This is a genomic window from Trichocoleus sp. FACHB-40 (genome assembly GCF_014695915.1).
Classification (GTDB): Bacteria; Cyanobacteriota; Cyanobacteriia; order Cyanobacteriales; family FACHB-T130; genus Funiculus; species Funiculus sociatus.
In genome coordinates this window covers 1-57,461 of the sequence record NZ_JACJPF010000041.1, presented here as the reverse complement: position 1 = coordinate 57,461, position 57,461 = coordinate 1, and the positions used below count along the sequence as shown (strand labels likewise).

Genomic DNA, 57,461 nt, shown 5'->3' with positions numbered 1-57,461 from the left:
TGCCTAGCAGGTTGTAGCGCATTTTGGCGTAGTCAATCATATCGTAGGCGATCGCAAGATTTCTCAACCACAGAATCACCTGGATATTCAACCCGCCGGGAGTTTCTTCGGGTGCGGGTAAGCCAACGTGCCAGGTTTTCACCCAGTCTTCGCCGAAAGTAGCGATCGCTTGCTTCTCCAAACGTTCTAAAATCGGCAACAAAACTGACTCCGCTTTCTCCAACAGCGGCAAAGTCTTCAAATGTTCCTCGAAATCCTGCGGTTTTGATGCCCCAATACTGAGAGTATGCACCTGCGGATGACTCAAACAAAACAAATCATTAAACACGATTGGGCTGAGGGGATAGCACAAATCCACCAATTTTTGCGGCGGTTTAAATAGCATTCCTCCTTTCTCCGAAGGACTGATAATAAAAACGCCCATATCGTGCCGAGAAGCCGCCTCAACTGCTGTCCAATTAAACTGATTAATGTAGTACCAATGCAGGTTGACATAATCAAACTGATCGGTTTCAATCGTCTTGACAATAACATCGGTCGGCCCGTGAGTCGAGAAGCCGATAAACCTAACCTTGCCCTGATCTTGTAGCTGCCGTGCCACAGAAAGACAGCCACCCGGTTTAATACTATCGTGCAGCAATTCGAGGGTATTAATACCATGCAGCCCCAATAAATCAACGTAATCTAACTTCAGGTAAGAGAGCGACTTTTCAAAGTCCCGCCGAAATTCCTTAGCGTCTGGCTTAGGGCTGATTTTTGTCTGCACAATTAACTTTTCTCTGGGAAAAGTTGGCAGAATGCGCCCCAACTGCATCTCGGAGGTGCCATATCCACGAGCAGTTTCAATATGATTAATTCCAACTTCTAATGAGCGGCAAATCGTTGCCTCTAGATTCTTTTGATATTCGCCCGGAATTTGCCACGCCGGGACATCTTGCCACTTAAACTGGTAGCGCATTCCCCCACAGGAAAACACTGGCATCTGTAAATTTGTCCGCCCAAAGCGACGATATTGCATCATAAATACGAGCTAATCAGGAAGCGGCATGAGTACGCTTGTAGTTTAACAAAACTAAGAGTTTTCACACGATTCAAAAGACTTGTGCTTATCAGTCAACAAAATCATTTTTAAGGGAAACAATGACTACAAAAAGTATCCGTGTCGCCGCGCTCTCTGTTTTACCAATTACTTTAATTCTGACATCTAATTCTACTATTCTGGCTCAGAATCTATCCCAACTTCAAATTTCCTTTGCTTGGGTTGCTGCATCTAACGGGCAAGTGCCACGAGGAGCAGTGGTAGGTGGCAAGGAAAATGGCAGTTCCCTGTACGTCTGTCGAACAGAATATAAAAATGGGGTGCATCCAGGCAAAGTTGTCAGCAATAATTGTAATTTTGGCTGGGGAGGACAGGAAGTTCTGCAACCCAACTATGAAGTTCTCACCGCACCCCGGAGCGTCAAAATTAATTGGATAGCTGCATCTAATGGACAAGTTCCAGCAGGGTTTATAGTGGCTGGTTACGAAGGCGGTCAATCCCTCATCCTCTGTCGGGCAGCATATAAAGGTGGGGTTCATCCCGGAAAAATTGTAGCCAATAATTGTAATTTTGGTTGGGGGGGAAAAGAAATCCTCAGCCCCAACTATGAAGTAGCTGTGCTACGCGATCGCTAAAGTTCGCGAATTACAGGTTTACCATCTACTACTTCACCAACTAGCACTAAATCTGTAACCCCTACGAACAAGCCATTTTCCAAAACGCCGGGGATGTTATTCAGGGTTTTTTCTAATTCGCCTGGGTTGTCGATGCTGTCAAATTTCACATCAATAACCATGTTGCCTTGATCTGTGATCACTGGCCCCGCTTTTTTCACACCCATTCGCAGTTCTGGTTTACCACCTAATTTTTCGATGGCACGCATGACTGGGGTCATCGCTAGGGGTATCACTTCCACTGGGACAGGGAAGGTGGAACCCAGTCTGTCAACTATCTTAGAGCTATCTACGACGACGATAAACTGCTCTGCCAGGGCATCTACTATTTTTTCGCGGGTGTGAGCAGCACCGCCACCTTTAATCAAGTTGTGCTGCGGATCGACTTCATCGGCTCCGTCAATAGCAATATCAATGCGGTCAACTTCATCCAGCGTGGTTAAGGGTATCCCATACTGTTTTGCCAGCACTGAGGCTTGAAATGAGGTGGGGATGCCTTTGATGTCTTTTAGTTCGCCTTTTTTGATGCGATCGCCTAAAAACTCGATCGCATACGCCGTGGTCGAGCCTGTACCCAGCCCCACAATCGTACCAGACTGGACGCGGGCGGCGGCTGCCTTACCTACTTCCTGTTTCATTAACTTAACCGGATCTTGTTCTGCGCTCATTGTGAAAACTCCCTAGAATTTATGCCCCCGGTCAATACCCAGGCTGTGGCTGCTTGCAGTCAGTCTACTATCTAGGTGCGCTTTTTATTACTCTGATACTGAGAAATTTGCCATAAGAGGCAACGCTGTCTCTCATAAGCTACTGCAATCTAACGATTTGGGCTGCACTCTTCCCATTTTTAAAAATTCAACTTATAGTACCTTTGGTAATACCTTTTACACCCTCAGATAGAAGATACTTTGAGGTTTCGTAATGTATTTTTTAGTTTTGTATATCTTGTTACATAACTTAAATAAATGGTTGTATCCGCTATAATGCCAAAAATTAACCCGCTTTATTTAATTATTCAACCAGATGACTGGGAAACAAGTCGTTGTCTTTGTAAAGTTGGTTTTCAGGAGCTTCCTGTCCTTCCTCAACTTTTCTATAGAAGTATAGATAGTCGGAATGAGGTAGCCAGTATTTTCTTAAATATCAGTCAGGCGCTTTCTGAAATTAGCCAAGCTGGATCGCGCTTTTTTATTGCGCGATCGCTCTGCGATTTGCCAAGTTTACTAGTAGACTTTTTAAAAGCTCAACCGATAGTGACAATTACCAAGGCTGTTAAATACAGTTGGTTTTTTCATGTTTTATCAAAGCAGCGTATATTTTTCAAATATCAGCCAATTTTTGACCTTTCATCCGGCGAAGCGATCGCTTATGAATGTCTAGCACGCGCCAAAGACGATGGGGAAGCAGACTTCAACGGTTATCAATTGATTGAAGCAGCTATATCAACTCAGTTGGCTTGTGAGTTTGATGAATTAGCTCGAACAATTTGTTTGGACTCAATTGCTGCTACTAAAAGTAATCAAAAATTTTTTATTAATATATTACCTAATGCGATTATTCGCGATGCAAATTCTCTAGATCAAAACTTAAAGCAAATTTTAGATTTGGGGCTACAACCAGAACAAATTGTATTTGAATTAACCGAAGTGGAAGCTCTGCTGAGGTGTCCAAGACTGTTGCAGAATATCAACCGCTTGCGTGAGTGGGGATTTGGCATTGCGGTAGATGATTTGTGCGCTTGCGCCTCTACTGATAACTACTTTATGGAATTTTGTCCAGATGTAATTAAAATCGACAAGCGACTGGTGCATGGTTGCAGTCAGCATGCTCTCAAGCAGGTTATGCTCACAAGTTTAGTAGATTCTGCTCACAATTTTGGCATCAAAGTGGTGACAGAGGGGCTAGAGGATATCGAAGATATTGAATTCTGCCGGGAACTGGGTGCAGATTATGGACAGGGATTTGGTTTGGCAATGCCTGAGATAACTTTACAGCAGCAACGTTTGGATTTAGTTAATTTACCGCTAAGTCTTTTGTCTTACACCGACTCTTACAATTACAACCATTAGTTTTGACACTCTCCGGCGTAAACATCAGGGGATTCTAGACTCAAACACCAATTGCAGCTTTTAACTCGTCGAACGTCCCTAAAAGTGCGGCGCTTTAGACCCATTTTTTCGGTAAGATGCAAACGGTTACAACCGATATTGTGTGTATGCAGCTTGAATTTGTTCCTGTTGAAGAATTTTATTTTGCTCTGACCTTAGCAGTAAAAACTCTCTTAGATTTAGAGAAACCAGACCTAACAGAGCAAGTGCGATCGCGTCTTGCTCTAAAATGCGGTCAGCCTTCCACGGTTGCAGCCGCCAGCCAGAATACCTTTAACTACGTGTTTCGGGTTCAAGGAATAGACAATAGCCCTGCCAGTGCGCTAATTGTCTCAGTTGCTGACTGGCAGGGCAAATTACGCTTAAGCAGCGATTACGGCTGGACTCTGGATAGCGATCGCAAGCCCGTTCGTACCGAACATTTTAACCAGCGACCAGAATTTGCATTGCAGTTACAACACCACCTGCAAGACTGGTTGCAAGTTCCAATTACTCAGTAGTCTGTTGGCGTTTGCAGGTTTAAAAACTGTAAGGTGGGCAATTTGTTAAAACCTAACAAATTGCCCACCTTACAAGTTTTTGGTGACTAATGGCTAATTGCTTTGTGCAGCCAAAAGTTCCTTCAGCTTTGCCAATTCCCCAGCCCAGCGGGGATCTGGTTGAAAAGCGTCCGAATCAGGATTAACATTAACAGCAGCATTATCGGAGCGTCGAGACTTCTTGCTGCCGCCACGACGACCGCCGCCGCCGCCGCTTGGGCGATCGCTGGTCCGCTCAGTACGCTCGCCACCACCGCTACGCTCGCCACCACCGCTGGCTTTGTTGCTGTCTTTAATGGGAGCTGGAGCTGGGGGACGGGGAGCCTCCTCTTCCCCTTCACCCTTAGCTCTCGGCAATGCCTTTTCTATTTTCAAAGGGCTTTCTTTGAACATCTGACCGTTGAACTTTTCAATAATTTCATCAGCCAGTTCATCCGTTTTCACGGTTACAAAAGCAAACCCTCGGCATTTACCAGTTTTACGGTCTTTAATCACTTTGGTGGAAACGGAATCACTCATTTCCCCAAACATCGTTTGTAACTCTTGACGGTCTACTTCTTCTTTGGGCAGATTGCCTACATATAGACGAATTGACATGGAAAGATACCTCCAGACTCTGATTTTTAAACAAAATTGCTTAGCGGACGACTTAACCCGATTTTCGGTGACATATCCCCCTGCTGAAGCTGACGGGTTATTTTGGGGTTTTTCGTTTCAACAAGGGCTGCATCCCAATTTTGCATACATACCCACAGGCTTTTTTGCCTTGATGCTCTCGCGTCTAAGCCTGCCGACCCAGGTTTACCTAAAGCCCGCAAAAGCAGGCTTAGACGCGAGAGCCACGACTTTAAGATACTGTTAGCGTCAGACAACCCCATCCCCCAGTCCCCTCTGTATAAGAGGGGGAAGAATTTTTGTTCTCGGAAGGGGGAGCCTGCAACCCCCTCCCTGTTTCGGGGAAGGGTTTGCCCTTTCGGGAATTGACCAACAGTATCCTTTAGTCGGCGGGCGTTTTTCCAAAACAGGGATGCTCCCTCAACGGGAGCTTTTTTTTCTCTCCCGATCCGACCTCCAGACAAGATGCCCACCGCTTTTTTTTCCATGTTCCTAACTGCGCTTTCATCTCCTTCGAGATCCTGTCCGCAATTAGGACAGAAATACCATCTGTCAGCCTGCGGCTTGAAAACCGCATCGCCGCCAAAATCTTTTTGATGTATCGCCGATAGGCAATTCTCCCCTGCCGCATTCAAGCATTCAAATGGTAAGTTGCTCTCCACCGCAGTTGCGATCGCTACGATAGATAAGAATTGCTCCTCTACCGCACCAGTAACAAATGTCAATTTGCTTGGAGCGAGTTTTTTGGTATTCAAGTCTTTATCAACAACCATCAATTGCTTCAACAGCCACTTAGCAGTTTGGGAGCGAAAATTTTGACGTTGGGAAGCCAGCTTTACAGGTGCCAATTCAAGTTGTTGGATTTTAACTTGATGCTTACTGCCCTGATGGCGATACAACTGAGGCTGTAATCGCTCAATTTGGTTCTGGGCTTTCCGATTGTATCGAGGGATTGCCACCTGCTCAACGCAGTTTTGTAACCAATGAAAAAAAATGTTTTTATAGAATGGGAATAACTCGTTGGTTTTTTTAAAGTGGCGCTTTTGGATGTAGTAGTTTGGACTGTTTTTTAGCGGTGCGATCGCACAACTGCTTGTGTCATCGCCGCCAATTTTACAACGGTTTTGCTTCCACCACTTAAAGCCTTCAGCTAACCGATAATTGCACTGCCATCTGAGCGCTCCTATCCACTCCTTCATTGTAACTAACTGGTGTTGAGTTGGGCGCACTCGATACTGGCGGACGATTCTCATTATAGGATTGTATCCTAAATATCTATAATCTTTACACTCGGCTTTTAGAAGATGTCGAGTTTCCGCCAGAGGTTTTCTTTTCGTCCTGTTGTTACAGGACGCTCGCACCATTTTTAAAGGTATCACGGCCTTCGGTATGGGGCTAGTTCAAAAAGCAGATTTCCGTCTTTAGCTGGATATTGCTATTGTGGGTTGTCAAATATTCCAATTTTGCTAAGGCATCAACCCTACACATTTCTCACCCCTCTCCCACCCCCTTAGTAAAAAAGCCAACGAATCATCCCCACTTGTACTGCCAATTCTGCAAGTAGGAACTTCCCGATGACTCTGTTAAAATCCAGATCGTGTATTGAGTGAAGATTGGCAACGTGTCAGAAGAACCACAAACACCATCACTGCCACCCACGGGGGCTATCGAAAACCTGTCTCTGACAGCAACGACTGAGAACTGGTTTGAATATCCAGTAAGGGCGCAACCTCACCACACTGATTATGCTGGCATTGTCTGGCATGGTTCCTATATTGCTTGGTTGGAAGAAGCACGGGTGGAATGCTTGCGCTCAATTGGCATCAACTTTTCCGAGCTGGTAGCCTTGGGATGCGATATGCCAGTTGTCGATCTTTCTTTGCGCTACCACCGACCGATTCAGATGGGAATGACGGCTGTGGTCAGGGCGCGGATGGCAGAAATCGAGGGTGTACGAATTAATTGGGATTACAAAATTCAATCTACCGATGGACAAACTCTATTTGCTACGGCGCGAGTTACTTTGGTAGTCGTTGACCGGGACAAGGGTAAGATTATGCGCCAGTTGCCACCAGCAATGAAGGAAGCTTTGGCGAGACTTTCGGCTACCTAAATTGAGAAGACAAAATATTTAAAGCTAGATCGGCAAAATTAACAGGAATAGGGTTTAAGAATAATATTAAATAACGCAAATAGCCTGAAAAACAAGCATAAAAACCGAGGCTCAATAAATAATAGCTAGATGTTGCCAAGGGATAGGTGCAACGCCTTAGCATGAGCGTTGCTATTGAGTGACACTGATAAAGGTAAGATGTTACTCGGCAGCTTTCGTTGTAGGTGTAGTTAGCTTGTGAGATTATTTGTTTACCATACCCCTGAACTCACGCCCCCGGATAGTGTTCCCGACTGCGCGATCGCTATCGATGTGCTCCGTGCCACCACTACCATTGCTACAGCGCTAAACGCTGGTGCCGAGGCTGTCCAAGTCTTCAGCGATATGGAAAAATTGATGCTCTTCAGCGAAGAGTGGCAGCCGGATCTGCGGCTGCGTGCTGGAGAACGAGGTGGCGCTAAGGTAACTGGCTGCGATTTGGGCAACTCTCCGCTTGATTGCACCCCAGAACGGGTACAGGGACGGCGGTTATTTATCAGTACCACGAATGGTACCCGCGCCTTGCAACGAGTGCAAGAATCTCCTGTTGTTCTGGCGGCTGCCTTGATAAATCGTCAAGCAGCAGTGCAGTATCTTCTGGATCGGCAACCAGAGAATGTATGGTTGTTGGGTTCTGGTTGGGAAGGCAGTTTTTCCCTAGAGGATACGGTGTGTGCTGGCGCGATCGCTTCTGCCCTTGCAGACAAAGTAAATGTAGACATGGGAAATGATGAAGTGTTTGGCGCGATCGCTCTTTATCGCCAGTGGCAGGACAATTTACTAGAATTGTTCCACCATGCCAGCCACGGGCAACGACTTCTACGTCTGGACTGTCTCGAAGACCTTAAATATTGCGCCCAAACTGATATTTTAGATGTTCTCCCGATCCAGCGAGAAGCTGGGGTATTGGTCAAGAACACCTAAGCAGCGCTTTCACGTTTTTAAATTGCAATATCAATTGCTCGTTTTTTTGTCCGTTGTCCGCCAAGAGTTGTCAAGTTAGAAAGTTGGAAAGTTGAAACGTTAACTAGAGGTAATCTAATAACTTTCCAACCTTCAAACCTTCAAACGCTAACGGACAACAATAATTATTTAGCCTCTACCCAAGCCGGCGGGTGGCTCATCCTGCTAGAGGGTTATTTTCTTTTTCTTTAGAAGCAAGGAGGCGTTTGATTTCTTTTGAAATTGCATCTATTCCGGCATCCTTGGCGATAAAAGCATCGGCTTCCGGACAAATTTCTCGACCCACTTCTAAGTTAGTAGCGCTTAGAAATCCTGTTACTAAAACTAATAAAGGAGGGTTAGGAAGAGTTTTTTTAACGTGCATGATTATTTCGCAACCATCCATCCCTTTTTCATATTGGGCAGGAGGGATAGAAAAATCCACGATTACTAAATCATATTGATTTACTTCTTGTAAAAAAGTAAATACCCTTTTATAGGTAAAAACTTCAAATTCTTTACTTAAAAAGCGCTCGATTATCAAACACCAGGTTTCATCATCATCCAATACACCAATTTTATACATGGATTTTGATACCTCAATAATCAACTGCTTAGTTGAACCAAAACAATCTGTTTATTGGCAAAGGTGGGCAATTAATTCTAAAATTGCCTCTTAGGAGATAAGTCATAAGCCTGAGATGGGTTCAGAGAATTTCCCACGGTTTGAAAGCAAAAACAAGTTGCCTCTATAAAGATGGTAATACCTACAGCTACTCTCTTGCATAATAAAATACAAAATGCCCGATCATCTTCTTCCCAAACGCTCTAGCAGACAGGAGGCAATGCGGCGCGCAGCACCTGATTCTCCCATGCGGCGAAGACCATTTTCAGCAATTAGTTGCAGTCGGTCGGGGTCGCGTAGTACCTGCTGTACGACATGGGCAACTTTAGCTGGCTGGTCAACTAGAATTAACGATGGCCCTAAAAGACGAGATTGAGCTTCGGCAAAGGCTGGGGTAAATTGTGGGCCATTACCGGGAAGGGCGATCGCAGGTTTCCCCAAACCGACAAACTGTTCTGTAGCTGTACCAGCCATAGCGATCGCTAAATCTCCCTGATGCAAGCAATCGTTATAAGCATCTTGGGTAAGAATTACAGTGCCATTTTCTTTTTTAAATACAACTTCAGATGGATGAACAGTAAACGATGAAGTGTCTATACCGCCTTCATCATTTGGCTCGTGCCAGCCTTGTAATTCCAAACTTTGACGCAGCGGTTCTAAATTTAATCCTGGTGATATTGCGCCTAAAAACATCACCGGACGAGGTAAAAACGCCTTCATTAAGCTAAGGCAAGACTGAAGAATTTGCTGCCAATTCGCGTAAGCTTCTGGTGGTCTGGAACCTGGGAGAAGAGTAATAATAAGCGATCGCTTAGTTTCTTGCAGTTCAATATCTGAGGCATAAAATACCGATGGTCGTCTAGAAGGTTCCAAACCGTCCATCATCGGGTTCCCCAAATCCAAAGCAGGGATAGAGAACTTTTGCAAAGTCTCGGTTGTCAGTCCATCTCTGGGAAAAACCGCCTTGCAGCGCCGACGACTCATTAGCCAACGCTCCCAAGGCAAGTATACAGAACCCGACCAACCTTCCCAACGTTCTCGCCGCGACCGACGCGGCAATGGCCCAGCTTCATCTCGCAAATAGTATTCTGACTTAGCGGTGCCGACAAAAGCGTAAGGAACGCCACTCAACCAGGCAAAAAGCAGGGGTACAATGTCTCCTACCGCCAAGATTGCTCCACCGCGTTTGCAAGAACGGCGAATTGCTTGGTACTGGGCGAGAGTAAGTTGCAGCAAACCGCCTTTGACATCTCGCGCCAATTGCCGCCCATCCATGTATATAAAGCCACCGGAGGGCATCGTTTGCACCTTGCCAATGATGGGGATATCCAACTGGGCGTAGGCGCGTCCATCGCCCACTAATGGTAAAGCAGCTAATTCTAGAGAATCAGACTGTTGCTGGAGTTGTTGCAAAATCGCACAAGCGATCGCATCCTCTCCATGACCATTACTCAGGCATAATATCCTCATCAAATACCTCCTCCACGGATGTTATATTTTAAACTTTTGATATTTTTTAGCCCCCTCTCTCGATTGCGGGGAGGAAGTTGGGGAGCCAGCGACGGGCGTGGCGGGGTTCTAAAAACCTAGTGCAAGTCCCAAATCCCAAATCAGCACCTTGGAACCTGAGAGCAAAAGCAAGGGTCTTTCTTCAACAAAGCTACTTAAGCGATAAACCATTATCCTGTCTTAGCAGAAAATATTCCTTCTTAGGTATTTTCGGCAATGCCTCTACAAAATTCAATTTTTTAGAATATGCGCGTACCATCCCTTGCCATTTATACCTTAGCTGTCCTAGCTGCCGCAGATTTAGGCTCCCACGCTTTAGCCAGTAACACCTCATCACCAACTCAAACACCAGAAGCGGAAGCCACTAACCTTGTAGTCCCGGTTAATAGTGCCACACCAGTAGCAACAACTTCAACCCAAAAACTGGCAGATGCCAACCCAGTTGTCCCGGTTAATAGTGCCACACCACAACTGGCAGATGCCAAGGTAGTTGTCCCGGTTAATACTGCCACGCCAGTAGCAACAACTTCAACCCAAAAACTGGCAGATGCCAAGGTAGTTGTCCCGGTTAATACTGCCACGCCAGTAGCAACAACTTCAACCCAAAAACTGGCAGATGCCAAGGTAGTTGTCCCGGTTAATACTGCCACACCAGTAGCAACAACTTCAACTCCAAAACCAGCAGATGGTAACAGAGTCGTTGTCCCAGTTAATAGTGCCACGACACCACCAGTTAGGGCAATTGCGGCACCAGAAACTATAAACACGCCTCAGTTTACACCAACAGCTCAGACTCCAAGAGCTACCCCAACTCGCGCTGTCAATTCCTCAGATTTGGTAGTCACAGCAACTGATGTTCAAGTGGTGGGAGTCACAGGGGAATTGCAGCAAGTTGCCCAAAATGCGATTAGCACCCGTCCCGGCGGAGATACCAGTCAAAGTCAGCTGCAAAAAGATGTTGCAGCAATTTTGGAAACCGGACTATTTGCCGATGCTAATGTGACTACTTATGCTGAGAAAAATGGATTGAGAGCAGTCTTCCAGGTTTCACCAGTGGTAGTGCGAAGCGTTCAACTTTCTGGGGCGCAAGTCCTCACGCCAACAGTTGCCAACGACATCTTCAAATCCCAGATAGGGACAAACATCAGCCCAGCGGCAATAACCCAAGGTGTCCAACAAATCAAACAATGGTATGAGAAAAATGGTTACACACTAGCGCAGGTAATAGCTGTGCAGCCGGGTCGCAATGGAGTGCTAGCAATTCAAGTTGCCGAGGGTATCGTCGGCGATGTCAAAATTCGCTTTGTAGACAAAGAAGGTAATCCAACTCAAGGGCGTACTAAAGAAGATTTCCTGCTGCGCGAGATCAAGCTAAAGTCAGGTCAACCGTTCCGCGTGGATGTGGCAAGAGGCGACTTGCAACAACTGTATCAGCTGGGACTATTTGAGAACGCCGATGTTTCTCTCAACGGCGACCCCCGAAAAGTGGATGTCACTTACGAACTAACCGAGGGTAAATCCCGTTCTGTCAACGTTGGCGGCGGCTACAGCGACAATAGCGGTCTTTACGGTACGCTTAGCTACAACGATCGCAATTTGGGCGGCACCAACCAACAACTAGGCGGGAATCTCCAGGTAAGCCCCAGAGACGTACAGTTTGACGGTAAGTTTAGCAGTCCCTATCGCGCCAGCAACCCCGACCGCCTGGGATATTCCGTCGATGCTTTTCGACAACGGGAGCTTTCCGCCACCTTTAATGAAGATGTGAAGCTGCCAAACGGAGATCAAGTTAGGGAAGGACGGTTCGGCGGCGGCGTGACAGTGACGCGACCAGTGGGTGATTTTCAGGGTTCGGTGGGATTGAACTACACCCGCACCAGCATACGCGATCGCGATGGCAATCTCTCCCCAGTCGATGAATTAGGCAATCGTCTTTCCTACAGTGAAAATGGCATTGATGACAAAGTGGCGCTGACTGCTGGAGTCATTCAAGACCGCCGAGACAACCCTGTTAACCCCTCTAAAGGTTCGGTACTCAGTCTTAGTACGGAACAGTCAATTCCAGTCGGTAACGGCAATATTTTGATGAACCGTCTCCAAGCAAATTACAGCCAGTACGTCCCAGTCAATCTCATCGGCAACAAAAACGCAGAAGTGCTTGCCTTTAACGTACAGGGAGGCACAACAATTGGCAACCTGCCGCCCTACGAAGCATTTAATCTTGGCGGTATCAATTCTGTACGCGGTTACGGCAGTGGTGATGTCGCCAGCGGTCGCAGTTTTGTCTTAGCCTCTGCCGAGTATCGCTTCCCGATTTATCAGCCAGTCGGGGGAGTTTTATTCGCTGACTTTGGCTCAGACTTAGGTTCTGGCGATACAGTCCCAGGAGAACCGGGAACAGTGCGCGATAAGCCAGGGGCTGGCTTTGGCTACGGAGCAGGTCTCCGTCTAAGTTCACCTATTGGCTTGATTCGGGCTGACTTCGGCATCAATAACCAAGGCGACAGTAGGCTGCAATTTGGTATCGGTCAACGATTCTAATTTAATTCAAGAGTTTTCTCGTTACCCAGCTTACGCCTGGGAACGCATTCCGTGAGGGCGTAAACTGGGTAACGAGCATTACCTTTAGAATTAATTAGTCCTTCATCCTTTGCGATCGCATGGATACGTTAGTAGGCAAAACTTTGCAGGGTGGCAAATACACGCTCTTAGAAGAACTGGGACGGGGTGGGTTTGGTGTCACCTTTAAAGCTACCCATCACTACTTGGGTCAGTTTATGGTGATTAAAACCCTCAACGATTCTCTGCGTCAACATCCTGACTTTGCCCGGTTCCAGCGCCAGTTTCAGGATGAAGCAAGACGCTTGGCGTTGTGCGTCCATCCGAATATTGTTCGGGTGAATGACTTCTTCATGGATGGTGGCTTGCCTTACCTGGTGATGGACTACATCGCTGGTCAAACTCTGCAAGCTGTGGTATTTCCAGACAATCCTCTGCCAGAGACAACTGCTATCCACTTTATCCGGCAGATTGCAGCAGCTGTTAAGGTGGTGCATCAAAATAATCTGCTGCATCGGGATATCAAGCCGCAAAATATCATTCTGCGTGGGGGAACTCAAGAGGTAGTGCTGATTGATTTTGGCATTGCGCGAGAGTTTACGCCCGACTTGACTCAAGCTCATACAAATATTGTTTCTGAAGGCTATGCTCCAATTGAGCAATACTTACCGCAAGCAAAGCGAACTCCAGCCACAGATGTTTATGGATTAGCGGCGACGCTTTACGCTTTGTTAACGGCACGAGTCCCAACGCCTGCAACAATCCGAAACAGACAACCGATGCCAGCACCCCGCGATTTGCGATCGCATCTGAGTCCGGCTGTCAATCAGGCGGTGATGCGCGGGATGGCTGTTGATGTTCAATACCGACCTGGAAGTGTGGATGAGTGGCTGTCTCTATTGCCATCTCAGTTTGAGGGCCCCAGCAGTATGTCAATTACGGCGATGCCAACAAACACAGCGCCTACGGTTGCTTTTGTGCCTCAGCTTGCACCAGAAGCAAAAAAAAATCAACCCCTCCCTAATCCTCCCCGCAAGGAGGAAGGAATTAAATTTTCCTCATTACTGAAATGGCGCGGTTTTTTGATTGCTTCAGGAATTGCGATCGCTTCGGGAATTGCGATCGCTTTTAGTTCCAATTGGTTCGCGCCTCCACAAACCAAATCGCCAAATGCTGAACAACCATCAATTGAAAAACCACCAACTCAGGATGCTAGCAGCACTGCTGAACCTGTAAAAATTAAGACCACTGCTACTCAACAGCAACCAGTCCAAAATCAAAGATCGTCCCGCAGAAGAAGATCCCAGCAACAACGCGATCGCTCTCCTCTACAAACGCCGCCACCTGAAGTTACAATTCCCGCCACGGGTAATCCTGTGCCGAATACTTCCACTGCTGGAAGTGACTCGAATCAGGAAGCAACTTCAAAACAGGATGATAACGACTCGCGGATTGAGAAACTAAAAGAAGACATCCGCAAGCAAAGAGAGCAGTATCGCCAACAGCAGGATGGCACGGCAAACTCGCCCAAAGCTCCTGATGTTAGCGTGGAAGTTGTTCCTGCTCCCGCACCTGTGCCACCGCCATTTTCTCGTAGTGATCGCAAGCCCTCGGATTCTGCACCCGCTTCCTCATCTGGGGATAATACTGCACAACCACCTTCAATCACCGTCCCGGTTATCAAACCAGAACCTCCACCCGCACCCGTAGCCGACAAGAAGCAAAAATTTGAGCGAGAAAAGCCAGAGAAGCCAGAAAAGTCAGAAAAGTCAGATAAACCAGAGAAGGATAAGGATAAAGAGTAGGCGATCGCATTGTCACCGATCTATGTAGTTCGGATATTACACCCTAATAATTTATTCTGGAAACCTCCCGAAACTCTCCCCACCCCTTCAACAAATATATATAATGGGAAGTGTACGACATGGGGCCTTAATGGTTTCGACAGGTTGGCGAACGCTGCCCCGTGATTCAGGTCGAGAGTGAGTCTTCTCTCGGAAATACCGGGCTCAAAAAAAAAGTAAATGCGAACAACATCGTTCCTATTGCTCGTCGTCAGGCAGTTGCTATTGCCTAATTTCCTCTAACGAGGCATCGAGCGTCTGTAGTCCGACTCCGTTAAAGACCGCAGACACCAACCCCAACGGATGCTCTAGTAAGCCTTCACTGGTAGACTTGCTAGCTAAGATAAACCGGTGCATCCTGTCATCCGGGATAATGGATGGTTCCCGCCTTGAGGGTCAGATAGGCTAAACCTGTGAATGAGCGGTAGGTTAATACCCAATTTGGACACGGGTTCGATCCCCGTAGGCTCCACTTAAATTAAAACTTTAAAAATCACCTTATCAGGCATAAGGTGATTTTTATTTTGGCTGAGTTTCACAAGGAAAAAAAATGCTCCCTCAACTTAAGTTGAGGGAGCATGGTCTTTACTGATGGGTGTGAGAAGCTTTTAGTTCACCTATGCTTCTAAACAAAAGTCTAACGAGCAAATGTGACATGAATGTGACATTCAGATAGCGATGCTGTGACTATTTTTATAAGCTATGAGCGAGGCGCGAAAAGATGTAAAATCGCGGGTTGGCAAAAAACCGGGTTCTTCAATAAAACAAGTTTCTAGCTGTTGGAACTATTTTAAATATATTAAGTCAAAAACCGCGTGAAGCTTTCTTTAAAAGCGATCGCTTCTACCGAATCCCATCCTTATTAAAAAAATACTGCTAAATTAGGCGCTGGCAATTCGGTATTATTAGTAAGGATTTTTACCTCTTAACTTGGCCTTTCTCTATGCAAAAAACCAAGTTGATCCATCAAGTCATCGTTGGTTCAATGTTTTCCTTTGCCCTAGCGACTCTGGGAACCCAGATGGTACAGGCACGGCGGATTATTTCCCTACCGGAAACTAGATGTGTAAGTAGCGGCCCTGGCCGCTGGCGACCGGATAAGTCTGAGGTGGCTATAGGCAGAGCAGTCTATAAAAATGTTTTGCACATGGGGCCTGGTAATACCTATGTGGCAATGACCTGTAAAATCATGCCGGATGGCTATGAAACTTACTTTCAGACACTAAATCTGGAGTATGGAATGCAGGACAATGACAGAGGTAGCCCTGGTAACACGATCAATATTTACTTAGATGGACAGCGGAAAGATTCTCGTACTGTTACGCCCGGACAGAAAGAGTCTGTGTCACTTGATGTTACCAATGTCAAGAATGTGGCGATAGAAACCATCTGTTCTGACCAACCGAACAGAGGGCAATATTGCGGCCGAGTTTATTTCTTTAAAGCTGCCCTGGTGCCTTATCCGCCGCCTCCAGAACCGAAAAAATAGCAAAAGTGCGCTCACCCTTTAGGGTGGCGCAACGCAAACTAAGCCTGCGGAGGCAGGCTTTATATTATAAAGTCCGCGCACCAGGGACTTTAGTCGTGGGGCATCACAAAGATGGTTCAGTTGCTGGGCTTTGTGTAGGGCTAGGACTCTCGGTAGGACTGGGACTTTCAGTGGGAATTGGGGTGGGACTGGGACTCTCGGTGGGGCTGGGACTTTCGGTGGGGGGCGGTTGTTCGTTCAGCTTTTGTTTGGCTGCGGCAACAACTTCCTGTAACTTGTCTTGCCAGTAGCGAATTTGGGGGAAATCAGGGTCTTGGGCGATCGCGATCGCATCTTCCCATCTACCCTCATTAAACGCTTTTTGTACCTCATTAAATTTAGCTTGGGCAGTTGCCCAATTATTCGGCCACTCTTGCAGCACCTCCTTAACTTGCGAGTAAGCAGCACTGCTGGCGGGAATGGATCTTACCAATGCGATCGCGCCCGGCAAATCGCCTGACTGGAATTTTTCCGTTGCTTGTGCTATGATGTCGCCTCCTTTATCCACAGGTGGCGGCGTTGCTGGAGGTTTTGTCGGAGTTGGCTTAGGAGTAGGTGTTGAACCTGCCGAGGCAGTAGAAGCACAGTTTATATATTCACTAAACACCCACCCTTTTATCGGCGAACTAATCTCCACCCAGCCATTCTGCTTGCTGCCAGTCACAGATAAACTCGTACCTTGTCGAACACTGTCTAGAATCCTACCTTTAGGGTTAGTGCGGACATTTAATGCTGGAATTGTAACTTTGCAAGTTTCTTGTGATTTATCTACCCCGCGATTGTCAGGATTATTCGCAGTTCCACCGTCACCCTGTCTTGATTGTGGAGAAATAGCCAAAAACAAACCTCCCCCAAACAGCAAAGCCATCACCGCAGCCCCGATAATCAGAGGAAACTTATTAGAAGGAGCAACAGTAGCACGTGACTGTTGACTAATTGGTGGTGGTGGCGATGGTTGAGGTCGTTGGGGCGGAACAGCCGCAACCGTGTACTGTTCAGACAACGACGGTGGGGGTTGTGAGATAGGTTTCTGCGGCGTTATTCTTACGGGTAATTGCTGTCCGCTTAGTAGATACTGCAAGTCTTGTAGCCCTTCCGTTGCCGACTCGTAGCGGTCTTTGAAGTGGTAGCGGGTCATTTTAGTAAGGACAGCCGCCAACCCTGGACTGACTGATACCAAATGCAGCCAGATAATTTCGCCCGTTTGGGGATCTTCGTGCAATTGCAGCGGCATTAACCCAGTCAACGCCTGGATAGCAATGATGCCCAGCGCATAAATATCGCTGTTGAAACGGGGTCTACCTTGCGCCTGTTCGGTGGGCATATAGCCGGGAGTGCCAATGGCAACAGTAGCACTTGCTTGTGCTGGATTTAATGCCTGAGTCCGGAGTTGCTTAACTGCGCCAAAGTCAACCAAGACTAACTTATTATCTGACGAGCGGCGGATTATGTTGTCTGGCTTGATGTCACGATGAATTACACTGTAGTTGTGGACAAATGCCAGAATACTCAAGAGTTCTTGCAGCATCTGAATTACTTGACTTTCTTGCCAGCAATAACCGGGAGAAAGTTCCGCACTTAAGGGATGTCCATCGATGAACTCTTGCACCAAGTAAAATTCTTGGTTTTCTTCAAAGTAAGCTAACAGCCTGGGAATTTGGTCGTGATTTCCCAGTTGTTCGAGAGTTTCGGCTTCGCTGGTAAATAATCGTCTAGCCGTTTCTAAGAAGTAGGCGTCGCTACTAGCGGGTTTGAGGTGCTTGACAACGCAAGTTGGCGCACCGGGACGACGAGTGTCTTTAGCAATATATGTTTTTCCGAATCCCCCGGCACCCAAGGCTTGGACAACTTGGTAACGCCCGTCTAGTAACTTGCCCAACATGGTTTTTTGCTCAATTATTCTTAAGCATTAGAATCTGTTTAATGCCTTTTTTAGCTTGACATACGCTTGGTTTGTTTGTGTAGAGGCAACTATAGCTCTCTTGTTTCCTTCCCAGCCAGGGCCTGAGAACGAGGGTAGCGATCGCTCATCGGTAAATATCGATAAAGTGTATCCCGTTGTTGATACGGACGACCCAAGTCACTGATAGTTTCCTGCAAGGTTTCTACGGACATACAAGTACCGCCTTGTGCGCCAGCCATACTGGTGATATGCTCCTCCATTAACGTGCCGCCGATGTCGTTACAGCCCCATCTGAGCGCTTCTTTGGCACCCGCAAGACCAAGCTTAACCCAACTGGGTTGATGATTAGAAATCCAATTTCCTAAGAAAATTCGCGCTACGGCGGTAAGTAGCAGTGCATCTTCTAAAATTGGTTGGTCGCGTCCTACACGACGGCGCAAAGGTTTGGGGGCTTCTTGCCCGACGAAGGGCAGCAGGATAAACTCTGTGATCCGGGCGGGATATCCTTTTTCTAAGGCGGTTTGTTGGAGACTTCGCAACTTATCTAAATGGTCTATTTGCTGTTCTGGTGTCTCTATGTGACCGGAAAGCATGGTGCTAGTGGTAGGCATTCCCAACTTGTGCGCCGTTCCTACAATTTCCAGCCAAGTTGCCGTATCCAGCTTTTCTGGACAAAGGACGCGCCGCACCTCATCATCCAAAACTTCCGCCGCCGTTCCAGGCATCGAGTCAACGCCAGCATCTAAGAACGCCGCAATTACATCAGCATAACTAAGCTTGTCTTCCCTAGCAATAAATTGCACTTCTTGAGGCGAAAAGGCGTGCATATGTAGTTGAGGAAATTCCTGTTTAATTGTCTTTACCACTCGCAGATAATAAGGCAAAGACGCACCATTGAGTTTTGCCTGAAGATTGAGTCCCCCCTGCATACAAATTTCCGTCGCATTCCGCCGGACTGCATCTGTAGCTTTTTCCAGAATTTGAGCGCTATCTAACCAAAATGCGCCGTCTTCCCCATCATCGCGGCGAAAGGCGCAGAAACTACAGTGCTGTTCGCAGATATTGGTAAAGTTAATATTGCGATTGACAACGTAGGTAACGATATCGCCAGCTTGGTTTAGTCGCAGTTGGTCAGATGCTTCCTGAATCGCCGTCTTAATTGCTGGGTCAGTTTGCTTTAATAGTACAACCCCCTCTTCTTTCGACAAATCACAACCCGCGAAAGCCCGGTCAAGAATGGCATCAACAGTTTTAGTAGTCACAGCAATTCCGATAAAAGTAGGAACACCTTTTAATTTTGGCAGGAAATCTTATTAACGTGAAGCTCCCGCCTTACTAATAGCATTCCCAGGCTGAGCCTGGGAACAAGAAATAAACTGCTATCTCCCACCACGTCCGCTATTTGCGGAACCTGCTGATTTCATTGATAGGCTAATTCGCTTCAATTTCTCATTGACTTCTAGCACTCGCACTTTCACAACTTGTCCAACTTTGACAATTTTCTTAGGATCGTCAACGAATCGATCTGCTAATTGCGAAATATGCACTAAACCGTCTTGATGAACGCCAATATCAACAAATGCACCGAAATTAGCTACATTCGTCACAATTCCCTCTAATTCCATGCCTACGGTGAGATCCTTAATTTCTTTGACACCTTCTTTGAAAGTTGCATACTTAAATTGTTCTCTAGGATCTCTTCCGGGCTTTTCCAATTCGCTAATAATATCGCGTAGGGTTGGTTCGCCTACTGTTTCTGTGACGTATTTTTTCAGGTTCATCGACTTAAGCTTTGCTGCAATCTGCGTTATCTGATCTAAAGGAGTATTTAAATCTTTAGCGATCGCTTCCACCACTTTATAGCTTTCCGGATGCACTGCTGTATTGTCTAACGGGTTGTCGCCAGCACGAATTCGCAAAAATCCAGCCGCTTGTTCAAATGCTTTTGGCCCCAATTTTGGCACTTTCAAAAGTTGTCGCCGATTTTTAAATGCACCATTTTCGTTGCGATAGTTGACGATATTTTTCGCCACTGCTGGTGTCATCCCAGAAACAAAAGTTAGAAGTTCCTTCGAGGCAGTATTCAAATCTACGCCAACGTAGTTAACGCAACTTTCCACCGTTTCATCTAACTTTTTTTTCAGCAATTTTTGGTCTACATCGTGCTGATACTGTCCCACACCAATCGATTTAGGATCGATTTTAACAAGTTCAGCTAAAGGGTCTTGCAAGCGGCGACCGATACTGATGGCACCGCGCACGGTAAGATCAAGTTCGGGAAACTCTGCGATCGCTACCTCAGAAGCCGAGTAAATCGACGCTCCCGACTCATTCACCATCACTTTAACTGGTTTGCGATCCATCGTTTTGAGAACTTCCGAAACAAATTCGTCTGTCTCCCTTCCAGCTGTACCGTTGCCAATAGCTATCAACTGAATATTGTGCTTTTCAATCATTCTTTTGATAGCTTGTGCCGCTTGAGTGCGCTGTGCGGCGGCTTGGTGTGGGAAAATAGTTTGATACTCCAAAAATTTTCCCGTTTCCGAAAGTACAGAAACTTTACATCCAGTCCGAAAACCTGGATCTATGGCTAATGTCGGTTTCATTCCTGCTGGAGGAGATAGCAGCAACTCGCGCAGATTACTTTCAAACGTTGTGATAGATTCAACATCAGCGTAAGTTTTAATTTCCGAACGCACTTCGCTAATTAAGGAAGTTTTCATCAAGCGATTGAACGCATCTTTGAGCATGGCTCGGTAAAAGTCTCGAATTGCAGGAATTTTCGTTTTAATTTCCTGCGATTCTAGATAGGACATCACAACTGTTTCATCGAAGGAAAGTTCTAAATTTAACACTCCTTCAGTTTCTCCGCGCAGCAGTGCCAACATATTATGTGGCGCGATATTTGTCACCCGAATTTGATAGTTTCGGTACATCTCAAATTTGGTGGAACCTTCGGGATGTTCATCTTTGATGCGCGAGACAAAAACGCCTTCCTCCAGCAAATATTCTCGCAGATGCGATCGCAAGTTTGCCCGCTCTGACACTTCTTCTGCCAAAATGTCAGCAGCACCCTTAAGAGCATCTTCAGGAGTTTTTACTCCTTTTTCTTCAGAAACATACTGTGCCGCCGCTTCCACCAAGGACACAGGCTTTGCATTGGGAAGGTTCAACGACTTGATAAACTCGGCAAATGGCTCTAAACCTTTTTCCCTAGCAATTGTGGCGCGTGTTCGTCGCTTCGCTCGGTAAGGTAGGTAAAGGTCTTCAAGTTCAGTTTTTTGCAAACAAGATTCGATTTGAGCTTTCAGCTCATCGGTAAGTTTGCCTTGGGATGCGATCGCTTCCAAAATGGCCGCTTTCCGTTCCTCCAGTTCAGTCAAATAAGCATATCTATCAAATAAATCGCGCAGCTGAACTTCATTCATCTCGCCAGTGCGCTCTTTGCGGTAACGTGCAATAAAAGGAATTGTTGACCCCTCAGCCAAGAGTTCCAGAGCGTTTTGCACCTGAGAAGGCTTGAGGGAAAGTTCTTGAGCCAGTAGTTGAGGAATATTCAGCATTGGGGTGTCAGCGGTTACGAATCAAACACTTCTGTAGCGATCATTCTACGGTAACAACTGATTTACCAGTCCTAATCCAGATAGCAGTTGCACCGTTAGCAACAATAGCACTAAACCATTGAGAGTTAAATGCACAGAGCTAGCCCAAGAAGTGCGGCGAAAGCGCAATATTACCGTTGCGCTAGTAATTACTAAAATAACAACTGCCAATCCAACCAAATTGTGAGGGGAACCAGTAAGCAAGTCATCAAGTGTGAATTCCGCAGTCGTCACCCAACCCAAAAGCCACACACCTATACTGATCGCCAAAAACCCAATCCCTACTTTTTTGTGAATTTTTTGGAGATTGAACGTTTCCATCACATCTAAACCGCTTTTACCCAGCCGTGCATTGCGGTAACGCCAACCATAAGTTGCAGCAGTAGCCGCTAGCGCGATCGCAGCCACTCCGCCTACAGGATGCACCAAGGAAAGCCAATTGAAAGTCACTATATTTGATACAAACGTTTACACTTCCAATTCCACTATAAGCCCTGGTTACGGAAGCCATTCTCCTCACCTCAGCTCAACTAGCGAATAAAATACTATCGAAGGCAAAGGCTTTTAAACAATTTCCCCAAGAGACGAGCCTTTTTGTGAAGTTCGCGCTCTTTCACCAGCAACCATGACTACAAAAATATTAGACAAATCAACCCTACAGCCAGAACATTGAGCGATAAAGTAATCCTCACTCTCAGGCTCAATGACAATGAACCAGTTGTAGCGGTCTTTAATCAATTCAGTCCGGAGCCGCTTAAAGATTGGACGACAACGCTTTGATATCGGCTTCTTTTTTGGTTCTTTCTTCTGGAGATATAGTGAGTTCTGGGAATATTCTGCGGCGTCGTGCTTGGCGCTTCGATTTTTGTTGTGTCATATATTCAAAGTTATTTGATAATGACAACAGGAAAACTTATATTGAAAAATATATAAAAGCGATCGCTTTCTGGAAAAAAGAAGCGATCGCTACTAATTCAATTCTGTTCTGATAACAAAAGTTTGTGCAGTTTCAAACACAATAAAGCCAGGGTTTGCTCCTAAACGCCCCTTTCAGCGAAGTTTGCTTTATCAAGCATTACCTTCACTTTCCACTGGCACTAAAATGTATTTTATCTGCTTATCAGATCCCTTGACAATCTGACTACTAGATGGATTGGCATTCTCAGTTGCACCCTTCAATGCTTCTCCCGTACCTCTTACATTTTCGTTAACATTCTCCGCTGCATCCTTGAGTACATCCACTGTACCTTTTACAGTTTCGTTAACGTTCTCCGCTGTACCCTTAACTGTGTTCAGCGTATCTTTTACAGTGTAATTAACATCTTGGGTTACACCCTTAACTTTGTCCCCTACATCTATTACTGTGTCATTAACGTTGACAGCTACGTTCTTTACCCCGTCACCTACGCTTCTTACAGTTTGGTTAACACTTTCAGCGGCATTCTTGACTGTGTTTCCTGCATTTCTTACAGTCTGATTAACCCTATCAACAGAACCCTTATTAGCTAAAGCGCCAGCTATTGCACCCACCGTAGCACCAATGAATGCTCCAATCGCTATTTTAGTGAACGCATTATTCATGCCTGTGCCTGCTGAAGGAGCATCATATTCATGCGGAATTTGCTCAACAAAGATTTCATCTTCATCCAAAAATTCGTTGCTCTCAATCATAAAAATCGTCTCCTTCCTACTAAATAAAACTGATGAATAGCCGTTAGCTTATCCCGTTTAACTTTTTTGCCACTACACTAATCGCTTTTGTTAGCCCACCTTTAAAAGGGGGTTAGGGGTATCAAATGTGTATCCTTCCAAAAGTAAATTGGTATTAGCTCAGCAAAAAGCACTATCTAGTTACCCAACAAGTACAAAAGAATAGTTAGGGAACGGTTAGCTTCAACCCAAGAAATTGCGATTTTTCGGCTCTACATGGGTAAGGGTAAATAGAGAAAAGTTAGGAGTTATGAATTTATGAATTATTAACTCCTAACTCCTAATCCCATTATCCATTCCCAGTCATCAAAAATTGCTTCTAAATGTCAGCAGTACCTTCATAAGGCTGTATTGCAGGAACTTCTCCTTCTTGGAGATAGGTTGCGACATCTTCGTCCTGGGGGCCGGAAATGTATGCCGTCTGCATATCAATTTCCCTTTCCATGCCGATGTTACCAGTCATCGCAACCTGCGATGTATTTGCAACCGGGCGTTCTATCGCTACCTTAAGGTTCTGCTCGTAAGATGGCTTGATATCCTCAGCTGTATCCTGAACTGAGTCCAATGCACCTATTACAGATTGCTTGGCATCCTCAGTTGTATTTTTTACCTGATCCGCTGCACCTGCTACAGCTTGCTTGGCATCTGAAGATGCACCTTTGACTGCATCCAATGCACCTACGACAGCGTGGTTAACACCTTCAGCCGTATCTTGTAATGTGCCTACTACAGCGTAGTTAACACCCTCAGCTACACTCTTGACTGCCTCGCCAACACCTTTGGCTGTCTGACCAACACCGCCAGCTACAGTCTTTGCTGCGTCGCCAACACCGCCAGCTACAGTCTTTGCTGTCTGACCAACACCATCAGCTACAGTCTTTGCTGCCTCGCCAACACCTTTGGCTGTCTGACCAACACCATCAGCTACAGTCTTTGTCGCATCGCCTACACCTTTAGCAGCGTGTTTAACACCTTCAGATGTTCTCCTACCAGCCAAAAGACCAGCTAATGTGCCTAATGTAGCACCGATGAGTCCTCCCATCAGCGCTCTAGATAAGCCTGGATTCATGCTGCTGGATTGTTGCCCAACATTCATGCTGCTGGATTGTTGCCCAACATTCATGCTGCTGGATTGTTGCCCAACATTCATGCTGCTGGATTGTTGCCCAACATTCATGCTGCTGGATTGTTGCCGAGCAACGGGTTGAGGCGTAATGGTAGGACTATTGTCTTCTCTAGCTATCCCAGTACTTATGGTTGTCTCTTCTGTACGAACGTAGGGTTGAGCAGTGGCGCTAGCAACTTGGTCGTCACGTTTATCGAATTGTATGTTATTAGTCATTATTTTCTCCTTTGTTCCCAAGCAGCTAAATTTTGTTTTGGCGTAGCTTGTCATCACTTGCAATTTTAACGAGCCTCAATAAAGACTTAACTGAGCTAAAGGCAGACATATAGTACATCTGTAGTTGTAGATTTTTAGTCCCAATCATCGTATATGGGTATACCTGGGTAGATGTTTAGTAATGTCTCTCTTGAGGTCGGTGTAAGTGTATACGTGCGTCGCTAAATTGGCCATAGCGGCGACATTTAGATCGTTAAGCCGTTTTGGTAGGCAGGAGACGGGCATTATGACACAGAGCAACCAGCCTTTTGATCGGCATGACGAAAATACTGGACGGATTCCGGCACAGTCCAGCGTTCCTCCAGCAGAAACTGGCATAAATGGCGTTGATACTACCTTAGATGGAGCTAACGAAGATACTGACGCGGCTACCGAAGAGTCCGGCATTCAGCCAACAGGCACCCGTAGGCGTGTCGCCAATGCTGCTTTAGCTGGAGCAACCTTTGGTGCTGTAGTCAGCGCGGCAGCTGCGGCGTTTACTGGTAAGGGTGTAGGTGAGGGTCTTAAAGCAATTGTTGAAGGTGTAACGGATTTAGTAATAAAAGGTGCTACTGCGGGTGTTGCACCTACTATTGAAGGTGCAATGGACACACTTAAAGGTGCTGCTGTGGGTGTTCAACCTACTATTGAATATACCTGGGATACGCTTCAAAGTGCTACGGGTGTTCAACCTACTATTGAAGATGCCAGCAACACACTTAAACCTACTGCTGCGGGTGTTCAACCTACTATTGAAGATCCTTGGGATACGCTTAAACCTGCTGCTGCGGGTGTTCAACCTACTATTGAAAATGCCAGCAACACACTTAAAGCTGCTGCTGAGCCTGTTGTTAAACCCCCTATATCTCCCGTTGATTCTATCCCCAAATCTTTAGACCCGCCCCCTGCGACTGGTGCAGCTGGTAGTGTTGCTAATGATGTAATGAACAGCTCTGCTTTAGTGCAACTGTTGCTGAGTCAGGTAGGTAGCGAACTGGCGATGAGTTTCTACGAGCAGCTACCAGCAGTTGTCCTTGCTGAAATTCAACGGTTAAGCACTAACCCCACTCCGGAAGAGCAACAGCGAATAAGAGATAGCTGGACACAAGCTCTAGAACCTATAGCTATTGCGATTATCCAATCGGGACAACTATTCAAACCCAGCACTGTGTATCCCACAAACAACGGGCATCGTAAGCATACTGAAGTAACTTGAGGCAATAGTTAATAGATTTTTAAAGCCAAGAATGGATACAAATATTGTAAGAATTCACGTCTAAAATTGAGGAACTAGAGACGAAGATAGATCGCTCTATCGACGTTTTGAGGGCTTCTTGCTATCTAAATCTTTACTTACTTTGAGGCGCTCGATATCTTATCTGAGGTCGTCGAGCATTTTTTGTAGCTGACACAGCGCCCCGGCTTGCTCCACGATCATGCTGACTGGTTCTTGTTTGGAAAACTGGCTAAGGCTTTTCGGGACTGGTTGTTGCGCCTAGCTTTGATCATAGCCAGTGCATCTGTTCAGTTAGGGCTATGGTGCTTGCTAAACTTACTGATGAAATGCTCACCTGGTGTACTTAAGCCTAAGTTTTTTGTCATGAAACCGCCTCACTGTTCGAGGTAGATTGCATTTCTATATCATAATATTTACACTTTAATTTAGATGCTCTTAGCTTGGTTTAAATAATGTTAATGAGCATACATTGCTATGTATTTTTTGTAGAAATAGATATTAATTTATCCAAAAATATACTAATTAGCTAAAAATGTTTTTATGTAAAAGTTTGACTTTTTTATATAAGTCGTCGAGGAGATAGAGCAACTGAAATGGTAAGCAGAAGCTGTCTGGAGCCTGCCAACAAGATTAAGACTGGTTTTGATTTATGGCTTTTATTGAATCATAAAAAGCGATCGCTTCCACTTTTGTTGATTCAGGACACAGAACGCTAGTTTTAAACAGGTAATGATGCACGTAGGCGATCGCTCAAATCTTCGAGTGTACAGTTGCGTAACGCAGCGATCGCAATGATGCTTTTGGGTACTTCCCGTAAATACAGGTAGCGATCGCGTTCTGCTACCCTCCTGTGAAGTGCCAATCAAGCAACGCCACCTCACCTGCCACTTCCGGCGCTTTTAGCGGGGGTAACGCCGAAGACATTTCCTAAAAAGTATCAAGCACCTGAAAAACTGAATTTATCAAACTTCTATCTTACTATAAAATTAGCATTTTTTACTTAAAAATAATTTGGCATTTTTATATCAGTAATTATTAATAAACTATATAATAATAAAAATGCTCTCCTGTAATTGTGGTGCTAACGCATCATGCGAATGAGCCAAATCATGGCTTTTAAACTGCTGTTAATTTGTGAATCGTATTATAAATTACTTTTTTAAAGAAAGAGAAATCAGGAGAGCAAGCAAAAAATTAGGGTGTTCTTACTACTGAACACAATGCCTGTGTAATGGATATTTCACTCTTCCGCTCGGTTGCTAGTCAGTATCAGCATATACGCCGTGTAAACACAGTCTCAATGATGAATGTCATAAGTCATCAGATAGAAGACCAAGTTATCCAGCATAAACTTTCAGTAGACTTTTACGCGGGCTTTCAAAAATTTTCTAATTTTCCAGATCAACTGCGTCGCTATAGTCGCTTAGGGGCAATATGTAGGCGAGTTTATGTGTTTGGTATTGCCGACTCGGAACCACCTTCTATTCCAGGGGTAGAGTTTATTGAAATTTCACCCAGCTCTGTTCTGTCTCGCGAGTGGTTTTTGTTGGTCAATACTTCGAGTTTTTGGACTACATTGGTTGCCCAAGAAGTAGATGGACGGGACATAACAACGGGGGGACGACGCTTTGATGGGTTGTGGTCTTTTGACGAGCAAGTAGTTGACCGAATCTCGCTGCTGATATCACAAGTTATGGAGTCATCTTACCAGCCGATTAGAAAGCGCAACTACGAACAGCAAAACATCCATATATCCGACATCAGCAGCCGCATGCTCAGTATGCTGGAACAGGTTGTACTAAATAATCAGCGTCGCCGAGTACACCTCCGCACCTTGCAACAATTTGCGGAAACCTCCTCAAGCAATCCAGACAATCTTCTAGAAGATACAGCAGAGATTTTACACAGTATTTTTGGTGCTACGGGTGTTGTCATTGCTGGACTCAACCCTTCCAAGGAAGATTATTCAGTCTGTGCTATAGCAGGCGATGCGAATGGCAAAGGTTGGAAAATGCCTGTGAGTGAGGGATTGATCGGACGAGCAATTCAGCAGGCGCGATTGATCCAGGTAACAAGTGTGCGCCAGAGACACGAGAGCGATCCGTTATTGCCCACTGCCAAAGCGTTGATTGCTGCGCCAATTATAGAAGGTCAGGTTTATGGTGCGATCGCTATTGGCAACACAGAGTCTAATCAATGGGATGAAGATGATGGTCAGACACTGATGGCGATCGCCAGGATGCTAGCAATCCATCTCCGACAGATAGATAATTCTGGGTCTGACCCAACAGAGCAACTATCCACCCATGAGCTGCAACAAGCCGTTGTTGAGCAGCAAGAGGCTGTAGTGCATCTTTTGACACTTCAGAAAAAACTCCGCAGCTTGGGCAACCTTACCCCCATTCAACTTGAAGTTTTACGTCACATGAATAAACACTTTGCTAAGTTAGTCGCGCAGATTAAGATAGCCAGAAACCTGATGCGGAAGTGACTTTTTAAGGGAGGGCTTCTTCCTCGTTCTCAGGCGGAGTCTGAGAACGAGAAATTCATATACACTAACTAAGCATTTCAGTCCGTTTCAACGGACTTGAGCTTTGAGCCTCGAACTTTAGTTCAGGGCTTGAGCGCAGGACAAAAATGAAGTGCCGCTATTTTAAGCCTGTACTCCTACAGGACAAGCAACTTTCGTCCCACCTAAACCACAATACCCACCAGGATTTTTGGCAAGATACTGCTGATGGTAGCTCTCTGCATAGTAGAACTCAGGAGCCTCAATAATCTCAGTAGTGATATCGCCATAGCCAGCCGCATTCAGAGCTTTCTGATAAGCGTCTCGCGATGCTTCAGCCAGCTGCCTTTGACCTGAATACACGTAAATTCCTGAACGATACTGAGTGCCAGCGTCATTGCCTTGACGCATACCTTGAGTGGGATTATGGCTTTCCCAGAAGACTTTTAGAAGTGTTTCGTAACTAATAATTTTTGGGTCAAAAACCACGAGAACCACTTCATTATGTCCGGTCATGCCCGTGCAAACCTCTTCGTAGGTGGGGTTTGGTGTTGTGCCAGCTGCATAACCCACTGCGGTGCTAAAAACGCCCTCTTGCTGCCAAAATTTCCGTTCTGCACCCCAGAAACACCCCATGCCAAACATCGCCATTTCCATCCCAGCTGGAAAAGGAGGCTTGAGAGGATGACCGTTGACGTAGTGACCAGAGGGTACTGGCATTGACTCTGCCCGTCCTGGCAATGCCTGCTCAGGAGTAGGTATAGTTTGCTTTTTGCCAAATCCGAATAGCGCCATGAATTTTGATGTCTGAATAGGTCGTTACGTTACTTAATACTATTTTAGCGCTTTGGCTTGTGACTCAGATCCAGCACTTTTTCTAGCAACAATATTTTTTAGTAAGTTACAACTCAATAGGGTTCACTTAGAAGATAAAAATTCAAACCTGCGATTTGTTGGGTAACATTCCCGTAAGAGGATGTCCTAGAAGTGTCAAAAGTTAGTTTGATCCCCCCAGCCCCCCTTTTTCAAGGGGGGAGAATCAAGCCTTAGTCCCCCTTTTTAAGGGGGATCTCCACGCTCTAAGCGTCTCGATTATGACTTTTCAGACATCCTCTAAGGCTACGCGAAAGCAAGCTACAACCATTCCCGACAACTATCCTTAAGTAAGCTCGCACTAAAACTACATTCGTTCTACAAGGGGCAAAAACAATGAGATACAAACTCTTGGGTAAAAGTGGATTGAGGGTATCTGAACTGTGCTTGGGAACAATGACCTTCGGTGAAGATTGGGGCTGGGGCGCTTCCAAAGACGAAAGCCGTCAGGTTTTCGATGCCTTTGTGGAAGCAGGAGGCAACTTTATTGACACCGCCAACGGCTACACCGATGGCAGCAGCGAGAAAATCGTTGGTGAGTTAATTGCCGCAGAACGCGATCGCTTTGTCGTTGCAACCAAATACTCATTCCCCTTGCATATGAGCGACAAGGCAGGCAACCCCAACGGCAGCGGCAACCATCGTAAGAACATGATGCAGTCGGTAGAAGGCAGCCTAAAACGCCTCAATACCGACTACATCGACTTATTCTGGCTGCACGCTTGGGACTTTATGACACCTATTGAAGAAGTGATGCGTACCTTTGATGACCTAGTACGTTCTGGCAAGGTGTTATATATTGGCATTTCGGACGCGCCTGCTTGGATTGTTTCTCAAGCAAACACCTTGGCGCAATGTTACGGCTGGACTCCGTTTGTCGCTTTGCAAGTCGAGTACAGTTTGGTTGAACGGACACCAGAACGCGACTTGCTACCGATGGCGAAGGCATTTGACTTAGCGGTTACGCCGTGGTCGCCTCTTGGCGCTGGTGTGCTGACGGGCAAGTACAATAAAGCCAGTGGCAATAACGAACAAGGGCGACTGGCGACTACTTCCGGGGGAAATATTTCCCAACGCCATATAGCGATCGCAGAAGTTGTGAGTCAAGTTGCCGAAGAAATCGGACACACGCCTCCACAAGTTGCATTAGCTTGGTTGCTTGCTCAAAGTGGCGTTGTCATCCCAATTATCGGCTCTCGCAAAGTATCGCAGGTTAAAGATAACTTAGCTTGTCTGGATGTGAAGCTATCACCAGAGCATTTGCAACGCCTCAACGAAGTTAGCAAAGTTGAACTTGGCTTCCCCCATGACTTTTTAAGCAATGATATGATCCGCGATCGCCTTTTTGGTGGCACGTTCGATTTAATCGACAATCACCGCAGCTGAAATTAAATAAGAAAGCGATCGCATTTGGTAATACGTTTGGTAGGGGCAGGGGAATGCCATGCCCCTACCAAACGTCACAACCGCAATATATTCAACCGAACGGAGAAAAGCTATATTTTTACTAACTACCTAGAAAAATGGCTAGTAGCGTTCCTACAGTATTAGCGCTAGGATGCTGGCAATTTAAAGATTTTGGTTCACCAACAATCCCAGGAGAGATCAAAATGCCGACTATTGCAAAGAATAACGATGTAATTACGGTGATAATTATCTTCGAGGTAGAGCCGGAACGACAGCAGGAATTAATAGATACTATTGGGGAATTTCTCGAAACAGCGGTGAAAAATCAACCAGGTTTCGTCTCATCCAGCCTCCACAAAAGTATAGACGGCGTAAGAGTTATGAACTATGCCCAGTGGGAAACCTTAGAAGATTACCAAGCTTTTGTCAACAACTCTGAAGTACAAGCAGTTGGTAAAAAGCTTTCCCAGTTTAAAATTCATGATTCACACGTCTACGAAGTCGTAGTTTCTCTACCAGATGACGCTGAGCTCAAAATTACTAAAGGCGGTTTGATTCACCTGGCAGAATTTAGAGTAAAACCAGAAAATCAGATGCGCCTAGTGGAATTGGAAAGGGAATACCTACCACTTGGGTTGCAAAATCCCGGACTTTTATCTGGGAATTTTCATCGCTCTCTTGACGGTGTGCATAATGTTAACTACGGACAGTGGCGCAGTTTTGAGTATTTTGAGGAACTGCTAAAAGATCCAAAATACAAACCTTTGAGTGAGTATTGGCAAGGTTTAGCTGAAAACGAGTTTCATTTGTACGAGGTTGTTTTCACCGAACCTGCTGATTAATTATAAAGAGATAGTCGAAATGGGCAAAAGTCTGAAAGGGAAAGTTGCTGTTGTTACAGGCGGATCGAAAGGGTTAGGACAAGCATTTGCCAAAAGACTTGCTGAAGATGGGGCAGATATTGCGATCGCTGCCACATCTTTAGCACAGGAAACTGAAAAAATGGTCAAAGATGCTGGGCGTAAAGCTGAAATTAGCGTTTGTGACGTATCCTCACCAGAGGATGTCAGCAAATTTGCTGCTCTTGTGATGGAGAAATTTGGGCGTTGCGACATCCTGGTTAATAATGCAGGAATCTATCCCTATCAGTCTTTTGACCAGATGAGTTTTGACGACTGGCGCAAGATGATGGCGGTTAATTTAGACTCGCTATTTTTAATGTGCAAAGCTTTTTTACCAAGCATGAAGCAGAACGGCTACGGACGCATTATTAACTTGTCTTCAACTGTAAGCTGGCTAGTAATTCCCGACTATACTCACTACACAACAGCAAAGATGGGTGTTATTGGGTTTACGCGAGCTTTGGCATCGGAAGTGGGAGAATTTGGAATTACAGTGAATGCGATCGCTCCCGGTTTGGTTCGCACTGGCACCACGGAAACAAATTCGCCATCAGAAGTTTTTGACATGGTGGCAGCAAGGCAAGCGATCAAACGCACGGCAACACCGGATGATGTTGTTGGTGCAGTATCTTTTCTTGCCTCAGATGATGCTGCTTTTATAACTGGACAAACTTTAATTGTTGATGGCGGACTGGCGCGAGCATAAGTAAGTGCTGGGCAATTTGATTCAACTTAGCTAACCTTGGCTAAATCTTAACTAACTCTTAAGTAAAGGCAGATAACTGTAATGATGTCTTTTGGAAAAGTATCTATTGTAACTCGTGGAAGCTCTGGTATCGGTCGGGCGTGTGCGATCGCATTTACCTTTGAGCGTTTTGCCAAAGAAAACCCGCAAGGAATTGAACAGATTAAGCAAATGCACCCCATCGGACGTGTTGGCAAGGCGGAAGAAATTGCCAACGCCGCGATTTGGCTTTGCTCAGATAAAGCTTCGTTTGTCACGGGGCAATCGCTGGGAGTCGATGGAGGATATACCGCCCACTAAGGCAAGCAAAAATAATGCGATCGCTCTCTTGCATTGCCCAATTGAAGTAGGATTTTTTCGGCTGATGGTAGGCGCTACCCACCATTTTATTTTACCAATATTTATCACCTCAAAAACCAAGTAACTTCATGCAATCAACAGAAGCCGATGGTCAGCAACACAACCCCAAAAACTTGCTTAAAGACAAAAATATTCTGATTATTTTTGCTATTTCTCTAATCGCCGTTCTCGGTGTTTCCAGTGTAACTCCGGCATTCCCGAATCTAGCTAAAGCCTTAAATGTAGCTCCAGAAAATATTGGTTTATTGGTTACAGCCTTCACGCTTCCCACTCTGTTGCTAGGCCCTATTATTGGTGTCCTTGCCGATAGAATTGGCAGAAAGAAGATTATTGTTCCTTCACTGCTTTTATTTGGAATTGCTGGCACAGCTTGCGCCTTTGTTCGTGATTTTAACCTTTTACTGTTGTTCCGCTTATTGCAAGGAATTGGTGCAGCTTCTTTACTTTCTCTCAGTGTCACCTTAATCGGCGATTTATATGCCGGAGAAAGACGTACTGCGGCAATGGGTTATAACGCCAGCGTTAGCAGTATCGGCACAGCAAGCTATCCAACAATTGGCGGCGCACTAGCAACAATTGGCTGGTATTATCCTTTTATGTTACCCGTGGTAGCTATTCCTATCGCGTTAGTGGTATTGTTTGCCCTGAAAAATCCTGAACCGAAAGGCGAACGTAATCTCAGGGAATATTTAATAAATGCTCGCAGAATTCTGAAAAATCGTCAGTTGGCGGGATTGTTTCTTGCGAGTGCTGCTAACTTCGTGCTTCTTTATGGTGCTTATGTAACTTATTTGCCACAATTGATTAACGATACATTTAAAGCGCAGCCCTCTACAATTGGAGTGATACTCTCTAGTATCTCGGTAGCGATCGCATTCACTTCTTCACAGCTAGGTAGACTCGCCAGACGTTTTCCAGAAACAACTTTAATTAGAGCATCTTTTGTTTTCTATGCCATTGCTCTATTTATCGTTCCCTTCGTAACAAATATGTGGTTACTATTAATACCAACCACGATTTTTGGGATTGGGCTTGGCATTGGATTTCCCAGCATTCAAACTTTGTTAGCAGCTCTGGCACCGAGAGAGTACCTAGCTACCGTGATAGCTGTAAACGGCACATTTTTTGGATTGGGGCAAACTTTAGGGCCGCTACTGATGGGAATTGCCTTTGGAATTGGTGGAATTCATAGTGTATTTTTTGCAGGTGTTGGCTTTTCAATTATCACGCTACTTGTGTTCAGATATTGCACCTGTATGTAACAATGTAATTTTACAAGCACCTTCTTGAAGTATCACTATCATCAGGTAAAGTAGTTATGATTGGTTCTGCTTACACAAGACTGCTGGTAAAGGACTTAAAAGCTTGCTTTGACTTTTACAAAGATGTCATGGAATTTGACGTTACTGTAGAAGATGAACAAAGCGGATATGCTGAGTTTAAAGCCGGAGATATGAGACTTAGTTTATTCAGACGGCAAGAAATGGCGCAAATGATTGGCAACGCTGACAAGCCTGAAAATGCCGAATGTCAAGACAAGATAGTGTTAGTTTTTACAGTGCATGATGTAGATCAGGCATATCATAAATTAAGGCATAAGGGAGTCAACTTTACAACAGAACCAATGAGCAATCCCTACTACGGAATTAAAACAGCTTATCTTCGCGACCCCGACGGAAATCTTATAGGTTTATATCAGTCTTTAGACTAATAGGCTTTAATACACGTAGGGGCATGGCAGTCCCATGCCCCTAGAAAATGTAAGTTTTACCAGTTATTTAATCTATATTCCTAAAAATTAGATAGAATTTTTACCCAATTTTTAATTACGAGAAGCTATGTTTAATTACGCCTACCTGCTTAATAACTAATGACTATAGAAATTGCCAACTCCTGAGATGCCAACCTTGCCCAGCAACAACAAGAGCAGCCACATAGTTTGCAGTAGGTGTCAACTCTTGGAGAACCCAGTCTTGAGTAACTAAACTGCTGGGGAGACGAAGTTCGCTAGCTGGTTTTTCGGGAGCGAGCAAAATTTCAATTTGGTCTAGCTGAGCCAGTCCGTCTCCAGTTGCTTTGAGATAAGCTTCCTTGCAAGTCCAGTAGCGAAAGAATGTTTCCTGCTTCTGCGAGGGAGGAAGCGCACGAATTACAGCATATTCTTGGGCGGAAAAAAAGCGTTTAGCGAGTTGTTCGGTATCGGAGATAGGACGGATATATTCCAAGTCAATGCCAAGGGCGCGATCGCGTCCAACAGCATACAAAGCGAGTCCCTGAGAGTGAGACAAGTTAAAACAGAGTCTACTGTCGCCGGAGGTTTCAGCCAAAATTGGTTTACCGCGCGGTTCATACCCAAATTGCACCTCAGATGGATCGATACCCAAATAGCGAGCCAAAATGGTTCTGAGAATACCGCGACCAGCAATGAAACGATTTCGATGCTGCTCAAAATAAAACCGCTCAGCCCGATTTCGCTCGTCGGCCGAGAGGGTTTTTGCCAACAATTGAAGATGAGATGTCGGTGGGTCAAGGTCAGCCCGCCAAACATCAATTTCATCCCTCGACAAGGTTAAATCTGCCGATGGATTGAGCCATTCATTATCAGAAGTAGTCATTCAATTTTGGATTTCTGCTTTTTTACTTATTAGCAGTCCTCCTGTCTCAACCCAGGATAGTCCAATTGGGCCTTCGAGCAGTTAAAATACCTCAATCAAAATATATTAATATTAACCAAGAAGCCTCAAGCTTTGTAGTTGCTCAAGGCTTCTTGGAAGTGGATAGCTCTCTAGATTTCTACCTTGGTTGTGGTTGGAGCGATCGCGCTACCAAGCCTGAAGAATCCTTCTAGCCTGCTATTGCGGACAAAGCCACATGTTTAAGCAGACGTTGGCAGTTCTTCTGCATCAACTTGTTGCAGCTTGATATGCTTGCGCCCTAGAGAGATTTCAAACTCATCCCCGGCTTGAAGTCCCATTTGCTTAGTATAAGCCGAGCCTATTAGCAAATTGCCGTTGGACTGCACCGATATCCGGTAGCTGGCGCTACGTCCGCCGCGTCCTGTACCTTCTTGTTTACCATCTAATTCAATTCCCTCAGCATCTATGAGAGCGTTTAGGAATTTCATCATGTTCACGCGCTCCACACCACCTTTTGTGACAGTGTAGTATCCGCAGGCTCTAGCCTTTTCTTCTTTGCTCAAAGAGCCTATTTCTTTGACTTTTTTGATCAGCGCCTCTCCTGTTAAAGGCTCTGGTTTTTTCTTTTTGTCCATATTAGCTCTAATGGTTTCCTTGTTAATTACAATAACATCTTGCACAAAAAACTTCTATAAACAAGTAAATTTATTCTTATGGTAAAAACGCGATCCCATGATTACCCCTCTGGCGATGACTAAGTATTCGGGCGACAATTAATCAGGATCAACTCTAATTTTTGTCTTTGAATGCAACGCCACCTGCTACATCGGCGAAGGGTGAAGCTTTCCCCTATCAAATTGTAGTTCCCAGGGAAGATACTTACGGCAGACTAAAAGCCTGTTATACACTAATTGCAGGCTTCTAGTCTGCCCCACAAGAAGTATATTCGCAAAAACAGGATTAAGTAATATGACAATAAAGATGTGTAACTTAGTTATCTTGTAGCGGGAAACAACCTCTATATGTCCAACTATTTCAGCCTAACATCAGCAATCATTCGAGAAACAAAAGCGCATGAAGATGCACTGCCCCTAATGGATGAAGGCTGTCGCTCTCGGTTTCTTCTTCACCAAAAACCTACCGAGAAGGTATGTCTCTTCTTTCATGGGTTTACTGCCTCCCCAGAGCAGTTTGTACCTATAGGAGAAGCTTTTTTTAAAGCTGGCTACAACGTTTTAATTCCTTTGTTGCCAGGGCATGGTATTGCCGGGGAATGGGATGCAGACAACCCCCCTCCGCTGCCAGAAAATCAACAAGTTTATCAACAGTTTGGTCTTCGCTGGCTAGAGATTGTACAACCTTTGGGGACGAAAGTGATTGTGGGGGGACTATCTGGGGGCAGCACATTGGCGGCTTGGCTAGCACTAGAACGTAATGCACAAATTAATCGGGCTTTGCTATTTGCGCCTTATTTGAGCGGCAGCAATAAAGTGGTAGATTTATTTGTGGAAATCTTTAATATCTACTTTAAGTGGCGAACTGAACCAGGATTAGCCAGTTTTGGCTATCCTGGCTTTCTGATGCCATCTTTGCGCGTTTTTTTAGACATGGGACAAGATATTCTGGCACGTGCTGAAGAAAGTTTGGCTGCGCCGATGTTTATTATATCGAGTGAAAGCGATCGCGCTGTCGGTAAAGAGGAGCATGAAGCTTTATTTGAAGCCGCACTCAAGTATCAACCCTTTACTTGGTATCACTCCTTTGACCGAGTTCTGGATGTTCCCCACAATATGATGACAAAAGCTGAGGGAAACGACCATCTAGACTTGCTCATTGCGATAGCGAAAGCCTATGTAGAAAGCGGTTTAACCTGGGCTGAAGTTCAAGAAATTAGTTCACGCATGAAGCAAGGCTACTCTTTTGACACCGTGGTTGATGAACTCCATCTGCGTCAGTTAGTTCCTCCCAATTTTGCCCCCATAATAGCAAGGCTCTAGGTGGTTTTTTAGCATAGGAAGGTGACTAATTTAAGCTAAAACGCCAATTTATTCCTATTAAAGGAGGATGCAATGCTCACCAGATTGAGCATTAAGTTAAATTGACTGCCCGGTAATTAACCTAAAATTTGGGGAAGTGCATCTACTAATTTCTTGGAGGTTCAACAGAAATGCCATCTACTCGCCTTCGCGATTTAAAAGATGAGTATCAGAAACTTTGGGATAGCTGTGAAATAAAACCGGAGTTTTTGAAGAGTGTTAAAGAGGTAGCGGAAAAAATCCGGGCTACACGCGATCGCTACGAAGCTGTGCAGCAACAAATTGGAGTGCCGTGGTATTTTGTTGCAGTCATCCACAATATGGAATGTTCCCTCAATTTTAAGGGACATTTGCATAACGGTGACTCTCTCAAAAAGCGCACTGTGAAAGTCCCCCCTGGTAGACCGATTAACCAGCCTAAATTAGGATGGAATGTTGGATACAGTTGGGAAGAAAGCGCCATTGATGCTCTAAAATTCAAGGAATTCGACCAAGCCAAAGATTGGAGTCTGGCAGCACAACTTTGGAGATTAGAATCATACAACGGTTTTGGCTACAGATTGTATCATCCAGAAGTTCTCACCCCTTACCTGTGGTCAACAACTAATCACTACAAAAAAGGAAAGTACACCGCAGATGGGAAATGGGATGGTCGAGCCGTTTCTGCTCAGATAGGTGCAGCAGCTTTGTTGAAACTTTTAATATCAGAAAATCAAGAAATCGACGCGACAAAAGCTGATAAGACGCTAGAAGAAAACAAGTCAGAGGAAAAGGGCGACAAATCCACTTTATTGATCGTCAATGAGCCGGGGGCTTTTCTAAAGCTGAAACCTGAACAAGTAGTTACCTTATCAGACGAGGAAAAGGTATGGCTAAAAGTTGGCAAGGAGCTACCAGTTTTAGTTTGGCTAAAAGAGAACGAGCACTTTTTTATCAAACTTGATGGCGTTACGTTTAAAGAGCGTGAAAGCTGGTATGTCTTTTGCAACCATTGCCAGCTAAAACCTGGCGAATAGTTTTTTAAGAGTAGGCTGAAAAAGCAAAAGGCAAAAACTCCTTTTTGCCTTTTACCCGTGCTACTGGCTTCAAAACTTCAAATCGCAAAAGGTTCCAAGCCGCTATTGTTCCACTGTCGCTTAAATCGCTCAGCGATAAACGGCCGGACGACAAACTTAGGTGGGCAACAGTCTAGGACATCAATCCGCAAAAATGAGTATGGTCGTCGCTTTTGCGAACCTTGACCATTGCGACCGACAAAAAGATGCGATCGCGCAACTTGGCGAGTCTCTCCAAAAGTCTCCATCAATTCCGGCCCCTCAACCCTCTGGCGGCGGAGACTGTAACCGCTACCACCACAGACAATCCAATTGCTGTTAGAGTCAGCGTGTCCCGTCTCGCCCGTGCGAAGATATTCCAAACAGTGAGCATGACCATTCAAAACCAGATCCACAATCGGACGACCCTCTGCCTGCTTTCCCACTGCATCAAACACCCCATCAAGTACCAAGCGGATTCGATGGCGAATCGCCAAAGTTTGCGCTTGATACCACTTCGTCGCCTCCGTAACATAGGGGGGATGGTGGAAATAAATCACACGTCCGCGCACCTCGCCTGTATTCCAAGATTCAATCAATCTTTGCTTAAGCCAATCCAATTGTTCGGAGTCAGTAACCGTTGTTTGGTTGGATGCTAATTGTTTGTCAATGTCAATTTTTACCTCGTCAACCTGCTCCAACTTGGCGTGCAAGTCATCAAGCTGTTCGGCATCGTCCGGTTGCTCAGGGTTTAGATTAGCTACGGTATCGAGGATTTGCTGTTTTTCTTGTTCCAACTCATCCCGCCGCTTTTCCAACTGGCGGCGATACTCGTTCCCCTCTTTTGTCGCTGGAAGCGGCGCAGGATCGTTAAAAGTATTCGAGTCAAGGGCGAAGAAATCAATTCCGCCACTACGGAACGTGTAATAACGATTAGGTAAGCGGGTAAAACTTCCCGGTTGATAACGCAGACAGCGCCCCGTGTCAGTTTGGGCAGTGTAATGGCGATCCAAATGACGACGCAACTCTTGCGGATTATTGAACGCCTTTAAGTAGTCAAGGAACGCCTGTGCATAGGCATTACCTTGATGCGAACCGTGCCACCTAACGTCCAAATCCAATTTTGACTTCAGCAGGTGGCGCAGGGGTAGTGTCGTCTGTGCAATCAATCCATAGACAAGAGGCAGATCGTAGTAATCGTGGTTCCCAGGCACGGGCAAAAATGGCATATTAAAAACCATCTGGTCATAAGCAATCTTTTCTGGCTTCTCCCCGCCCACCAGAAAATCTCGGTAAGGCTCAATAAAGTTTTTCGGGTAAAATTCGCTTGAGCCAACCAGATAAATTACGTCGCCCGTATGCAATACGAAACGGCTCTCAGGGGAATGTTCCGCCATCAATTCTGCGATCTGTCGTTGGGGGTTATGACCCCGATGAGATCCAGAACCGCTATCGCCCACGACCAAAAATGAGAACTCTGGAGAGTCCGCACCATCGTCTAAAACCATCCGGGTTTGATCGATTCCCCGCTCAAGAATACTTGAATCTCGCCACCGCACCCTTTCCTTCATCTTGCGGATTTTGACGGCGATGGGCGGATCTGACACAAATTTCATAACTAATACTCGTAGATTCCTTTTTAAAATTGCCTACTCCCAAGACTAGCCAATTTTACCCGCCTACTCTCTATATTCAGCATCTGGCAAAATGAAACAAAACAAAGATTGAAACTATGAAATGGTACAACGAACCGCCATCATGGAATGAACAAGAAGGTATTGTCGCCGTTACTTCAGGAGCCGAAACAGATTTCTGGCGCAAGACTCATTACGGCTTTATCCGCGACAATGGAAACTTTTATTACGAACAAGTCACGGGAGATTTCACCGCCCAAGTCAAAGTTACCGGACAGTATCAAGTGTTGTACGACCAAGCCGGGCTCGCCACATGGAGGAGATGTTTTATGTTTTAGAAGGCGAAGTAGAAATTCTGGTTGGGGAGCAGACAGTGCAAGGTCAGGCGGGGGCTTTCGTGCTTGTCCCTCGCGGTACGCCTCACGCCTTTGCGAACCGGGGAACGCAAGCTGCGAAGCTGCTGATTATGTTTTGTCCGGCGGGATCTCGCGAGAAATACTTCGAGGGTTTGGCGGAACTTCTCAAAGATGGACAGCCGCCAGATAGAAAAGCTCTTGTTGAGTTAATGAGGAGATTCGACCAGGAACCTGTGAATATCTAATACAGGTGTGCATATCGCTACTCTGCAAGGTGTTAGCTTGAATTAGCACTAAAATAAGCTAAAAAACTTCGCTTCTTTGCAATTTTTAGCTAGAAGAAGTTGATGCTTTGTAATAGTTTACTTAAATTTTGTGAATTTTAGGGATCTTTTTGATGATTGTGTCAAAACTGGAGGGTAAGGGAGTCGATGCCTATCCATTAGACGCAACATTAATAAAGGCAATCACGGTTTGTCTAGGGTAAGCGATCGCACTTAAGCTTCTGCTAGGTAATCTAGCCAGAACACCTCTTGCATGGTTGTTCTGGAAAATACCCGTTTTAATTTATTTGAGAACAAAACCCGTTTATTCATTTGTAGGAGTTTAGATAATGAGTAAAACCATTGCCAATCTAACCTTACCAGTGGTAGTTCAAGAAATTGAAAAAGTTTTAGGGATTTATACCGATCATCCCTATCAAAAAGCTTTCTCTATTTCTGAATTGCGTCAAAAATTAATTGTCTATGTTCTCAGCCGAACCTCTAATAACTACGCAGTCATTGAGGAGGGTGAATCAATAATAAACCAAAATGTCACCTGTTGCTTGGAGCAACACTCATAAATAGAATGTTTGATTCACTAAGGTATTCACCATATCCTTGAACAAAATTCAGATACGGTTAGTCACCAGACTCCTGAAGAAGTTGATTCAGGATATTTACCTTCTCACTGGTTTGGCTAAGGTTATTCAAAAGAGGTAATTTTTTAACGCCAAGGTAAGCGCCAAGAAACGCAGAGTTAAGATTATATTTTCTTCGCGCTCCGAGAGCGCTTACCTTTGCGGTTCTTGGCGTTAATTTATAGCTGTGTGCCTGAAAAAGCAACTAGAGTTATCTACTTTCACGAAACTGACAATTCTTGATTTTTTTGAGCAACTTCTGTGCAAAAATTAGCTTTTCCTTGCACAGTCAGGACTGAGCAGTGAGCGTGATGAGTAACGTAGTTACTGACGCTACCCAGGATTAATTCACTTAAGCCAGAGCGTCCCCGCCGTCCCATCACAATGAGGTCTGCGCCCCAATTCTGTGCCAGTTCACAAATAGTGCGACCAGGACTACCTGGGGTTTGGGTGAATTCAGTTTTTACCCCCGCTGAAGTCGCCTCATCTGTGCGCGATCGCAATAAATCTAAACCTCGATTTTCAAAGGTTTCCCACTGCTTTCTGTAAATCTGGATGGTGTCGTCGTTTACAGGTATGTAGTAGTCTAAGCTGGAGAGTAATGGGCTTACTGGCGTACCCTCTTCTTCTAGGGAAAGAACGTGCAGCAGCATGAGTTCAGCCTCGGTAGCTTTCGCTAAAACCAAACCTGACTCAAAGACAGTTTGGCTGCTGGCAGAATTATCCATTGCAACTAGAATTTTGGAAAACATATATAACTCTTTGGTAATTGAAAAAAGTTAAAAATGGAGTATTTAGAGTTCTTAATTTCCGACTCTAAACTCTTAACTCTATCTTACTTCTCCTCCTTTGAATAAACACTCAGTTACTGGAAGTACGTTATACTTACCAAAAGTAAAAAATTGACCTGAATCAAGGCATCCAGCTCTTTATTAAGAAAAATTAAGAATAGTGTACGACAGCTAACTCTAACATCCCTCTCTTATTTGAATTGTCGAAAACAAAGTACACAGCTGTATCAGGAGCGTCCGATGTTGGACATCAGCCAGTGCAAAGATAGTAAATGTCCGATTCAGTTCACTCTTGACTTGCTCCGCAGTAAATGGGCTATTGTGATTCTACGAGAGTTGTTTATAGGCGATCGCCGTACCCACGAGTTGCTAGAGGCTTTTTCTGGAATTAGCACCAAAACGCTGATGATGCGGCTAAGAGAACTAGAAGAGTTTGGCTTAGTCCAACGCCGAGTTTACGCAGAAGTTCCTCCCCATGTAGAATATTCTCTAACCGAGAAAGGGCGCGAAATTCAACCCGTGATGACGGCTCTAAATCAGGTAGGATCTCGATGGTTAGAAAGAGAAAGTTGTGCTTGTCCTCTCGATCAAAAAGTGGAAGTAAAACTGTAGTTTGGCGTACTTTATAATCAGCTTTCTTCTGCAATAATGTATGGCAAAAAGGCAACGTCCATCTTCGTCTAAGCGCTTTTTAAGTACAAATGGACAGTTTAACGTCGTGGGGCGGGGTAACTCGCGATTTTACTGGGGCGACCTGTATTATTTAATACTCACAATCTCCTGGCCTTGGTTTTTCGTACTGTTGGCTTTGGGGTATGCGATCGCCAACTCCCTGTTTGCGATCGCATATCTCGCAGGAGGCGACGGCATAGAAAATGCACAGCCTGGTTCCTTTAAAGATGCCTTCTTCTTCAGCGTTCAAACAATGGCTTCCATCGGGTACGGTGCAATGTATCCGCGCACGCTATACGCAAATTTCTTAGTCACAATTGAATCACTGGTCGGACTTTTGGGCATTGCTATGGGTAGCGGTCTGATGTTCGCCCGTTTTTCCCGTCCGACAGCTAGAGTCCTTGTCAGTCGCGTAGCAGTTATTAGTCGCTATGATGGCGTACCAACTTTGATGTTTCGGGCTGCCAACCAGCGTCGTAACTTTATTGTAGAAGCCCAGATAAACGTGACTATGGTGCGGAACGAAATCAACCGCGAGGGTGAATTTATGCGCCGATTCTACGACCTGAAACTGGTTCGCAGCCACACGCCTATCTTCGCCCTGTCGTGGACGGTGATGCACCCGATTGATGAGACAAGTCCCCTCTATGGGGCTACGCTGGCAACTCTCGCCCAGACGGAAACTGACATTGTGATTACACTAATCGGGCTAGACGAAACAGTTTCGCAAAATATCCATGCCCGTCACTCTTTTTCGGATAAAGAAATTTTGTGGAATATGCGTTTTGTGGATATCTTTACTTCGGATAGGAGACAGGATGGGCGACGCTTGATTGACTATACCCGTTTTCACGATGTGGTTCCAGAGGGGTTGGGGGCTGGGGATTAGGGGCTGGGGGCTGGGAATGCAGATATAGTGAAACTCAACAAACCTAATATTAACGTTGGGTAACGCTCACCCCAACCTATTTGCTTCTGGTTAATTATCTATTTCTTTCTATCGTCACATTCCATGTATCTAAAGTCGTACCAACAGTTTGATCCAGACCGGTCAAAGCATTGAGATAGGCAATAATTGCAGTAAGCTCTCTGTTTTTTGCTTCTACTAAGTTACTTTGAAAAGTCACCACTTGGAAAATTTCCCCTCTTCCCAATTTCAGCCTTTCTTGTTCTATCTGTAATTGTCTTTCTGACAACTCTCTTGCTTGTTGGGCAAGCCTCACCTCCGAAAGTCTGAGGTTGACATCTCTAACCCTGTCTGTTACTTGAATTTCTATACTTTGACGCAGATTTTCTAAGGAATTCTTGGCTTGGAGGAAGTTTACCCGACTTCGTTGAAAATCTCGTTCTGCTGTGCGATCGCCAAAAGTATGAGAAAAGACTAAGCCAGCAGCCAATTGTGAGCTGCTACTTACAGAATTGTCGTATCTTGCATCAAAATCTAAGTTCAAGCGCCTGTTATTATCTGCTACCAACTGGTCTAATTTAGCTATTTCTAAGCGGAGCTGTGCTTGCAAATAATCCGGTCTATTTTGAAAAGCTACTGCTTTTAGTTTATTTAACTCTGGAGATATTGATGATAATACAATTCTTTCTACTGCCACAATATCCAAATTTTGTCCGATGTCTAAGATATCAAGTAAAGCTAACTTGGCAGAGGCAAGAGTATTTTGAGCAGCTAATAAGCTAAGTTCTCGATTAGCAACTTCTGTCTGACTTTGAACAATTTCAACTGGCGCTATTCTACCAGCATCAATTAAGGCTTGGTTAATCTGCAATATTTGGCGGGCGCTTTCCAAGGAAAGCCGCTCGATTTCAAGTTGTTCTTGCGCCTGGAGCAAATCCCGATATCCTAGAATTGCTGAGGTAATTGTATTGATTAGGGTAGATTTTAAAGCTTGAATATTGGCTCTTTCATCGAGCCGAGCAATGTCAATTGACGCTCTATTAACAGCAGTTCCAGCGCCTCGTAATAGGGGTTGGGTAAAACGGAGTTGGAGATTTTGTCCAAGGATGTCGTTATTTATATTATCAATAAAATTATTTCTATTTGAGGTCTGAGTCTGAGTGTCCCAGCCAAAACTCAGCCTAGCTCCGGTAGGAATATTTACAGAAACACTTGCCCCAAGACCGAGATCAGCACTGGTTGATGTAGTTGCGCCAGAACCGAAACGCTCAATGTTAAAAGATACATTAGGTGTAAGGTTAGGGATAAATTTATCTTCAGCTATTGCCAAGTTTTGTCTTTGGGCTATTCTTTCAAGATAGGCGTTTTTGATATCTGTGTTGTTCTGCACGGCTAAAACGACAACATCAGCAAGGGTTAATTGAATTCCTGGCTGAGGTGTTATTGGTTCCGGCTGGCTCGGTCTTTGTGTGGTTTGAGCGAATAAATTTGCTAGTTTTGTTGTTTTAGATGCGAGTAAATCTGAGGATTGGACGTTAATATCGGTTGCCGATGGGAAGTCAACAAATTGCCTCGAAAGAGCGGGAAGTGGGCTAGAGGGATGCTGTAACTGGATATCAAGAGGCGTTAGGCTATTTTTGGTTAGGAGTTGAGGATGAGGGGGAGTAGGGAACAGCCTTTGGGACATACGCAAAGCGATCGCATCTGGCTTTCCTCTTTGCTGTGGTGATTGGGTGACGCTATTGTGAGCTTTAGCCCCAATCCTTAGGGGCTCGCGCCTAGAGGCGATAGCCACACTAGACGCACCCTTAACCTTAGCAGTAGGTTGTACTGTTGTCTGATCCGGCTTAAAAGCCGCAGCCAGCGTCATAGCCGTGCCAAAAATTGTCACCAGAAGCAGACAAGTACTGCCGAGCCAGGAACTAACTGGGGGCAAAAAATTGTCGAGATAATCTGGATGTTGAGAAATTTGGCGATCGCGCTTGTACATAATAACTGATAGCTTTTAGCCAGTTGATTTTAGATTTTAGATGGAACAATTGGATGTTTAATTCAAAATCCTTTTATCTAGCTTGTAGCCCAAATAAATCTACTAACAGGATCTAGGGGATAACGTGCGGTTCGCCCTACGAGTTACGCAACGCTTTAACTGGATCAAGTTGGCTTGCTCTTAAAGCAGGCCCAAACCCAGCACCCACTCCCACCAGCAGAGCAGATCCTAAAGATAAAATTGCTATGCGTTTCTCAAATTGGTAAGGCAACTTAAAAGTCTCAGCGACAACAGTTGTCAACCCATGCACCGAGACAATGGCAGCAGTTCCCCCGAATAAACTCAAGATTGCTGCTTCTAAAATGAATTGCAGCATGATATCTCGTCTAGTTGCGCCGATTGCCCGCCTTAAACCAATTTCTGGGGTACGCTCCATTACAGCAGCGATCGTAATATTAGCAATCCCAACGCCACCAATTAGCAGCGAAATTATCCCAACTGCTGTCAGTCCGCGTGAAGCAAGTTCCAGAGTTTGCTGTTGCTCAAGGATCTTCTCCACATTGTTATAAGCATAAAATCGTTTGTCCGGGAAGCGCTGCTCTAACAGCAGCTTTGCTTGCTCTTGCAAATTTTTCAATGTTTCCAGCTTATAAGGGCGCAGCTGGAGAGAGCCAAGATCGCGGCTACCAGAGAGCGCGTGGTAAAACGACATTGGCACCAGTAGCTGCCCTTCCGGTTGCTCATCGCGGGGATTAGTCGGTACCACCCCCACAACTACATAAGGTCTTCCGCCGACATAAATAGTCTCTCCCACCGCCTTCTGACCCTGAAAAAGTTTGTCTATTAAAAATTGATCGATCACCACCACAGGGCGATAGTTTTCAAAGTCGGCAGGGGTGAAGAAGCGTCCCGCTAGCAATTTCTTCCCAGAGGTTAGAAAAAAGTCTTCCGAAACAGGTGTCATGGAAGGTTGAGCTTCTTGATCCTGAAATATGGTTGATGAAGGAGGATAGACCCAAGTGGAGGCACTGATTGCCCGCACGCCGACTAGACGCTGGCGCAAAAATTCCATGTCTTCCAACTTCAGCTCTCCTTCCACAAAGATTCTGACTTGAGGCGCGTCTCCCTCTGCCAGTTGCTCGGCAATTACAGCTCTACTGATATTGCCAACTTCAAGCGTGGCACTAACCGCCGCTACACCCATGAAAACGCCCAAGCTAGTGAGAACAGAACGTAAGGGGTTGCTGCGTAGGGAGTTAAGGGTGAGAGCGAGTAGGTCGAAGGGGGCGAGGCTCATGCCAATTGTGGATTTTAGATGCTCTTAATTGTGGATTTTTTCCTCGTTCCAGAGACTGGGAACCAGAAAAGGGAGGCGATCGCCTCTTTACTTTATTCAGATAGTGAGGCACACTAGCGAGCGCATCCAGTGATCGCTCTCACACCCAGCAGAGTCGTTCAGAGACGAGAAATGGGGCAAAGCCAAGAGCTTAGGCATTTCCAGGCTTTATTTATTAATGAAATAATTTCTCAATCTCCCTCTTTTGATTCTTGTTCGGCAGTGATGGGCATTCCTGGTTCTAGCTCAGAATCAGGACTTGGAAGCACAATTTGGTCGCCTGGGCGCAAGCCAGAAGTCACTTCCACCTTCGTTACATCCTCTAGCCCCAAAGTCACGTTTCGTTTTTGCGCTTTGCCAAGGCGATCGCGTACCCAGACAAACGGTTTACCTTTAGAACGCTGAATGGCTTCCGTATCTAACACCACCACGTTTTGCCGCTGATCCAAAATGATTTCGACACTGACCTGAGAGCCTGGGATCAGCTTGCGGGTCGGCTGACCCATCTTGACTATTGCAGGTACGGTGACTTGCCCAGATTGGCTTTCTTGCTGCTCATCGCTGTTAGTGTTAGAAGCGATCGCCTGGGGATACAAGCTCAACACTCGCCCTTTAAATATCTGGGAATCGGGGCCAATCACGCTAATCCGGGCAACTTGGTTTACCTTCACCTTGGCAGCATTCAGAGTGGAAAGATTCAGTTCCACCAGTTCTTGCGAAGGGTCGCCCAGAGTCAGCAAGTTATCGCCCAAGTTCACCCCGTTCCCATTTTTGACCATGATGTTGAGAACTTTACCCGCAATTGGCGCACTCACAATGTTGTTTTGCAGTTGCTGCACCAGACGTTCTAGATCCAGCTTCTGGCTCTGAATTTCGCTGGTAGTGGTGTTAACATCTGACTGAGCCTGACGCAGTTCTGATTGAGCAGCTGCAACCTTGTCTAAAAATTCCTGCTGGGAAGTTTGACCCTCCTGCTTCAGACGCTGAAGTTCCAAGGTACTTGTACTCAGCGTTAATTGAGCATCCCGCAGGGCTGATTCAGCGGCGCGGACTTCTTGTTTTTGATCTTGAAGTTCTTTTCCCGGAATAAAACCTTTTTCAGCCAAAGCTTGTAATTGCTGGAGTTCCCCAGCTGCTGCTGTTAGCTTTTCCTGTTCTTCAGCAATTTTTTCGCGGTTGCGGACTATTATCAGTTCCTGTGTCCGCATCTCTGCTTGCTTGTTGGGACGATTCTGGAGTTCCCGTTGGGCAGCATTTAGCTTTTCGGTCGCTTCCAGAACTTTCTGGCGGTTTCTCTCTAGAGCGAGTTCCTGTTTCTGAATCTCCAGCTGCTGGGCGGCGAGGCTAGTTTGTTGATCTCGGTTACGCAGAACAATCAGTTTTTGACCAGATTTCACGCGATCGCCAAGCTCTACTAACACCTGCTCCACGGCGCTTTCTGCTGGAGACTTCAGGGTTTGTTGACCGCCTAGCTTCACTGTGCCGCTCTCATTAATTTTATTCTCAACGTTGCCTCGCTTGACGGTAAGTAGGCGCACCTCTACCGGATCTGGTGAGCGATTCAGCAGCTTTGCATAGTCTACCCATCTTCCAGCGCTCAAGAGCGCCAAAACTCCAACACTTGACCAGACAAGCCATTGAACACCCTTCTTAAATTCTTTTTTACCTTGTTCCATGCTCAATCTTTTGCCTGGTCAGCTTGCATATGTCTCACCCACAGAAGTACAAAGCCGCATAACCCCTTCTCTAGTTAGGGAGAAGGGGTTAAGTAAGGGATAAGGAGTTTAAAAATTTGGATGCACCCGAATTTCAATGTCACTGATGATTTATCTACCGCTACTATATTTCACTGTAACAGCCCCGTAAAACTTACTTTTCGCCACATTGCTGAATTAGTTTGGCAACTACACCAGTCCATCCAGTTTGATGACTTGCGCCGAGTCCTGCACCGTTATCGCCATGAAAATATTCATGGAAAAGAATTAAATCACGCCAATGCGGATCGGTTTGGAATATTTCCAAATCCCCATAAACGGGGCGCTGACCAGATTCATTTTTCAGAAAAATTTGGATCATCCTTTGGGATAATTCGGTGGCAACTTCCCAGAGGTTCATCATTTGCCCCGAACCAGTCGGACACTCGATTTTGAAATCATCGCCAAGGTAATGATGGAATTTTTGCAGTGCTTCAATAAGCAGATAATTGATGGGAAACCAAATAGGACCGCGCCAGTTGGAATTGCCCCCAAATAAGCCGCTGCTAGATTCTGCTGGTTCGTAATTCACACAGTAAGAATCTCCATTTACATTGAAAATGTAAGGATGTTCTGCATGAAATTTAGAAACCGAACGAATGCCATAGTCGCTAAAAAATTCTTTTTCATCAAGCAGTTTTTCTAAGATGCGGCGGAGTTTATCACTATAAGCGATCGCAAGTAATCTTCTAGCACCCACTCCCGGCGTTTCCATACAAGCCACATTTTTTTTCAGATTGGGGCGATTGTGAATAAACCACTCCATTCGCTGTTTAAAACCAGGCAACTGCTCTAAAGTTTCTTCTTCTATGACTTCAACTGCCAAAAGTGGTATTAATCCCACCATCGAACGCACTTTCAAGGGTATATAACTGCCATTGGGAGAATGCAGCATATCGTAGTAAAAACCATCAGTTTCATCCCACAGCGATTCCTCTTTTTCGCCCATCTGGTTCATCGCATCGGCAATATAGAGAAAATGTTCAAAAAACTTGCTGGCGATGTCTTCATAGGAGGGATTTTCTATTGCTAATTCTAGCGCGATCGCTAACATATTTAGACAGTACATTCCCATCCAGCTAGTACCATCCGACTGCGACAAATGTCCCCCCGTGGGCAGTTTCATATTTCTATCGAAGACACCAATATTGTCCATCCCTAGAAATCCGCCCTGAAAAACATTCTTTCCTTCAATATCCTTGCGGTTCACCCACCAGGTAAAATTAAGTAGTAACTTTTGAAAAACGCGCTCTAAAAACTTTTTATCAGCGCGACCATACATTTTTTTCTCAATGTTATAAACCCGCAACGCCGCCCAAGCATGAACAGGTGGATTTCCATCACTAAAATCCCATTCATAAGCTGGTAATTGACCGTTTGGGTGCATATACCATTCTCGCGTCAATCGCTGTAGTTGTCGCTTGGCAAAGTCTGGGTCAATTATCGCCAGGGGTATGACGTGAAATGCTAAATCCCAAATCGCAAACCAAGGATATTCCCATTTATCAGGCATGGAAATAATATCATCGCTGAAAAAATGAATCCAATCATGGTTTCTGATACCTTGTCGCGGTTCGGGTGGCGGTAATTCACCAGGATCTCCTTTCAGCCATTCCTCGACAACATAGTAATAAAATTGCTTGTTCCACAACATTCCCGCGAATGCTTGGCGTTGCACATTGCGCCTATCTTCTGTCAGCGAACAGGAAGAAGCAACACGCTGGTAAAATTCATCAGCTTCCCGTTTTCGAGTTTGAAAAATACTCTCAAACTGGCCGTCAAATGGTGCGGCTAAATCTGCGCGATCGCTCAACCGCAATTTGACAACTTTAGTTTCTCCCGCACCAACATTTAATAAATAGTTTGCTGCTACCTTAGTCCCTATTTTATTAGGATTAACAGCATCTTTCTTACCTTCAACAATATAATCGTTAATCCCATCTTTCACGTAGGGCGAGGAATTATTAACTCCAAACAATCTCTCCTTATTAGTTTCATTCTCTGTAAACAACAGTTCCGGTTCTCCCTCAGAATATAGCCAACGTCCCAGCGTTGCTTCAGAGGCTTCTACAATACTTAAACCTTGATCGTTTTTGAGCTTTTTTATCCGGGGCTTTTCATCAGTCTGATTCCAAGACTAAGTGTTACGAAACCATAGAGTGGGCAAAAGATGCAGACTCTTGGCTTCTTTTCCCCGGTTAACTACACTAATTTGAATTAAAATATCCTCTGAGTCAGCTTTAGCATATTCGACAAAAATATCAAAATAGCGGTTTTCGGCAAACACCCCTGTATCAAGTAATTCAAATTCTCGATCTTGATAACCTCTACATTTATTTTCTTCAACCAGTTGGGAATAAGGAAATGCTTGATGCGGATATTTGTAGAGACATTTCATGTAAGAATGGGTAGGAGTATTGTCAAGATAAAAATAATATTCCTTGACATCTTCCCCATGATTGCCTTCCTTTCCTGTTAACCCAAAAATCCTTTCTTTAAGAATCGGATCTTCCCCATTCCACAGCGCGATCGCAAAACAAAGTCGCTGATGATTATCCGAAATCCCCGCAATACCATCTTCCCCCCACCGATAAGCACGGGAACGCGCATGATCGTGAGGAAAATACTGCCAAGCAGCGCCATCAGGACTGTAATCTTCGCGCACAGTTCCCCATTGACGTTCGCTTAAATAAGGCCCCCAACGCCGCCAATAGGCCTGACGATCGCGATCTTCTTCTAACCTCTTTTCTTCTTCAGTCATATTGTTTACTAGCAATGAAAACTAAGACTTTAAATTTGAAACCCGCGCAGGCGGGTTTAGTATGTATAGCCGCGAATAAGATTCGCCACTTATATTTTTACTAATTTTTCAAGTTAAATGCCGAATAATCCGACAAGGATTTCCCACAGCAACGACATTCGGCGGAATATCTTTTACAACCACACTACTAGCACCGATAGTAGTATTGTCGCCAATAGTCACCCCAAGACAAATAATAGCACCGCCTCCAATCCAAACATTATTACCAATTTTAATCGGTGCAGCGAGTTCCAAACCACTTTGACGAATTTCCGGGTCTGTTGGGTGATATGCGGTGTAAATTTGCACATAAGGGGCGCATAAAACATTTTCACCGATATGAACTGTATTGCCGTCTAAAATTACACATCCATAATTCATGTACAAGCCGTCGCCAGCGTAAATATTGCTACCATATTCGCAGTGAAAGGGAGGGACAATTTCCACTTTTGATCCCACCTTACCGAATAAGTCGTTAAGGATTTGCGATCGCAATTCTGGCTGTTCCTCAGTCGTCGCACTGTACATTCTTAACAGACGACGCGCCCGCTTGCTATCAGCAGCCAGTTCCGGGTCAGAAGGCAGATATAACTCCCCTGCTAGCATCTTCTGTTTTTCCGTTTTTTCCACGGTGTCACTCCCTGCACTATATTTCAAGAGTAAGAAGTAAGAAGGCAAAAGTCAAAAGAAGGATGAAGAAGGAATACAACAATCTGTTTCCTTCTTCATCCTTCTTTTGATTTTTATTTTATTTACAAATAGGTAGCGATCGCTTCTAGAAGTTCAGCACTTGTAAACGGTTTTGCTAGATAACCGTTTGCCCCCAAAATTTGTCCTTGCTGACGGACATTTTGGTGATTATCAGCAGTGAGAAAAATGAAGGTAATTGTGCCTGTAATCGGGTCAGAACGCAATAGCCTCAAAACCTCGTAACCATCAAGTTTTGGCATTCTTAAATCACATAAAATCAAATCGGGGACGAACTCTTTTGCCAATTGCACTCCCTTCTCGCCATCTTCAGCGCCAATCGCCGTAAACCCGCTTTCATCAAGAAGGTTGAGAATACTCTCGCGAATTAGTTCTTCGTCCTCAATTACCAACACTTTTGTCATCAGTTGCTATTTCTATTCTTTATTGCCATAGACGACAAAAACTATGCTTAGCAATTCCCTTGCCAAAACTACTTAGAGCGGTTGTTTTATTTAAGATGCCAATATGCAAGAAACCTTATCTTGTTTCTGATGACAAATCTGAGCCAATGCCCATTGATTTCTTGCTCTGCTTCAGCTGCTTCCAGAGACCCTTTATCTGGTCATAAGCTTCCTCTGGAGAAAGTTTGCCTCCAGTCTCTAGCGCCGAGATGTAAGAAACTTTCTGAGCAAATTCTTGCAGATTAGCATTAAAAGCTAGAAATTCCGGGGAAAAAGAGCCGTAGTAGCGGCTTTGAGGGTAGAGAAAGCTGTTTTTGCTCGCCCGCTCAGGATTTGTCATGGCTACCTTCTTATCAAATTGGGTTTATTGAGAAAATCTCTAATTATGTAACCTTAACCTAAGCTTAACCAAATGTTCCCTACCCTAAGAGAGAATTTTTACAAAAAGCAATACACAGCAGGGCTGCTTTGCCTTGCTGTGTAACGCCTGTGCTAATATTTTCGTTTTTTCGCTGATGGAAGCAATACCCACCGACTCCGGTGATGGTGGGCATAACATAAGTGGATAAAATACTACTGAGCGCTGGCGTTGCTAGTACCGCCGAGCGTGGCATAGCCAAAGGTGGCGTTAGCCATACGGCACCAAATAACAACAGATTTGAAGTTTGCCAGATTAATAGCGGCAGGAATTGGGTAGCGTTGAGTGCCGTTGAATTTATGTAATTTACCCAGGTTCACGTAGCCGTTTGAGTTTTGATAAGACTGCGGCGGCTTCTGGGATGTGTCTAAAATCACATGAAGATCAGGCCCTTGCTCGCTAGTCTTAAAAGACGAATCAAACTCTATATATCGTTGCCCATTGACGTTGATAATTCGAGCAGTTCCAGAAGTAGGTTTTTCCCCTGCAACAAAGACTCCAGGGCGACTTGCCGGACGAGTTTGGGCTACAGCAATTCCATTTAAGTTTGTTGAGGGATTAACGGCATTTAATAGTGTATTTCCTACAACTCCTGTGGCTACTTCAGAACCTACAACAAGAGTCATGCCTAGTATTACGAAGTGGTTCAGTTTCATCATTTTTAATCCTTCAGGCAAAATTACGATGGCTGAGTCGATGTTTCCGGGTTAAATAAATTGTTGCTCAATAGATTGGGGTATAGATTATTTTGGAGTGAGATTTTACTTAAGAGATTTATAAATATTTTCAGTAAAAATTAAGGTTTCTCTCAGGAAAAACTCATTGGCTACTGCTCATCAGAAAAAAGGTATAAATTTCTTTATTACAAAAACAATACAATAAACAATTATCGTCACCAAGAATAGGTGTCTAGCACCTGATAGGTCGGGTAAAAATATTTCGAGTAGCTGGCGACAAATTCCGCAAAGGCTCTTCACCGTTCTATTCAGGTAATCACGGGATTTTCTGGGTTAGCTAGATTGCGGCTTTATTGGTTATTTATACTAGCTCTTAATACTTTAAATTTGCTTTGACATAATCAATTTATCTTATTTTGATGTTTACACCCATTTCTGCTAATTTGGCTAAATTTATCCCTTGAAAGCCTTATTATTACATCTACTAATTTTTTGGGTTTTTAATTGCGTCATAATGCTTCAAACCATTAGACAGTAAGCATTTCGTATTTACAGATAAGTCTATTAGTAATTGCATATCCTCACAAGGATGCGATCGCCTTCTGGGGAGAAGTGACACCCAGATGCGATCGCACAAGAGGAAAATGAGGGATAATGCTAGGGAAAGTGTCATAAACAGCTTGCGTAGCAGAATTAACCACCTCAGTTGGAATGTAAAAGCCATAACCCTTAGTGGGCGTATCCTGAAGGCTTTTCAAATTTATTCGTTTTTTCGGAATAGTTCGGAATGCGTAGGACTCCGTCTGAGGCGAAGCCATCGCTTACATCGTTCTTGTAGCAAATATGTTACAAGTGGAGCGTAGTAGGCGAGTCCAAGCACAGTCAATGGCAACAAATATCTTTGAGCATATGGCACAGAAGCGGTATTTAGTTCATCACCACAGCACTCCTCTGATGCGTTAAGCTGTCCCCGATATAAAATTGAATTAGTGAACATTCAAAATTAGTATGAGACGTTTTTCCGTAATTTCCCTAACTCTGGCAGCTAGCGCCGCACTCATTTCCTCCCAAGTATTAGCAGCTATCTACAAAACAAGTCATCAGCTGTCTGGTTTTTCGACGGATAGCCGTTACTATATATATCTGGAAAGTTATCGAAACGTGGCGACAGACGTTCCTAAAGCCAAACTACAAATTATAAATTTGCCGAGAAACACCTGCATTGAGAATGGCTGTTTAGAAACTGAATATACTGACGAAGCGAGGGAAACAGCCCCAAGTTTAACTACTAAATCGGCGGAAAATCAATTACTTAAGAAAACATCGGTTATTCGCTACAACTTGAAGCTAAATCGTCCGGCACCTGGAAGAAAGTTGCCGCTTCTTTCTCGCAAAACTAACGCCGATGGTAGCGAAATTTATACTTTCATTTTGAATGATAAGAAAGAGAAATTAGAGGTTTTGATGCAGCAAAAGTATATCCCTTCAGTGGCATATGGAGGTAATGCTGAAGTGGATCGTGCTGCTTTGCGTCTTGAGGTAACTGCTAATTATCGCAAACGTACTCTTAGTACGCTGAATAATTACCGCGAAAATGCTATGAAATATACGCTTAGGGAAGTGCGTCTAGCTCCCGATGGACGCACCGTGGCGATTATTATGAATATGATGCAACCAAATGAACAGGGAGCGTTACAGACTACTTTGGTGCAAAGTTCTCCACTTTAAGTCACCCTGTTCTCGTTCCCAGGCTCCAGTCTGGGAACGACAGTAACCCAGTCCTCTTTCGCTTAGGTTTAGTTGAGCGTTAGTAAAGGATGAGCTGAGTGAGAAAAAGTAGCGAAGCGATCGCTCCTTCGTCCCAGGCTGCGCTACTCAAAAAATTAATTTCGCAGCACATAACCAACGCCGCGCACGGTTTGAACTAGGCGCTTTTCGTTGTTTTCTTCGAGTTTCAGGCGCAGGTAGCGAATGTAAACTTCGATGATGTTGGAATCGCCCATGAAGTCATAGCCCCAAACTTGTTCGAGAATGCGATCGCGTGTAATCACTTGTCGGGGATGAGCGAGTAAGTGTTGCAGTAAATCGAATTCTTTTGCTGTTAATTCAATAGCGCGATCGCCTCGGAAAACTTCTCGCGTGGTACGGTTTAAACTTAAATCTTCAAATTGCAAAATATCCGGATTTTCTTCTTGCGTTCTCCGCAAGTGAGCGCGGACTCTGGCTAACAATTCTTCGATACTAAAGGGTTTAACTACATAGTCATCAGCTCCCGCATCTAAACCAGCTACGCGATCGCTTACTTCATCTTTTGCTGTTAATAAAATAATCGGGATTTTATTCCCAGTTGTTCGCAAGCGGCGACAAATTTCTAATCCCGATAAACCAGGAAGCATCCAATCTAAAATAAGTAAATCGGGATTAGATTCTCGCGCTGCTGTGATTCCTGATAAACCGTCGTTAGCTACGCTGACTTGATATCCTTCATAACCCAGTTCTAACTCTATAAATCGAGCCAGTTTGACTTCATCTTCTACTAGCAAGATATGTGCTGTCATAGTTAATGAACCGCAAAGGTAAAAGAAAAAGAAAGAGAAATTGGAAGTAAGGTTTTAATTATGGTGTGGGTAAAGTGACTGTAAAAACACTACCTTCACCTAGTTTGGATAGTACTGTAACACTTCCATCCATTCCCTCAACGAGAGTTTTAACGATGGATAAACCCAACCCTGCGCCCCCAGTAGAACGCGCTCTAGCTTCATCCACGCGATAAAACCGCTCAAAGATGCGGGTTTGTTGTTGTAGGGGAATCCCACAACCTTTGTCACAAACTTGGATAGTTACATTGTCGCTTGTTTTGTCTAATTTTATACTTATAGATTCATTGATTTCCGAGTATTTCAAAGCATTATCAATCAGGTTGAGCAGCACTTGTTTGAGACGGTTGCGATCGGCTTTTACCTTGATAGGGTATGAGGTTGTAGAGATAGCGATCGCTCTACTGCTAAATTGCTGCGCCATCCCCACCACCTCTGCAACCAAATCATTTAGCACCATATTTTCTAAATGAAAATGTATATAACCGCTATCCGCCCGCGCCAAATCGAGTAAATCTTGCAATAAACGGATAGTGTTATCTGTTTCAGAAGCTGCAATGGAAAGAGCTTCTTGTTGTGCTTCTGTTAAGTTATTACTTCGTCGTAGCGTACTTTGTAAATAGCCATGAACAATAGTTAAAGGTGTTCGCAACTCATGAGAAACATTGCTAACAAATTGACGCTGCTGCTCCCACGATTCTGATATTCGGTATAACATCATATTAAAGGTATCGGCTAATTCCTTAACTTCGCTAGGAGCATTAACAAGATGCAATTTTGCTTCCCCTAAATCTTCAACCGAGATTACTTTAGTCATTTGGCTCATTTGTCGCAAGGGTTCAAGCGATCGCGGGAGCATCCCGGTTTTGCGCTTTTGAGCATCAAACGGATATTAATCCGTTAAGGTAGGCGCACCGAAGCTTAAGCATTTGATTAACATTTTTCATCAACCACTGCGCTCCTGAAATTTTCAACCTTCTATCAATTTGTTTTACTGCCGACTCTACA

At 44.8% G+C, this 57,461-nt stretch carries 53 protein-coding genes, 1 other RNA gene and 4 pseudogenes (1 of these 58 running past the window's edge); 27 read left to right on the top strand and 31 right to left on the bottom strand.

The window, feature by feature from the left end; translation table 11 throughout:
• Nucleotides 1–1,018 carry the 5' portion of an aldo/keto reductase gene (locus H6F63_RS06890; protein ID WP_190636199.1) on the bottom strand. 164 nt of this gene lie to the left of the window's left edge, so the window shows 1,018 of its 1,182 coding nt (coding positions 1–1,018); its start codon is at nt 1,016–1,018; the stop codon falls past the left edge of the window.
• Nucleotides 1,019–1,140: 122 nt separating this feature from the next.
• On the opposite strand from H6F63_RS06890, the gene H6F63_RS06885 reads away from it, so the two are divergent.
• Complete coding sequence (locus H6F63_RS06885; protein WP_190636005.1) at nt 1,141–1,674, top strand: DUF3421 domain-containing protein; 534 nt, start codon at nt 1,141–1,143, stop codon at nt 1,672–1,674.
• Here the strand turns inward: H6F63_RS06885 and rpiA are convergent.
• A complete protein-coding gene (gene rpiA, locus H6F63_RS06880) occupies nt 1,671–2,381 on the bottom strand; it encodes a ribose-5-phosphate isomerase RpiA (protein ID WP_190636003.1) in 711 nt (236 codons plus the stop codon). The genes H6F63_RS06885 and rpiA overlap by 4 nt on opposite strands.
• 297 nt (nt 2,382–2,678) lie before the next feature.
• Between rpiA and H6F63_RS06875 the strand changes: the two genes are divergently transcribed.
• The gene (locus H6F63_RS06875; protein WP_190636001.1) at nt 2,679–3,782 is read left to right on the top strand and encodes an EAL domain-containing protein; all 1,104 of its coding nucleotides are present in this window, start codon (nt 2,679–2,681) and stop codon (nt 3,780–3,782) included.
• Nucleotides 3,783–3,928: 146 nt separating this feature from the next.
• Entirely contained in the window at nt 3,929–4,321 is a 393-nt protein-coding gene (locus H6F63_RS06870; protein WP_190422164.1) for a hypothetical protein, read from the top strand.
• Between the two features lie 93 nt (nt 4,322–4,414).
• Here the strand turns inward: H6F63_RS06870 and H6F63_RS06865 are convergent, their stop codons facing one another.
• Together H6F63_RS06865 and H6F63_RS06860 are read right to left on the bottom strand one after the other, a co-directional pair.
• Nucleotides 4,415–4,957, bottom strand: a complete 543-nt coding sequence (locus H6F63_RS06865; protein ID WP_190635999.1) for an RNA-binding protein — start codon at nt 4,955–4,957, stop codon at nt 4,415–4,417.
• A gap of 26 nt (nt 4,958–4,983) precedes the next feature.
• Nucleotides 4,984–6,228, bottom strand: a complete 1,245-nt coding sequence (locus tag H6F63_RS06860; RefSeq protein WP_190635997.1) for a helix-turn-helix domain-containing protein — start codon at nt 6,226–6,228, stop codon at nt 4,984–4,986.
• 368 nt (nt 6,229–6,596) lie between these two features.
• Here H6F63_RS06860 and H6F63_RS06855 point away from each other — a divergent pair, with 368 nt between their 5' ends.
• Both H6F63_RS06855 and H6F63_RS06850 read left to right on the top strand, forming a co-directional pair.
• Nucleotides 6,597–7,088, top strand: coding sequence for a thioesterase family protein (locus tag H6F63_RS06855; protein ID WP_190635995.1), 492 nt, complete (start codon nt 6,597–6,599; stop codon nt 7,086–7,088).
• A gap of 237 nt (nt 7,089–7,325) precedes the next feature.
• Nucleotides 7,326–8,051 carry a 2-phosphosulfolactate phosphatase family protein gene (locus H6F63_RS06850; protein ID WP_190635994.1) on the top strand — a complete coding sequence of 242 codons (726 nt, stop codon included), beginning with the start codon at nt 7,326–7,328 and terminating at the stop codon, nt 8,049–8,051.
• Nucleotides 8,052–8,247: 196 nt separating this feature from the next.
• Here H6F63_RS06850 and H6F63_RS06845 read toward each other — a convergent pair whose 3' ends face one another.
• Nucleotides 8,248–8,655 (bottom strand): hypothetical protein, encoded by a 408-nt coding sequence (locus H6F63_RS06845; protein WP_190635992.1) that lies wholly within the window; start codon nt 8,653–8,655, stop codon nt 8,248–8,250.
• 222 nt (nt 8,656–8,877) lie between these two features.
• On the bottom strand, nt 8,878–10,164 hold the full coding sequence (locus H6F63_RS06840) for a lipid-A-disaccharide synthase-related protein (protein WP_190635990.1): 1,287 nt from the start codon (nt 10,162–10,164) through the stop codon (nt 8,878–8,880).
• Nucleotides 10,165–10,449: 285 nt separating this feature from the next.
• Between H6F63_RS06840 and H6F63_RS06835 the strand changes: the two genes are divergently transcribed.
• The 4 genes from H6F63_RS06835 to H6F63_RS06820 all read left to right on the top strand — a co-directional run bounded on the left by H6F63_RS06835 (nt 10,450) and on the right by H6F63_RS06820 (nt 16,095).
• Nucleotides 10,450–12,744, top strand: a complete 2,295-nt coding sequence (locus tag H6F63_RS06835; protein ID WP_190635988.1) for a BamA/TamA family outer membrane protein — start codon at nt 10,450–10,452, stop codon at nt 12,742–12,744.
• Nucleotides 12,745–12,863: 119 nt separating this feature from the next.
• Complete coding sequence (locus H6F63_RS06830) at nt 12,864–14,567, top strand: serine/threonine protein kinase (RefSeq protein ID WP_190635986.1); 1,704 nt, start codon at nt 12,864–12,866, stop codon at nt 14,565–14,567.
• A gap of 121 nt (nt 14,568–14,688) precedes the next feature.
• Nucleotides 14,689–15,081, top strand: a transfer-messenger RNA (tmRNA) gene (gene ssrA / locus H6F63_RS06825).
• A gap of 468 nt (nt 15,082–15,549) precedes the next feature.
• Nucleotides 15,550–16,095, top strand: a complete 546-nt coding sequence (locus H6F63_RS06820) for a hypothetical protein (protein WP_190422095.1) — start codon at nt 15,550–15,552, stop codon at nt 16,093–16,095.
• A gap of 103 nt (nt 16,096–16,198) precedes the next feature.
• Here H6F63_RS06820 and H6F63_RS06815 read toward each other — a convergent pair whose 3' ends face one another.
• From H6F63_RS06815 to H6F63_RS06800, 4 genes are all read right to left on the bottom strand, one after another.
• The gene (locus H6F63_RS06815) at nt 16,199–18,016 is read right to left on the bottom strand and encodes a serine/threonine protein kinase (protein ID WP_190635984.1); all 1,818 of its coding nucleotides are present in this window, start codon (nt 18,014–18,016) and stop codon (nt 16,199–16,201) included.
• Between the two features lie 89 nt (nt 18,017–18,105).
• Nucleotides 18,106–19,299 carry a 7,8-didemethyl-8-hydroxy-5-deazariboflavin synthase subunit CofH gene (gene cofH, locus H6F63_RS06810; protein ID WP_190635982.1) on the bottom strand — a complete coding sequence of 398 codons (1,194 nt, stop codon included), beginning with the start codon at nt 19,297–19,299 and terminating at the stop codon, nt 18,106–18,108.
• Between the two features lie 117 nt (nt 19,300–19,416).
• Nucleotides 19,417–21,600 carry a Tex family protein gene (locus H6F63_RS06805; RefSeq protein WP_190635980.1) on the bottom strand — a complete coding sequence of 728 codons (2,184 nt, stop codon included), beginning with the start codon at nt 21,598–21,600 and terminating at the stop codon, nt 19,417–19,419.
• Between the two features lie 45 nt (nt 21,601–21,645).
• Nucleotides 21,646–22,089, bottom strand: a complete 444-nt coding sequence (locus H6F63_RS06800; protein WP_190457038.1) for a DUF4079 family protein — start codon at nt 22,087–22,089, stop codon at nt 21,646–21,648.
• A gap of 368 nt (nt 22,090–22,457) precedes the next feature.
• Between H6F63_RS06800 and H6F63_RS06795 the strand changes: the two genes are divergently transcribed.
• Nucleotides 22,458–22,628, top strand: a complete 171-nt coding sequence (locus H6F63_RS06795; protein ID WP_190635978.1) for a hypothetical protein — start codon at nt 22,458–22,460, stop codon at nt 22,626–22,628.
• A gap of 79 nt (nt 22,629–22,707) precedes the next feature.
• Here H6F63_RS06795 and H6F63_RS06790 read toward each other — a convergent pair whose 3' ends face one another.
• Together H6F63_RS06790 and H6F63_RS06785 are read right to left on the bottom strand one after the other, a co-directional pair.
• A complete protein-coding gene (locus H6F63_RS06790) occupies nt 22,708–23,310 on the bottom strand; it encodes a hypothetical protein (RefSeq protein WP_190635976.1) in 603 nt (200 codons plus the stop codon).
• Between the two features lie 358 nt (nt 23,311–23,668).
• Complete coding sequence (locus tag H6F63_RS06785) at nt 23,669–24,691, bottom strand: YtxH domain-containing protein (protein ID WP_190635974.1); 1,023 nt, start codon at nt 24,689–24,691, stop codon at nt 23,669–23,671.
• A gap of 286 nt (nt 24,692–24,977) precedes the next feature.
• On the opposite strand from H6F63_RS06785, the gene H6F63_RS06780 reads away from it, so the two are divergent.
• Complete coding sequence (locus H6F63_RS06780) at nt 24,978–25,946, top strand: hypothetical protein (RefSeq protein WP_190635972.1); 969 nt, start codon at nt 24,978–24,980, stop codon at nt 25,944–25,946.
• A 677-nt stretch (nt 25,947–26,623) separates the two neighbouring features.
• Here H6F63_RS06780 and H6F63_RS06775 read toward each other — a convergent pair.
• Entirely contained in the window at nt 26,624–26,848 is a 225-nt protein-coding gene (locus tag H6F63_RS06775) for a hypothetical protein (RefSeq protein ID WP_190635970.1), read from the bottom strand.
• Between the two features lie 350 nt (nt 26,849–27,198).
• Here H6F63_RS06775 and H6F63_RS06770 point away from each other — a divergent pair, with 350 nt between their 5' ends.
• Entirely contained in the window at nt 27,199–28,458 is a 1,260-nt protein-coding gene (locus tag H6F63_RS06770; protein ID WP_190635968.1) for a DICT sensory domain-containing protein, read from the top strand.
• Nucleotides 28,459–28,620: 162 nt separating this feature from the next.
• On the opposite strand, the gene msrA is transcribed toward H6F63_RS06770, so the two are convergent.
• Nucleotides 28,621–29,271 (bottom strand): peptide-methionine (S)-S-oxide reductase MsrA, encoded by a 651-nt coding sequence (msrA, locus tag H6F63_RS06765; RefSeq protein ID WP_190438882.1) that lies wholly within the window; start codon nt 29,269–29,271, stop codon nt 28,621–28,623.
• 414 nt (nt 29,272–29,685) lie between these two features.
• Here msrA and H6F63_RS06760 point away from each other — a divergent pair, with 414 nt between their 5' ends.
• The 6 genes from H6F63_RS06760 (at nt 29,686) to H6F63_RS06735 (ending at nt 34,474) form a co-directional block, all read left to right on the top strand.
• Entirely contained in the window at nt 29,686–30,735 is a 1,050-nt protein-coding gene (locus H6F63_RS06760; protein WP_190635966.1) for an aldo/keto reductase, read from the top strand.
• 224 nt (nt 30,736–30,959) lie between these two features.
• On the top strand, nt 30,960–31,598 hold the full coding sequence (locus H6F63_RS06755; protein WP_190635964.1) for an antibiotic biosynthesis monooxygenase family protein: 639 nt from the start codon (nt 30,960–30,962) through the stop codon (nt 31,596–31,598).
• 19 nt (nt 31,599–31,617) lie between these two features.
• Entirely contained in the window at nt 31,618–32,364 is a 747-nt protein-coding gene (locus H6F63_RS06750; RefSeq protein ID WP_190635962.1) for an SDR family NAD(P)-dependent oxidoreductase, read from the top strand.
• 81 nt (nt 32,365–32,445) lie between these two features.
• Nucleotides 32,446–32,703, top strand: coding sequence for an SDR family oxidoreductase (locus tag H6F63_RS30410; RefSeq protein ID WP_190635960.1), 258 nt, complete (start codon nt 32,446–32,448; stop codon nt 32,701–32,703).
• A 128-nt stretch (nt 32,704–32,831) separates the two neighbouring features.
• The gene (locus H6F63_RS06740; protein WP_190635958.1) at nt 32,832–34,025 is read left to right on the top strand and encodes an MFS transporter; all 1,194 of its coding nucleotides are present in this window, start codon (nt 32,832–32,834) and stop codon (nt 34,023–34,025) included.
• 56 nt (nt 34,026–34,081) lie between these two features.
• Nucleotides 34,082–34,474 (top strand): VOC family protein, encoded by a 393-nt coding sequence (locus tag H6F63_RS06735; RefSeq protein WP_190635956.1) that lies wholly within the window; start codon nt 34,082–34,084, stop codon nt 34,472–34,474.
• Nucleotides 34,475–34,637: 163 nt separating this feature from the next.
• Here the strand turns inward: H6F63_RS06735 and H6F63_RS06730 are convergent, their stop codons facing one another.
• Entirely contained in the window at nt 34,638–35,378 is a 741-nt protein-coding gene (locus H6F63_RS06730) for a 4'-phosphopantetheinyl transferase superfamily protein (protein ID WP_190635954.1), read from the bottom strand.
• 65 nt (nt 35,379–35,443) lie between these two features.
• On the opposite strand from H6F63_RS06730, the gene H6F63_RS06725 reads away from it, so the two are divergent.
• A complete protein-coding gene (locus H6F63_RS06725; RefSeq protein ID WP_190635952.1) occupies nt 35,444–35,611 on the top strand; it encodes a hypothetical protein in 168 nt (55 codons plus the stop codon).
• Nucleotides 35,612–35,638: 27 nt separating this feature from the next.
• Here H6F63_RS06725 and H6F63_RS06720 read toward each other — a convergent pair whose 3' ends face one another.
• Entirely contained in the window at nt 35,639–36,034 is a 396-nt protein-coding gene (locus H6F63_RS06720) for an AbrB family transcriptional regulator (RefSeq protein ID WP_190422134.1), read from the bottom strand.
• Nucleotides 36,035–36,421: 387 nt separating this feature from the next.
• On the opposite strand from H6F63_RS06720, the gene H6F63_RS06715 reads away from it, so the two are divergent.
• Together H6F63_RS06715 and H6F63_RS06710 are read left to right on the top strand one after the other, a co-directional pair.
• Nucleotides 36,422–37,396 (top strand): alpha/beta fold hydrolase, encoded by a 975-nt coding sequence (locus tag H6F63_RS06715; RefSeq protein WP_190635950.1) that lies wholly within the window; start codon nt 36,422–36,424, stop codon nt 37,394–37,396.
• Between the two features lie 170 nt (nt 37,397–37,566).
• On the top strand, nt 37,567–38,451 hold the full coding sequence (locus H6F63_RS06710; protein WP_199297807.1) for a hypothetical protein: 885 nt from the start codon (nt 37,567–37,569) through the stop codon (nt 38,449–38,451).
• 77 nt (nt 38,452–38,528) lie between these two features.
• Here the strand turns inward: H6F63_RS06710 and H6F63_RS06705 are convergent, their stop codons facing one another.
• Nucleotides 38,529–40,085, bottom strand: a complete 1,557-nt coding sequence (locus tag H6F63_RS06705; protein ID WP_190635948.1) for a metallophosphoesterase — start codon at nt 40,083–40,085, stop codon at nt 38,529–38,531.
• A gap of 116 nt (nt 40,086–40,201) precedes the next feature.
• On the opposite strand from H6F63_RS06705, the pseudogene H6F63_RS29910 reads away from it, so the two are divergent.
• From H6F63_RS29910 to H6F63_RS06695, 3 genes and pseudogenes are all read left to right on the top strand, one after another.
• Nucleotides 40,202–40,411, top strand: a pseudogene (locus H6F63_RS29910) (DUF1349 domain-containing protein); the annotation flags it as partial.
• A 14-nt stretch (nt 40,412–40,425) separates the two neighbouring features.
• Nucleotides 40,426–40,704, top strand: coding sequence for a cupin domain-containing protein (locus tag H6F63_RS06700; RefSeq protein WP_242019566.1), 279 nt, complete (start codon nt 40,426–40,428; stop codon nt 40,702–40,704).
• A 368-nt stretch (nt 40,705–41,072) separates the two neighbouring features.
• Complete coding sequence (locus tag H6F63_RS06695) at nt 41,073–41,303, top strand: hypothetical protein (RefSeq protein ID WP_199297805.1); 231 nt, start codon at nt 41,073–41,075, stop codon at nt 41,301–41,303.
• Between the two features lie 278 nt (nt 41,304–41,581).
• Here the strand turns inward: H6F63_RS06695 and H6F63_RS06690 are convergent, their stop codons facing one another.
• The gene (locus H6F63_RS06690; RefSeq protein ID WP_190635946.1) at nt 41,582–42,112 is read right to left on the bottom strand and encodes a universal stress protein; all 531 of its coding nucleotides are present in this window, start codon (nt 42,110–42,112) and stop codon (nt 41,582–41,584) included.
• A 279-nt stretch (nt 42,113–42,391) separates the two neighbouring features.
• On the opposite strand from H6F63_RS06690, the gene H6F63_RS06685 reads away from it, so the two are divergent.
• Together H6F63_RS06685 and H6F63_RS06680 are read left to right on the top strand one after the other, a co-directional pair.
• A complete protein-coding gene (locus H6F63_RS06685) occupies nt 42,392–42,763 on the top strand; it encodes a helix-turn-helix domain-containing protein (RefSeq protein ID WP_190635944.1) in 372 nt (123 codons plus the stop codon).
• Nucleotides 42,764–42,803: 40 nt separating this feature from the next.
• Nucleotides 42,804–43,712: an ion channel gene (locus H6F63_RS06680; RefSeq protein WP_190635942.1), complete on the top strand. Its 909-nt coding sequence runs from the start codon at nt 42,804–42,806 to the stop codon at nt 43,710–43,712.
• 94 nt (nt 43,713–43,806) lie between these two features.
• Here the strand turns inward: H6F63_RS06680 and H6F63_RS06675 are convergent, their stop codons facing one another.
• The 10 genes and pseudogenes from H6F63_RS06675 to H6F63_RS06635 form a co-directional block, all read right to left on the bottom strand.
• Nucleotides 43,807–45,720: a TolC family protein gene (locus H6F63_RS06675; RefSeq protein WP_190635940.1), complete on the bottom strand. Its 1,914-nt coding sequence runs from the start codon at nt 45,718–45,720 to the stop codon at nt 43,807–43,809.
• A 136-nt stretch (nt 45,721–45,856) separates the two neighbouring features.
• Nucleotides 45,857–47,017, bottom strand: a complete 1,161-nt coding sequence (locus H6F63_RS06670; protein WP_190635938.1) for an ABC transporter permease — start codon at nt 47,015–47,017, stop codon at nt 45,857–45,859.
• Between the two features lie 230 nt (nt 47,018–47,247).
• Nucleotides 47,248–48,732 (bottom strand): efflux RND transporter periplasmic adaptor subunit, encoded by a 1,485-nt coding sequence (locus tag H6F63_RS06665; protein WP_190635936.1) that lies wholly within the window; start codon nt 48,730–48,732, stop codon nt 47,248–47,250.
• A 193-nt stretch (nt 48,733–48,925) separates the two neighbouring features.
• Nucleotides 48,926–51,571, bottom strand: a pseudogene (locus H6F63_RS06660) (glucosidase).
• 108 nt (nt 51,572–51,679) lie between these two features.
• Nucleotides 51,680–52,240: a sugar O-acetyltransferase gene (locus H6F63_RS06655; protein WP_190635935.1), complete on the bottom strand. Its 561-nt coding sequence runs from the start codon at nt 52,238–52,240 to the stop codon at nt 51,680–51,682.
• Nucleotides 52,241–52,362: 122 nt separating this feature from the next.
• Nucleotides 52,363–52,722 (bottom strand): response regulator, encoded by a 360-nt coding sequence (locus H6F63_RS06650; protein WP_190635933.1) that lies wholly within the window; start codon nt 52,720–52,722, stop codon nt 52,363–52,365.
• A gap of 115 nt (nt 52,723–52,837) precedes the next feature.
• Nucleotides 52,838–53,101: a hypothetical protein gene (locus H6F63_RS06645; protein WP_190441591.1), complete on the bottom strand. Its 264-nt coding sequence runs from the start codon at nt 53,099–53,101 to the stop codon at nt 52,838–52,840.
• Nucleotides 53,102–53,180: 79 nt separating this feature from the next.
• The gene (locus tag H6F63_RS30405; RefSeq protein WP_277876357.1) at nt 53,181–53,315 is read right to left on the bottom strand and encodes a hypothetical protein; all 135 of its coding nucleotides are present in this window, start codon (nt 53,313–53,315) and stop codon (nt 53,181–53,183) included.
• A gap of 19 nt (nt 53,316–53,334) precedes the next feature.
• On the bottom strand, nt 53,335–53,805 hold the full coding sequence (locus tag H6F63_RS06640) for a DM13 domain-containing protein (protein WP_199297796.1): 471 nt from the start codon (nt 53,803–53,805) through the stop codon (nt 53,335–53,337).
• A 632-nt stretch (nt 53,806–54,437) separates the two neighbouring features.
• On the bottom strand, nt 54,438–54,674 hold the full coding sequence (locus H6F63_RS06635; protein WP_190635930.1) for a hypothetical protein: 237 nt from the start codon (nt 54,672–54,674) through the stop codon (nt 54,438–54,440).
• Nucleotides 54,675–54,864: 190 nt separating this feature from the next.
• Between H6F63_RS06635 and H6F63_RS06630 the strand changes: the two genes are divergently transcribed.
• Entirely contained in the window at nt 54,865–55,584 is a 720-nt protein-coding gene (locus tag H6F63_RS06630) for a DUF2259 domain-containing protein (protein ID WP_190635928.1), read from the top strand.
• Nucleotides 55,585–55,739: 155 nt separating this feature from the next.
• Here the strand turns inward: H6F63_RS06630 and H6F63_RS06625 are convergent, their stop codons facing one another.
• From H6F63_RS06625 to H6F63_RS06615, 3 genes and pseudogenes are all read right to left on the bottom strand, one after another.
• Nucleotides 55,740–56,414 (bottom strand): response regulator transcription factor, encoded by a 675-nt coding sequence (locus H6F63_RS06625; protein ID WP_190635926.1) that lies wholly within the window; start codon nt 56,412–56,414, stop codon nt 55,740–55,742.
• 58 nt (nt 56,415–56,472) lie between these two features.
• Nucleotides 56,473–57,309, bottom strand: a pseudogene (locus H6F63_RS06620) (HAMP domain-containing sensor histidine kinase); the annotation flags it as partial.
• 25 nt (nt 57,310–57,334) lie between these two features.
• Nucleotides 57,335–57,461: pseudogene (locus tag H6F63_RS06615) on the bottom strand (ISKra4 family transposase); the annotation flags it as partial.

Excerpts from the sequence above, each read along its gene's own strand:
- H6F63_RS06885 (WP_190636005.1), top strand. The coding sequence starts at position 1,141 with ATGACTACAAAAAGTATCCGTGTCGCCGCGCTCTCTGTTTTACCAATT.
- rpiA (WP_190636003.1), bottom strand. The coding sequence starts at position 2,381 with ATGAGCGCAGAACAAGATCCGGTTAAGTTAATGAAACAGGAAGTAGGT.
- H6F63_RS06875 (WP_190636001.1), top strand. The coding sequence starts at position 2,679 with ATGGTTGTATCCGCTATAATGCCAAAAATTAACCCGCTTTATTTAATT.
- H6F63_RS06870 (WP_190422164.1), top strand. The coding sequence starts at position 3,929 with ATGCAGCTTGAATTTGTTCCTGTTGAAGAATTTTATTTTGCTCTGACC.
- H6F63_RS06865 (WP_190635999.1), bottom strand. The coding sequence starts at position 4,957 with ATGTCAATTCGTCTATATGTAGGCAATCTGCCCAAAGAAGAAGTAGAC.
- H6F63_RS06860 (WP_190635997.1), bottom strand. The coding sequence starts at position 6,228 with ATGAGAATCGTCCGCCAGTATCGAGTGCGCCCAACTCAACACCAGTTA.
- H6F63_RS06845 (WP_190635992.1), bottom strand. The coding sequence starts at position 8,655 with ATGTATAAAATTGGTGTATTGGATGATGATGAAACCTGGTGTTTGATA.
- H6F63_RS06840 (WP_190635990.1), bottom strand. The coding sequence starts at position 10,164 with ATGAGGATATTATGCCTGAGTAATGGTCATGGAGAGGATGCGATCGCT.
- H6F63_RS06835 (WP_190635988.1), top strand. The coding sequence starts at position 10,450 with ATGCGCGTACCATCCCTTGCCATTTATACCTTAGCTGTCCTAGCTGCC.
- H6F63_RS06830 (WP_190635986.1), top strand. The coding sequence starts at position 12,864 with ATGGATACGTTAGTAGGCAAAACTTTGCAGGGTGGCAAATACACGCTC.
- H6F63_RS06820 (WP_190422095.1), top strand. The coding sequence starts at position 15,550 with ATGCAAAAAACCAAGTTGATCCATCAAGTCATCGTTGGTTCAATGTTT.
- H6F63_RS06815 (WP_190635984.1), bottom strand. The coding sequence starts at position 18,016 with ATGTTGGGCAAGTTACTAGACGGGCGTTACCAAGTTGTCCAAGCCTTG.
- H6F63_RS06805 (WP_190635980.1), bottom strand. The coding sequence starts at position 21,600 with ATGCTGAATATTCCTCAACTACTGGCTCAAGAACTTTCCCTCAAGCCT.
- H6F63_RS06790 (WP_190635976.1), bottom strand. The coding sequence starts at position 23,310 with ATGATTGAGAGCAACGAATTTTTGGATGAAGATGAAATCTTTGTTGAG.
- H6F63_RS06785 (WP_190635974.1), bottom strand. The coding sequence starts at position 24,691 with ATGACTAATAACATACAATTCGATAAACGTGACGACCAAGTTGCTAGC.
- H6F63_RS06780 (WP_190635972.1), top strand. The coding sequence starts at position 24,978 with ATGACACAGAGCAACCAGCCTTTTGATCGGCATGACGAAAATACTGGA.
- H6F63_RS06770 (WP_190635968.1), top strand. The coding sequence starts at position 27,199 with ATGGATATTTCACTCTTCCGCTCGGTTGCTAGTCAGTATCAGCATATA.
- msrA (WP_190438882.1), bottom strand. The coding sequence starts at position 29,271 with ATGGCGCTATTCGGATTTGGCAAAAAGCAAACTATACCTACTCCTGAG.
- H6F63_RS06760 (WP_190635966.1), top strand. The coding sequence starts at position 29,686 with ATGAGATACAAACTCTTGGGTAAAAGTGGATTGAGGGTATCTGAACTG.
- H6F63_RS06755 (WP_190635964.1), top strand. The coding sequence starts at position 30,960 with ATGCCGACTATTGCAAAGAATAACGATGTAATTACGGTGATAATTATC.
- H6F63_RS06750 (WP_190635962.1), top strand. The coding sequence starts at position 31,618 with ATGGGCAAAAGTCTGAAAGGGAAAGTTGCTGTTGTTACAGGCGGATCG.
- H6F63_RS30410 (WP_190635960.1), top strand. The coding sequence starts at position 32,446 with ATGATGTCTTTTGGAAAAGTATCTATTGTAACTCGTGGAAGCTCTGGT.
- H6F63_RS06740 (WP_190635958.1), top strand. The coding sequence starts at position 32,832 with ATGCAATCAACAGAAGCCGATGGTCAGCAACACAACCCCAAAAACTTG.
- H6F63_RS06735 (WP_190635956.1), top strand. The coding sequence starts at position 34,082 with ATGATTGGTTCTGCTTACACAAGACTGCTGGTAAAGGACTTAAAAGCT.
- H6F63_RS06730 (WP_190635954.1), bottom strand. The coding sequence starts at position 35,378 with ATGACTACTTCTGATAATGAATGGCTCAATCCATCGGCAGATTTAACC.
- H6F63_RS06720 (WP_190422134.1), bottom strand. The coding sequence starts at position 36,034 with ATGGACAAAAAGAAAAAACCAGAGCCTTTAACAGGAGAGGCGCTGATC.
- H6F63_RS06715 (WP_190635950.1), top strand. The coding sequence starts at position 36,422 with ATGTCCAACTATTTCAGCCTAACATCAGCAATCATTCGAGAAACAAAA.
- H6F63_RS06710 (WP_199297807.1), top strand. The coding sequence starts at position 37,567 with ATGCCATCTACTCGCCTTCGCGATTTAAAAGATGAGTATCAGAAACTT.
- H6F63_RS06705 (WP_190635948.1), bottom strand. The coding sequence starts at position 40,085 with ATGAAATTTGTGTCAGATCCGCCCATCGCCGTCAAAATCCGCAAGATG.
- H6F63_RS06700 (WP_242019566.1), top strand. The coding sequence starts at position 40,426 with ATGTTTTATGTTTTAGAAGGCGAAGTAGAAATTCTGGTTGGGGAGCAG.
- H6F63_RS06695 (WP_199297805.1), top strand. The coding sequence starts at position 41,073 with ATGAGTAAAACCATTGCCAATCTAACCTTACCAGTGGTAGTTCAAGAA.
- H6F63_RS06690 (WP_190635946.1), bottom strand. The coding sequence starts at position 42,112 with ATGTTTTCCAAAATTCTAGTTGCAATGGATAATTCTGCCAGCAGCCAA.
- H6F63_RS06685 (WP_190635944.1), top strand. The coding sequence starts at position 42,392 with ATGTTGGACATCAGCCAGTGCAAAGATAGTAAATGTCCGATTCAGTTC.
- H6F63_RS06680 (WP_190635942.1), top strand. The coding sequence starts at position 42,804 with ATGGCAAAAAGGCAACGTCCATCTTCGTCTAAGCGCTTTTTAAGTACA.
- H6F63_RS06675 (WP_190635940.1), bottom strand. The coding sequence starts at position 45,720 with ATGTACAAGCGCGATCGCCAAATTTCTCAACATCCAGATTATCTCGAC.
- H6F63_RS06670 (WP_190635938.1), bottom strand. The coding sequence starts at position 47,017 with ATGAGCCTCGCCCCCTTCGACCTACTCGCTCTCACCCTTAACTCCCTA.
- H6F63_RS06665 (WP_190635936.1), bottom strand. The coding sequence starts at position 48,732 with ATGGAACAAGGTAAAAAAGAATTTAAGAAGGGTGTTCAATGGCTTGTC.
- H6F63_RS06650 (WP_190635933.1), bottom strand. The coding sequence starts at position 52,722 with ATGACAAAAGTGTTGGTAATTGAGGACGAAGAACTAATTCGCGAGAGT.
- H6F63_RS06645 (WP_190441591.1), bottom strand. The coding sequence starts at position 53,101 with ATGACAAATCCTGAGCGGGCGAGCAAAAACAGCTTTCTCTACCCTCAA.
- H6F63_RS30405 (WP_277876357.1), bottom strand. The coding sequence starts at position 53,315 with ATGCCCACCATCACCGGAGTCGGTGGGTATTGCTTCCATCAGCGAAAA.
- H6F63_RS06640 (WP_199297796.1), bottom strand. The coding sequence starts at position 53,805 with ATGACTCTTGTTGTAGGTTCTGAAGTAGCCACAGGAGTTGTAGGAAAT.
- H6F63_RS06635 (WP_190635930.1), bottom strand. The coding sequence starts at position 54,674 with ATGGCTTCGCCTCAGACGGAGTCCTACGCATTCCGAACTATTCCGAAA.
- H6F63_RS06630 (WP_190635928.1), top strand. The coding sequence starts at position 54,865 with ATGAGACGTTTTTCCGTAATTTCCCTAACTCTGGCAGCTAGCGCCGCA.
- H6F63_RS06625 (WP_190635926.1), bottom strand. The coding sequence starts at position 56,414 with ATGACAGCACATATCTTGCTAGTAGAAGATGAAGTCAAACTGGCTCGA.